Below are 56,810 nucleotides of genomic sequence, written 5' to 3'. Positions count from 1 at the left end.
CACGGCTGGCCGACCATGCGTGACGTGCTCGTCGTCGACGACGACTTCATGGTCGCCGAGATCCACCGCAAGTTCGTCGACCGCGTCGACGGCTTCACCACGGTGGGTGCCGCGCGGAGCGGTGCGGAGGCCCTCGAGATGGCCGGCGCCCTGCACCCCGATCTCATCCTGCTCGACGTGTACCTGCCCGACATGACGGGTTTGGACGTGCTCAAACGGCTCCGGTCGGCCGGTGATGCCGTCGGCGTCATCATGATCACCGCGGCCCGCGAACTCGACACCGTCAGCGGGGCGCTCGACGGCGGCGCGGCCGACTACCTGATCAAGCCGTTCGAGTTTCCCCAGCTGCAGGCCAAGCTGGAAGCCTTCGCCGCTCGCGCCGACGCGCTGTCCTCGGAAACGGGAGCCGACCAGTCCCTCATCGACTCCTTGTTCGGAAGCCAGGGCGGCGCGGCGGGAGCCACCTCCGACGACGCGCTACCCAAGGGGCTCGGGAAGGTGACGGGACAGTTGGTGCTCGACGCCGCGCGGGCCGCCGGTGAGGTGTCTTCCGCGGAATGCGCTGAGCTGGTGGGCATTTCGCGGGTCAGCGCGCGCCGGTATCTCGAGCACTTCCTCGGCGTAGGCGCCCTCGAGCTGCGTCTGCAGTACGGCGCGGGCAGGCCCGAGCGCCGCTACCGGGCTCGCCGCGCAGAATAGGGCGATGAACGCAGCAGTCGAGCAATCCCGGGTCGACGCCCTTCGCGACGCCGAACGCAAGGCCAACACTCTCTTCGACGAGGTGGTGGCGCGCGGGCTGATCGTGCCCGGCGTCGGCGAACGCCAGCTGAGCGACCAGATCCGCGAGCTCGCCGACGAGCTCCTCGGGGTCAGGAAGTTCTGGCACAAGCGCATCGTGCGCGCCGGCGCCAACACCATGGAGCCGTACGCCGAGAACCCTCCCGAGCGCGTGATCGGGGCCGACGACATCGTGTTCCTCGACTTCGGTCCCATCTTCGCCGACTGGGAGGCCGACTTCGGCCGGACCTACGTCCTTGGCGACGACCCCGCCAAGCATCGGCTCGCCGACGACCTTCCGCGGATCTGGGCGGCCGGCCGGGAGTACTTCGAGGCGCACCCCGACGTCACGGGGGCGCAGTTGTACGCCCACGTGCTCGGACTGATTCGCGACGCCGGCTGGGATCACGTGGGCGAGCACGTCGGCCATCTGGTCGGCGAGTTCCCGCACGTGCGCATCAGCGGCGACGAGATGGCGAGCTACATCGCCGCGGCGAACCCCGACCCGATGCGCCGCACCGACTCGGCGGGCCAGGAGTGTCATTGGATCCTCGAGGTGCACCTCGTCGACCGGCAAGGTGGCTTCGGCGGGTTCTTCGAGCAGCTCCTCGACATCGGCCCCCCACCGCCCACGGCAAACTCACGCCAACCGAGTTTGCCCTAAGCGGGTCATCCCCCGGTATGCGCCACGCGATCAACTTCCCTTGGCGCGCCGACAGTGCCGTTGTCGCCGATGTTGTCGAGGTCGCGCTTCGAGGTTTCCGGTGCAAAGTAAGCGGCAACGAGTGTCAAAACGGATGCCGCCGAGATGTAGATCGCGACGGACGTCACCGAACCGGTGACGTTCAGTAGCGACGACGCGATCAACGGCGCGAAACCGCCGCCGACGACGCCGATGAGCATGTAACCGAGCGAGACGCCGGTGTACCGGTAGCTCGTGTCGAACAGCTCAGCGATGAAGGCCGCGAGAACGCCATACATTGCGCCTTGGAACACCATTGCGACCGACACCGAGAGCACCATGAGCGCAAAGTTGCCGGTGCCCATCAGCGGGTACACCGCGAAGGCCCACACCGCCATTCCGATCCCGCCGATGAAGAACGGAATACGGCGTCCCACACGATCACTGAGGCGTCCGAAGTACAGGATCGACAAGAGCTGAACGACCGCGCCGACGGCGACGGCGTTCAATACGGTTGCCTTCGAGATATCGGTGTGCTGTGTCACGTAGGACAACGAGAACACGTTGATCACGAAGTAAGCGACCTGTTGACCGAGCCCGAGGAACACGACCAGCAGAATCATCTTCGGTGCGTGGCGCAGCACTTGCAGGATCGGGGCCTTGGTCTCCTTCTCCTTGAGCTGCTCCTGATTTCGGACGAAGACGGTGGATTCGAGGACCTTCACTCGAATCAGGAGGCCCACCAACACCAGTGGCGCACTTAGCAAGAATGGAACGCGCCAACCCCAGGACAAGAACTGTTCCTCGGTGACCAGCGCACTCACCGCCGCCAAAGTGGCCGTGGCCAAGAGGAAACCCATTGGCGACGCGGATTGCATCCAGCTGCCGGCTCGCCCCCGACTATCCGCGGATTCGTCCTGTTCCACAACCATCAGAACCGCACCGCCCCATTCACCACCGAGACCGATGCCTTGCACGAGCCGACACAGTACCAACAGCACCGGCGCCCAGATGCCGATGGAGTCGTAGGTGGGCAGCAGCCCAATGGCCACTGTTGCGAGACCCATCATCATGATGGTCGCGATCAGGGCCGCCTTGCGTCCCACGCGGTCACCGATGTGTCCGAAGATTATTCCGCCGATGGGGCGGGCAGCGAATCCGACGCCGAATGTCGCCAGCGCCAGCAGCGTTCCCGCCGCGGGGTCGACGTCGGGAAAGAAGATCTTGCCGAACACCAGGGCGGCGACGGCTCCGTAGATGTTGAAGTCATACCACTCAATCGTGGTGCCGACCATGCTCGCAACGATCGTGCGACGGCGACGTGACTTCGCGTCCGCGGGGTCAGTGGCTGCAGCAGGAACTGAAGGGTTCATATAGTCCTCTGGTAGGTGCCGGTCATAGCGAAAATGCTAGAGCGGCAAAGCGGTTGTACCCATAGCCCCGGTGCAACGCGATCCAGCTCACATAATGTGCGCATGCACAATCGGGGCAGATTCGATCCGAATCAGCCAATGACTCGTTGCCGCAGCAGGTACGGCTGCGAAGGTCACCAGATCCCGCCACGCCCGACAGGAGGTCGCCTGCCGGCAGACCGGTGGCAAGGTGTCGAAATACGTTGCGCGCATTGCATCTTCAGGTCGCGCTCACGAGGGATGTCGCCCTTGCAGCGTGCGCCACCATGGGTTGGCTTCGTCACGATCGGCTGGGAGCCGCACTGGTCACCCCGAAGCTCCCCGCCAAGTCAGGCGCCCATCGAGGGTCCAGGGGGCCGGCTCCCACCACTGCGAGGCACGCCGCAAGCGTGATCGCCACCGAATCGATCACGGGCACACCGAGTTCGGCCTCAGCGCCCTCGACGGCACCTGCGCCGTGAAGATTGGTGCACACGTACGCGATCGCGTCAGGCGTGCTCTGCACTACCTGCCGGGTGGGTGCGACCAAGTCCTCGGGCCTGATCCGGGCGATGTCGGTGGTCTCGGTGAGACCGAAACCGTGTGCTGCGGTCGTCGTGATGCCCTCGTCGCGGTAGCACGTACCGATCTTGGCATTCATGTCGTCCGGATAGGGGGTGACGATGCCGACGTTGCGCACACGCAGCACTGCGAACGCCTTCATCAGGGCCTGGGTGCTGGTGACAGCCCGGACGCCCGTCGCGGCGGTAATGGCTTCGGTGATCGCGCGGTCATGTGCGGAGCCCAGCCAAGACCCCGCCGTACCGTTCCAGGCGATCACGTCGACGTCGGCAGAGGCCAGCAGGAGCGCCGCCGCTTCCATTGCGGTCGTGGCGAACTGGGCGTCGGAGGTGCCGTCGAGACCCACCCGGGTGACCGGGATTCGGGTGAAGTGGACGCTCACGTCGGCCCGCTCCCCAAGCATCCGGTACGTCGTGGGCTCCACGCAGGTGTTGGACGAAGGCACGATCATCCCGATGCGTGCCACCCGCAGTTCCGTCGCAGCCGAACGGTCAGACGGCACGGGTGATTCCGCCATCATTGGTGATGGTGGTCCCGTTGAGGTAGGCCGCCCGCGGCGAGGCCAGGAACACCACCGAGTAGGCGATGTCGCGCGCACCGGGGATGAAGGACAGCGGCAGGTTCTCCAAGTAACGCCGTTCGGCTTCTTCGGGTGTGCAATCCCAGTCCTTGGCGTTGGCGGCGAACTGCTTGACCAGCCGCGCGGTCCGGACCGGGCCCGGGCACACCGTGTTGATCATGACGCCTCGGGCACCAACCTGCAGCGACAGCGACTTGCTGAAGTTCAGGATCGCGGCGTTGGCGGCGGCACCGGGCATGTGATATTCCAACGCCTGCTTACCGGAGTTGCCCGCGACGTTGACGATGCGCCCATTGCCGTTCTCGAGCAGGTGCGGCAATGCCGCCCGCGTCATGCGGATGAAGCCGAACAACTTGAGGTTGATGTCGGCGACCCACTGCTCGTCGGTGAGGTCGTCGAAGCCGCCGAAGGATGAGGCTCCAGCGTTGTTGATCAGGATGTCCAAGCCGCCGAGTTCGTCGACGGCACTGTCGATTACCGAGTCGAACACCGTCTTGTCGGTGAGGTCCGCGACCACGGACACTGCCTTCACGCCAGTCTTGGCCGAGATCGAGCTGCATGCCTCGTTCAGGGCGTCGGCGCGGCGGGCCACCAAGACCACATCGGCTCCCTCTTCGGCCAGCAGTTCCGCGGTGGCCAGTCCGATGCCGTCGCTGGCACCGGAGACCAGTGCCCGCTTTCCTTGCAGTCCGAGGTCCATATTGTCTCCTATCGAGCGATGAGTGTCGTCGGATTCTCGACGGTATATGCCGGCTCAAACACGTTCAGCTGCGGCCGAATCCAGCGCTCCGTCGAGCATGCGGGCCAGGGACTCGGTGAGAAGATCCACTCCGGTGCACAGGTCTTCGTCCGCAGTGTATTCAGCCTCGGCGTGCGAGATTCCCTCCACGCTGGGAACGAACAGCATCACCGACGGGACGATTTCCTTCATGTTGGTCGAGTCGTGGCCGGCTCGGGTCTGCACCAGCATGCTGGACACGCCGAGGTCATCGGCTACAGTGCGCGCCAACTCCACTCCTTGTGGCTGGTAATGGTGGCCCGGCCAGACGTGGGCCTTGCGGTGCTCGACCTTGACCTTGGCGCGGATCTCGGCCTCGACAATGCGCTTTCGAAGCTCGGCGTCGGCAGCCGCGAGCAAATCGTCGTTGTCCGAACGCAGGTCCAGGTGCATGTGCACCTCGCGTGGGACTACCACCGGCGAGTTCGGCAACACGGTCATCTGCCCACAGCTGGTGTGCAGCTCCTCGCCGAACTCGTCGGCGATGTCGCGCAGCGCCACCACGATCAACGATGCGCCAAGCAGCGCATCCTGGCGGTCATCGATCGCCGTGGCACCCGTGTGGCCTTGGTAACCAATGACATTCAATTCGTACTTGTTGGCGGCCCAGGTCCGGTCCACCAACCCGATGGCCACGTTGTGCTTCTCCAGTTCGCGGCCCTGCTCGATGTGGATCTCGGCGTAGGCCGCGAGCTGCCTGGCGTCCTCAGCGGTGCCGAACACGTCGTGTTCACCAATGCTGTTGATGGCAGTCAAGGCATCCCGGACGGTGACGCCGTTGTCGTCGGTGATGCTGAGTGTGTCCTCGAGATCTGAGGCGCCGGTGAACACTGCGCTGCCCATCAGCGATGGCTTGAACCGCGAGCCTTCCTCGTTGAACCAGTCCACGACGGCGATGTTGTACGCCGGAGTCTCACTGGATTCAGCGGCCTGGCGGCGGATGCGGTCAGCCGCGACCGCTCCCGCCAAAACGCCGTACGCACCGTCGAACCGGCCTCCGCGAGGCTGACTGTCGAGGTGAGATCCCACCAGCACGTACGGTGCGCCAGGGCGGAACTCCAACAGCCCGAACAGATTTCCGATTCGGTCGACTTCGACGGTGAACCCGCGATCGCGCAACCACTGTGAGAACCACACCCGCATCTGGCCGTCTTCGGCGGAGGCGGCTTGGCGCTCCACACCGCCGTCCGGCGTCGCCCCGATGGCCTCCAGTTCGGCCCAGGAGTCCAGGAACTCGCGGTCGCGGGCACTGGTGAGGATGACGTGCAAGTTGGCCGCGTTCGCTGGTGCGGTCATGGGTTACCTCCAGGCATGATGAATTACAGGCCGACTCGAGCCGAACCCGTGGGATTGTGCAGATGTGGTCGATCGGGCTCAGATCAGGTATTGCGAGAGTCCGCGCTTGAGGTAGGTGCCGTGGCCCGCTCGGCCGAGATATTGGCCACGGTCGACGATGACGGTGCCTCGCGACATCACAGTCCGTACACCGCCGTCGATCTCGAAGCCCTCCCACGTCGAATGATCCAGATTCGAGTGGTGGGTCTTGTCGAAGCCGATCGATGTATGCGCGTTGGGGTCGTAGATCACGATGTCGGCGTCGGCTCCAGGAGAGATGATGCCCTTACGGGGGTAGAGCCCGAACATGCGAGCCGGAGTCGTTGCGCACACGTCGACCCACCGCTGCAGGCTGAGCTTGCCGTTGACCACGCCCTGGTACATCAGGTCGACGCGGTGTTCGACGCCGGCCATCCCGTTGGGGATCTTGGAGAAGTCGCCGAGCCCCATCTCCTTCTGCCCCTTGAAACAGAACGGGCAGTGGTCGGTGGACACCGTCGCGACATCCCCGGTGCGGATGTAGCGCCACAGTTCGTCCTGGTGGCGCTCCTCACGGGAGCGCAACGGGGTCGAACACACCCACTTGGCGCCTTCGAAGCCGGCTGCCCCGAGCTGTTCCTCCAGAGACAGGTACAGGTATTGCGGGCAGGTCTCGGCGAAGACGTTGGCCCCGGCGCCACGAGCCGTCGCGATCTGCTCCATCGCCTGCCTGGCCGAAACGTGGACCACGTAGAGCGGGGCTCCGGTCACCCTCGCCAGCATGATCGCGCGGTGGGTGGCCTCCTCTTCCAGTTCCCACGGCCGTGACACACCGTGGTAGTAGGGCGAGGTCTCCCCTCGTTCGATGTGTTGAGCCACCAACTGGTCGATGGCGATGCCGTTCTCCGCGTGCATCATGGTCAACGCGCCGTTGCCGGCGCACTGCTGCATGGCCCGCAAGATCTGTCCGTCGTCGGAGTAGTACACCCCCGGGTAGGCCATGAACAGCTTGAAGCTCGTCACGCCCTCTGCGACGAGCTCATCCATCGCCTTGAGTGCGTCGGAGTCGACGCCGCCCAGAATCTGATGGAAACCGTAATCGATCGCACAATTGCCTTGGGCCTTCGCGTGCCAGGCAGCCAGGGTGTCCTGGACGCGCTCCCCTTGCCGCTGGATCGCGAAGTCGATGATCGTCGTCGTACCGCCGTGCGCGGCCGCGCGGGTACCGCTCTCGAAGGTATCGGAGGCGACGGTGCCGCCGAACGGCATCTCCATGTGGGTGTGAGCGTCGACGCCGCCGGGGATGACGTACGTGCCCGAAGCGTCGAGCACTCGGTCGAACGTCTGGTCGGGATCGCCGAAGGGCGCCAGCTCCGGAGCGACGAGGGCAGCGATGGTCTCACCGTCGACCAGCACGTCGAGCGGCTGGCTACCGGTGGGTGAGACAACGGTGCCGCCGCGAATGTACGTCGTGGTCATGGCAACAGATCGTATGTCTCGCAGGGTGATCGGACCCATAGCCATGATGCAACGTGTTGGTCCGCACAGATTGTGCACGAGCACACCCTGGGGCCGCAGCCACCCGATTACACTGGTCCGCCTTGGGCCTGGCAACCAGGCGTTGCGCAGGCCGGATCCCGATCGCAAGCCCGTGAGGCCATGGAGTTGTGCAGTAGCCTGCCTGGTGATGCGCAATCTGTCCGGTCGCCGCGACGAGACCCGGCTTCGCTGGCGGTGGCTACTGCAGAAGCTCGACGACATGGGCGACGACCTCGCCGCCGAGTATCTGGCGCAGATCGACCGGGGTGCCCGGTTCTACGACAGCGTTCCCGAGGAAGACGATCTGCTCGGCGCTGCGCGACAGGCGTTCCGCTATCTTCTTGCGACTCTCCTTGAACTGCCGATGCCTGCGGAGTTGGAGGAGTTTCCCGCGGAGGTCGGATCGTTGCGCGCTACTCAGGGCATCGCGTTGGAGAATCTCACCGCAGCGGTGCACACCGACTTCCTCGTCGCGTGGTCAGCGTTGCTGAGCCTGGCCGACGACGACGACATGACAGTTCTGACGCTGCACGTCGACGTGCTCTGGAAGGCCGTAGACGACTTCGCGATCAGAGTCCAGCGCGGGTATCTGGACCAGCGACTGTCGATGGCGCGAACCAGCACTCTCGATCAACAGCACAGCTTGTCCGAGTTGTTCTCCGGGGAACCGACACCGACCAGCGTTCGGCGTGCCGCCCAGGTGCTTGGCCTCGACGAGGCCTCGACGTACTGGGTGATCGGGGTCGGCGGCCAGGAGGCTGGACGCACCGTCACACGGCGCCTATCCAGCAGGAATCTCGCGGCGCTGGAATACGTCAACCGCGGTGTGACCCTCATCCTGGTGGCCGCCGGTGGCCGCTGGCCCAATGACGAGTCGGTGGTAGCCGAGTTGCTTCCCGGCCTCGAAGGCGCCGTTGCGCCTCGATCGGTACTGCTGTCGGACGTGCACCGGGCCGCCGCGACGGTCCGAATGCTGGTCAACCTGAACATCGAGGCGACGACCCTGCGTCGGTCGTGGGCTCAGCTGTCGATAACCCAACTGTCGGAGGTGATCGAAGACCTGCGCGGGTACGTTCTCGGTCCACTCCACGAAGTTCACGACTACGAGTTGATCGTCGAGACGATCCAGGTATTCGCCGACAGTGGTTCGGTCGCCGACACGGCGTCGGCGCTGTACTGCCACCGCAACACCGTCATGAATCGGATCCGCAGGTTCGAGGAGACCACGGGGGTCAGCCTGCGGAGCCCGCGCTCACTGGCGATGGTCCAGTTGTGCCTCCTGCCGTCCTAGTCGAATCCCTTTGCTCTCAACGGGATTCGTCAGCACGCCGCGATACCGCCCGATCCGCGTAATGGCCCCCGATCGGTTCCGCATCGAATCGGCCACCGATTCGCACCTCGACTGAGAAGCCTCTCCGTCGGTTGTTCGGCGCCCTGGCGTGTGCGGGACTGCTACTGGCGTGTTCGCCGAGCGGATGCGGAGATGCGGGTGGTCGGGCGCCGAGCTGGCCCCGGTCCATACTCCACCGGTGCCACCTGCGAAGTATCACCGCTCGCCCGTATCCTCTAGCGGTGGCGAAGACGGTGCTGTTCCTCTACAACGATCCCACTGCGCCCGAGGCGATGCTGGGAGACGCGTTCACCGAATGCGGTTACGACGTCGCGACATTCGAGGTCGTCAGCGCCGCCCAAGCCGGCGATCCGGCATTCGACGCGACGATGCCGGACCCCACGGCCTACGACGTCGTCGTCCCCCTCGGCTCCCGATGGGGCGTGAACGACGGGTTCGGGTGGATGGACTCTGAAGCGGCGATGGTGCGGGACGCACACGCGGCGGGGATCCCGATGCTGGGGGTGTGCTTCGGCGGCCAGCTCATCGCCCACGCGCTGGGCGGCTCGGTCACCCGCTCCCCCGCACCCGAGGTCGGCTGGTTCGACGTCGATGCCTCGCGGACCGAACTGGTGCCCGGCGGGCCGTGGTTCGAGTGGCACTTCGACCGGTTCACCGTCCCTCCCGGGGCGGTGGAGATCGCCAGGAACGCCAACGCCTCCCAGGCGTTCGTCGTCGGCGCCACGATGGGCCTGCAGTTCCATCCCGAGGTCGACGAGGGCCTGCTCGAGATGTGGCTGGCCGGCACCGGCATCGACGAACTCGCCGCGCTTGGCCTCGACGCCGACCGGTTGCGCACCGCCACCCGGGCCGAGCTGGAGAGCGCCACCAAGCGGGTGCACGCGCTGGTCAGGGCCTTCGTGGACGGGGTCGCTCAGGCCTGAGCGTGCCCCAGCTGGTGGGCCAGCGCATCGGCGACCAACGGCTGACGGAACCGGTGTCCTGCGTTCTGCAGCTTCACGGGCAGCACGCGCTGATTGGCCTCGGCCAGTTCGCGGGCGCCCTGGCTGCCAAGTAGCAGCCGCGGACCGAACGCGGGCACCGGCAGCAGCGCCGGTCGATGCATGGTCTTGGCCAGCGCCGCGGTGTAGTCGACGTTGCGCACGGGGTTCGGCGCCACCGCGTTGACGGGTCCGGTCAGGCGCTCGTCGTAGAGCGCGCGGTAGTACACGTCGACCAGGTCGTCGATGCCGATCCACGACAGCCACTGCTGGCCGCTGCCCAGCCGGCCACCCAAGCCGGCGGCGAACAGTGGGCGCATCAGCTTGAGGGTGCCGCCGCGGGCGGCTTGCACGATGCCGGTGCGCACTGCCACCACGCGCCGCCCGGCCTCGGACGCCGGTGTGGCCGCGGCCTCCCAGTCGGCGACGACGTCGGCGAGGAATCCGTCGCCGCGTGAACTGTCTTCGTCGAGCGTCGTGTCACCACGGTCGTACCCGTAGAAGCCGATCGCCGACGCGGTCACGAACGTCTTGGGGCCACCTGGGCGGGCGGCGACCTCGGCGAGCTTGCGTGTCGGCTCGATGCGGCTGTCCCGGATCGCCGCGCGATGGGAGTCGGTGAAGCGGCCCGCGATCGACGTACCGGCGAGGTGCACCACCGCGTCGACGCCGTCCAGCAGATCTGCCGCAGGCGCATCGGGATTCCACCGACGCTCGTCAGGGCCGGTGGGAGTGTGTCTGACCAGTCTGATCACCCGGTGGCCGCCGCTGGTGAGCAGCGCGACCAGCGCCGAGCCGACGAGACCGGACGCTCCGGTGACGGCGATCGTGCCGGACCGAAAACCGGCTTTGGCTGCGTCGCGGTGGGCGTCGAGGTCGTCGGCCAGTTGGCGGTGGCGGTACACGAAGGTCTGCCGGAGGGCGGCCGCCGGAACGGGGGCGTCGACGCGGTCGTGGACCCTGGTGGCGTCCGGCCCCGCGGCGCTGAACTCGTGGGTGTGGCGCCAGGTCCCGATGATCCGCGGCGGCCACGACCGCAGGCCGTCGGAGGACAGTTGGTCGACGAAGCGGTGCGGCGGGTCGTACTCGGCGCCCTCGTGCTGCGCGACCCACCGCAAGCCGACCGGCAGACCGAGCACCGCACGTCCGTCGGCCACCGACGCGGTCTCGGAGACCACCGTCATCGGCTGCCACGGCGGCACCAGCCGCGGCATCGCGCCAGGTCGGGTGTGCCAGGCGAACACCTCGTCAAGCGGATGGTCGACGACGCTCTCGTACTCGATGCCCACGACATTCATTCGTAGCTGCCGCGATGACGGATTGCACCCGGCCGCTGGCTCACCGGCCTACGATCCCCGAATCGGGCCTTCGACTGACCGCACGTTCTCCGACCGCCGCGCGGCGGGCAGAGTCCTCGCGGACATGCTGGCCGATCACGCCGGGTCCGACGTGGTGGTGCTCGGCTTGGCCAGGGGCGGCATACCCGTCGCCGCCGAGATCGCCGGTCGGCTGGGCGCCGAGCTCGACGTCTTCGTGGTCCGAAAGCTCGGCGTCCCACGGTGGCCCGAGCTGGCGATGGGCGCGATCGCCAGCGGTGGCGGCGTCGTGGTCAACGACCACGTGATGCAGAGCCTGCAGATCAGCGACGCCCAACTGCAGGACGTCATCGCCGCCGAGACCGAAGAGTTGTCGCGGCGCGAGACCGTCTACCGCGGAACGGGACCACCACCGCGGCTGGCGGGCAGGTCGGTGGTGCTCGTCGACGACGGCATCGCCACCGGGGCGACGATGCTCGCCGCCATCCGCGCGGTGCGGGCTGCGGGGCCGACGCGGGTAATCGTGGCCGTGCCGGTCGGTCCGCCGTCGGTGCCCGAACTGCTACGCGGTGAGGCCGACCACGTCGTGATCGCGGCGGCGCCCAGACGCTTCGAGGCCGTCGGCCAGGTGTTCGCCGACTTTCACCAGGTCAGTGACGACGAGGTGCGAGAAGCACTAAACCGCTAGTCGCGCTTGGCTTCTGGAGTATCGGCCGGGTCGGCATCCGAGGTGACACCGTCGTGCGCCTCGACGCCGACGGTGCTCGGCTCGTGCTCGGCGGGAACGTCGAGAGGCTCGTCGGGGTAGTCCTCGGCGGCCTCGGGTTCCGTCACTGCCGGCATCACGGTGGTCGCGTCGTCACCGTCGTCGACCTCGTCGGACCCGTCGACCTCGTCACCCCGCGAGCGTTCCCGCAGCGCATCGACGATGAGCAGCAACACGCCGATCACACTGGCGCCGATGCACACCCAGGCGATCAGCTCGTTGCTGGTGACCACGGCGGTCACCAGCGCGGCGAGGCCTATGACGGCAAGGACTAGCGCAACGATCAGCATGAATCAGCCACCGATCAGTTGTTGCCCCGGTTGAACTGGTTGAACCCGCCGCCGTCGTTGTTCGCGGTCGAGTCAACCGGTGCAGCCGAACCACGTTGGCCGAGCTCTTCGAGCTGAGACTCCAGGTAGGTCTTGAGCCGCGTGCGGTACTCGCGCTCGAAGGTGCGCAGCTGCTCCAGCCGACCCTCGAGGACGGTGCGCTGCTGGTTGATCGTGCCCATGATCTCGGAGTGCTTGCGCTCGGCGTCGGCCTGCAGGGCGTCGGCCTTCTCCTGCGCCTGCCGAAGCTGCGTCTCGGAGCGCGTCTGCGCATCCGACAGCAGGGCGTCGGCGCGTGCCTTGGCCTCGGACACCGTGGTCTCCGCGGTGGTGCGGGCCTCGTTGACCATGGCGTCGGCCTGGGCCCGCGCGTCGGCGAGCATCTTGTCGGACTCCGCCTTCGCGGTGCCCGTCAGACGGTCGGCGGTGTCCTGCGCCAAGCCGAGGATCTTCGCGGCCTTGATGTGCGAGTCCTCGCTGACCGGTGCGACGGCGACCGGCTGTGGCGCCTCGTAGGCGGGCTGCGGCGGCGCGACGGGCTCGGGCTCCGGCTCGGGCTGCTGGTACTGCGGAATCGACTGCGTGGCCTGAACGCCGCCACCCGAGCGTGCGCTCGAGAGGTCCTGGTCGAGTTCGGAGACGCGCTGACGGAGGTCGGCGTTCTCCTCGATGAGGCGCGTCAACTCGTTCTCGACGAGATCGAGGAAGGCGTCGACCTCGTCCTCGTTGTAACCGCGCTTGCCGATCGGCGGCTTGCTGAACGCGACGTTATGGACGTCGGCTGGTGTAAGCGGCATCGTCTGCCCCCTTGAGGTCTGGACCGTCAACCGGTGTCATATGGAAGCCATGCTGGAAGTAACTGGCGTCCATCCTGTCACAGTAGACCCGGCGGTTGCGGTTGAGGTCCAGATTAAGAGCGAATTTCAAACTCCACGGACCCGCCGGCGGTGGCCCGCGCGCGGGCTCCCGCTACTGGCTCCAGGCCAACTCCATGCCGATGAACGCGGCGAGCAGAAGCACCATGATCGACAGATCGAAGCGGATCGCACCTATCGTGAGCTGCGGAATGATGCGGCGAAGCAACTTCACCGGGGGGTCGGTCACCGTCATGATGACCTCCAGGACCACGACCATGAAGCCTCGCGGTCGCCAGTCCCTGGCGAACGAGCGCACGAACTCGACGACCACTCGCGCGATGAGCAATAGCCAGAACGCGAACAGCACGAAGCCCAGGATCGAAAAGAACAGCGACAACTGAGCGACCTCACTCCGGGCGGTGATGACAGTGGGTAGAGCTGGAAGACGAGTCGAAGGCAACTCGGTCTAGGACCAGCCTACGCAGGTGGTCACTTATAGGCGTAGAAGCCGGCCTCGGCAATGCGCTTGCGCTCGTCGGCGGTGACGGCGACGTCGGCCGGGGAGAGCAGGAAGACCTTGGTGGCGACCTTGTCGAACGAACCGCGCAGGGCGAATGCCAGCCCGGCGGCGAAGTCGACGAGACGCTTGGCGTCGGCGTTGTCCATCGACACCAGGTCCATGATCACGGGCGTGCCGTCACGGAAGCGCTCGCCGATGGTGCGGGCTTCGCTGTAGTCCTTGGGACGCAGGGTCGTGATCTTCGCCAGCGGGCTGCCCGCCTCGAAGAGTTCGGCCATGCGACGCGGCTCCATCGCCACGGCACCGTGGGTGGCGCCACGCAGCGTGTTGAAACGGGGACGCTCGAAGTCGTGCCGTCCCCGGAAGGAGGGTTCGTCGGCGTATCCGCCGCGGTAACCCGCTGGGGCGCCGGCCATTTCGCGCTCGAACTCGCGGCCGACGGGACGGTCCATCCGGTCGTCGTAACCGCGGCCGTCGGCGGGGTGGGCGTAACCCTCGTCCTCGAAGCGGTCCTCGCGGGGACGACGTGGGTACGCACTGCGCGACGTGCGGTCGTCGTCGTCGTAGTACTCGTCGTCGTAATCGTCCATCGGCGCCATACCGAAGTAGGCCTTGACCTTATGCAGTGTGCTCATCGGAAGCCCTTCTGATGACTGAAATTCGTGTTGTCTGTGATGAAGATGTGACTGGAGTGACTACTCAGGGAGACGTTAGAGGACGGGCTCCCATAAGCGCGGTACCGACACGCACACACGTCGAGCCGTGTTTCACCGCCGTCTCGAGGTCGCCCGACATACCCGCCGACAGACCGAGACGCTGCTGGTAAGAGGCCTGTACCCGTTCCAGTTCGGACTCCAAACGCGCGAAGGACTCCCCGCTGTCGGCATGCAGTGGCGGGATCGCCATCAGGCCGACGAAGTCCAACCCGTCGGTCCCGTGAGTGAGCGCACACAGCTCGTCCACGAGGTCCGGTCGACTCACGTCGACGCCACCCCGACCTGGATCACCGTCGAGACTGACCTGGAGGTAGACCCGCAGCGGGGCGACGCGCGTTCCGTCGGCGAGCCCCTCGGCAGCCGCCCGGCCCAGCGCCTCTACGAGGACACCCCGGTCTACGGAGTGCACGGCATAGGCCCACCCCGCCACGGCGCGCGCCTTCTTGCGCTGAATGCTCCCGATCATGTGCCACCGCAGCACCGACCCGTCGGACTGCTCCACGTACTCCGCCAGTTCGGCGGCCTTGGCCGACGCTTCTTGCTCGCGCGACTCGCCGAAGGCGTCGCATCCGAGGCGCACCAACTCGACGACGTCGGACGCGGGAAAGAACTTGGTGACGGGAAGGAGCTCGATCTCGGCGGCGTCGCGACCCGCCGCGGCCGCGGCGTCGTCGACCCGTTTTCTCAGCGCCGCAAGGGCTTCGGCGAGTTGGGCGGCGCGGGCGGACGTCATTCCATCCACACCAGGGAAGCGAGGCGGCCGGTGGGCGCGGACCGGCGGTGGCTGAACAGGTTCGGGTCGTCGACCGTGCAGCGCGGGTCGACGCCGACCTTGGCGATGCCGAGTTCGGTCAACTGCCTGGCAATCCCCGACCGCAGGTCGAGTCCCGCGGTGCCGCGCGCGGTGGTGGTCCGGCTGCCCGGCAGGGCCGCCTCGACATCGACGGCCATGTCATCGGGCACTTCATAGTTGCGACCGCTGACCGCTGGGCCGAGCACCACCGAGATGTCCTCGACGTGCGCGCCGTTGGCCAGCATCACCTCAACGGCCCGTGCCACGACGCCCAACTTCGCACCCGCCCGGCCCGCGTGGACGGCCGCGACGACGCCAGCCCTCGGGTCGGACGCGAGAACGGGAACGCAATCGGCGGTCACCACGGCCAGCGCCAGGCCCGGCCGAGTCGTCACCAACCCGTCGGCGTCGTCGATCGCACCGTCAACCGGCCCGTCCACCACGACGACGCGGTCACCGTGCACCTGGTTCATCCAGACGATTCCGTCGGGGCCGAGGCCGACCGACTCGGCGAGGCGCGCGCGGTTGGCGGCCACCGCGGCCGGGTCGTCACCGACGTGATCGCCAAGGTTGAACGTGTCGAACGGTGCCGCCGAGGCGCCACCATCCCTTGTCGTCGTCACACATCTGATGCGTCGGGTCACGCTGCCCAGTATCCCGGCCCTCGGGAGCTCTCCGGAATCAGTGACGCATGAACGGGGGCACGTCGACGTCGTCGTCGTCATCCCCACCGCCGCCGATGCTGACCGTCGCGCCGTTGGTGTGCACGGGAACGCTCGCCGGGTCCGGATCGAACGCCGACGGCGGCCGCAGCTTGCCCGAGCTCCCCGGGGCGACCGACGGACCACTCACGCCGGCGCCCACCACGGGCTTGCGGCTGGGTCCGGCGGCGTCGAAGCCCGCGGCGATCACGGTGACGCGCACTTCGTCGCCGAGCGAGTCGTCGATGACGGTGCCGAAGATGATGTTGGCCTCGGGGTGCGCGGAGTCCTGAACCAGCGACGCCGCCTCGTTGATCTCGAAGAGACCGAGGTCGCTGCCGCCGGCCACCGACAGCAGCACGCCGAGCGCGCCTTCCATCGAGGCCTCGAGCAGCGGCGAGTTGATCGCCATCTCGGCGGCCTTCAGGGCCCGACCGTCACCGCGCGCCGAGCCGATGCCCATCAGCGCCGTGCCCGCACCGGACATGACGCCCTTGACGTCCGCGAAGTCGACGTTGATCAGGCCGGGGGTGGTGATCAGATCGGTGATGCCCTGCACGCCGTTGAGCAGCACCTCGTCGGCACTGCGGAAGGCGTCCATCAGCGAGACCGCAGCGTCGCCCATCTGCAGCAGGCGGTCGTTCGGGATCACGATGAGGGTGTCGCAGCTCTCCCGGAGCGCCGCGATGCCCGCCTCGGCCTGGTTGGAGCGGCGCTTGCCCTCGAAGGAGAACGGTCGCGTCACCACGCCGACGGTGAGCGCACCGAGCTTGCGGGCGATCGTCGCGACGACGGGAGCGCCACCGGTGCCGGTGCCGCCGCCCTCACCTGCGGTGACGAAGACCATGTCGGCGCCGCGCAGCAGCTCCTCGATGTCGTCCTTGGCGTCGTCGGCGGCCTTGCGGCCGACTTCGGGGTCGGCTCCGGCGCCGAGGCCGCGGGTGGAGTCCCGGCCGACGTCGAGCTTGACGTCGGCGTCGCTCATCAACAACGCTTGCGCGTCGGTGTTGATGGCGATGAACTCAACGCCCTTGAGTCCTTGCTCGATCATCCGGTTGACGGCGTTGACGCCGCCGCCACCGATGCCGACCACCTTTATTACTGCGAGATAGTTGTGCGGGGGTGTCATCGGTAGTCTTCCTCCTGGGCCAACCCTCAACCTCAACCATAGGCTTAGAGTTATGTCAAGTAGTTTCGCGCAAACAGAACGGTAGGGCGAGCACGCGACGTATCGCCGCAGGCGCGCCGTGACACGCCGGGAGATTTTCGACGCGTTCGCGCGAATCTCGTTGGGACGGCCTACTTGACCGTCGGCAAGTCCGGACTCGACACGTCGTAGGTGGTCCCAGGCTGTGTCAACAGCGCACCCAGCTTCAGCGCCTTCTCGTCGGTGCGATCCGTCGTCCCCCAGATCACCAGCCGACCGTCGAACAGGGTCAACGTGATCGACGCCACCGACGGCGCCGCAATCCGACTCACCTGTCCGGCCACCTCGGGGCGCAGGGCGGTGAGCACCTGAAGCGCCGCCAAGGTCGGCAGGTCACTCGGACCAGGCGTGTCGGCGTCGAGGTACGGGAGCCCGGGCGGTGGTGGCTCCGTGGCGAAGTCGACGCCGTCACGATCGAAGAGGTGCGAGCCGTCGGGATAGTCCTTGACCACCACCGGAACCCGCTCGACGATGGTGATCCTCAGGGTCGACGGATACTCCCGCTGAACCCTGGCACTCGCCACCCGGCGAATGGTCGCGACTCGATCGGCGACCGCGTCGGTGTTGATCTGCAACAACGGCGTGTCCGCCGGCACCGCGGCGGCCTGCTCGACCTCTTCCTGAGTGAGCGTCACCAGGCCCGTGATCGCCATGACGCGAGCCGACATGATGGGCGTGAAGTACAGCAGCAGACCGGCTCCCACGACCAGCACGCTGATCAGCGCCGACCACATCAACGCCTTGAGACCCCTGATCAGACCACGGGTCGGCGGAGTCGGCTCGTCGACGGCGCGACCCGTGACACGCCGTTTCGCCTCACGCCTTGCGAGCTCGATGGCCGTCGCCCGTTCCTGCGCCGCGCGCCGCTCCTCGCGTTCCCGCCTGGCCCGCCGTCGGGGGCCCTCGAAGTCGTCCGCGTCCTCGGGACCGTCGCCGGTGCGTGCGACGACGTCACCGGGAACGTCACCGGGAACGTCACCGGGAGCCTCTTCACCGGCTACGTCACCCGCGAATTCGTCGGCGACGTCCGGCTCGTCGGTCGGCCCGGTCACGACGACCGCGCCCCCGGCGCGTCACGTCCGGCCCGCGACTGCAGCGCGGCCAGGATCTCCCCACCGAGCAGGGTGACGTCGCCCGCACCCATCGTCACCACCGCGTCACCCGGTTGGGCCGAGCCCGCCACCAGAGCCGCGACTGCGGAGAAGTCGGGGACGTATCGCACCGGGACGCTGACGTGCTCGGCGACGCTGGCCCCGCTGACACCGGCGATGGGTTGCTCGCGGGCGGCGTAGACGTCGAGCACGAACACCTCGTCGGCCAGGCTCAGTGCCTGCCCGAACTCGCGGGCGAAGGTCTCGGTGCGCGTGTAGAGGTGCGGCTGGAACACCACGATCGAGCGGCCGTGTCCCGCGACGGCGCGCAGCGCCTCCAGCGTCGCGCGCACCTCGGTGGGGTGATGGGCGTAGTCGTCGAAGACCCGCACGCCCGCCGACGTGCCGACCGATTCGAATCGGCGCCGCACGCCTTCGAAGGCGGCAAGACCGTCGAGCACCGTCACCGCGTCGGCACCCGCCTCAACGGCCGCGAGCAGCGCCGCGAGCGCGTTGAGCGCCATGTGCCTGCCGGGAACCGCCAACCGCATCCCCCGCGGGTGCGATTCACCAGCCAGCTGAACGGTCGACACGCTGCCGGTGCCTTGCTGGTCCCACGTCACCAGAGTGCCCGCGAGGTCGCCGGTCGAGCCCCCCGCCGAGCCGTCGCCGCTGCCGTAGCGCAGGACGCGAACTCCGTTCGCCGCCGCGCGTTCCGCCAGGGCCGCCGAACCTTCGTCGTCGACGCAGACGACAAGCGCGCCACCGGGGCGCAGGCGCGCGACGAACTCGTCGAACACCGCGCCGTAGGCCTCGACGCTGCCGAAGAAGTCGAGGTGATCGGCCTCGATGTTGGTCACCACCGCGACGTCGGGGGTGTATTCGAGCAGTGAGCCGTCGCTTTCGTCCGCCTCGGCGACGAAGCACTCACCGCTGCCGTGGTGCGCGTTGGTTCCCGCCTCGCCGAGATCGCCGCCGACGGCGAAGGAGGGATCGAATCCGCTTCGTTGCAACGCCACGATGACCATCGACGTGGTGGTGGTCTTGCCGTGGGTGCCCGTCACCATCACCGTGGTGTAGCCGTCCATCAAACTGGCGAGCACCGCGGGTCGCAGGATGACGGGGATGCCGCGGCGCCGCGCCTCGACGAGTTCGGGATTGTCCTTCGGAATCGCCGCGTGGGTGCTGACCACGACGGTTGGTCCGCCGGGCAGCATGTCGAGCGACGACGCGTCGTGTCCGATCCTGACCTGGGCGCCACGGGCTCGTAGCGCAGCCACCCCGCGCGACTCCTTGGCGTCCGAGCCGGACACCAGACCGCCGCGGTCGAGCAGGATGCGCGCAATGCCGGACATTCCGGCTCCCCCGATGCCGACCATGTGCACCCGCTGCAGCGCAGGCGGCAACTCCCGCGGGCTCATCGCGCCCCCCGGTTTTCGACGGCCACCTCGAGCGCCACCTCGGCGACCCGGCGCGCGGCGTCGGGGTGACCGGCCAGGGTCGCCGCCGCCGTCATCTCCGTCAACCGCGGCGGATCCGCCAGCAGCACGCGGACCGTCTCGGTGATGAACTCGGGTGTCAGATCCGCGTCCGCGATCAGCAGGCCGCCGCCCGCGCCGACCACGGGCAACGCGTTGAGCCGCTGCTCGCCGTTTCCGATGGGCAGCGGGACGTACACGGCAGGCAGGCCCACCGCGGTCACCTCGGCGACCGTCATCGCGCCCGACCGGCAGATGACCAGGTCGGCGGCCGCATACGCGAGGTCCATCCTGCTGAGATAGGGCACCGCGACGTACGGACGGTCACCGACCGCCGGTACGCGCAGCTGCAGAACGTTCTTCGGGCCGTGCGCGTGCAGCACCGCGATGCCCGCCGCGGCGAGGTCGTCGGCGGCGCCGGAGACGGCCCGGTTGAGGGACTGCGCGCCCTGTGAGCCGCCGAAGACCAACAGCACCCGGTCGTCGTCGGAGAACCCGAAGTGTGCCCGCGCCTCTGCGCGCAGCGCCATCCGATCCAGGGAGGTGATGGACTCACGCACGGGGACGCCGACCACCTCGACGCGTCGACCGAGACCTGGATTGGGCACCGCAGCAAGGACGCGCCGCGCCGACCGTGCGCCGACTCGGTTGGCCCAGCCCGCGCGCGCGTTGGCCTCGTGGATGACGACGGGCACCACGCTCCGCCTCGATGCGCCACCGCGCGCGGCCAGGTAGGCGGGCAGTGCGACGTACCCCCCGAAGCCGATCACGACGTCGGCACGCACCTCGTCGAGGATTGCTCGCGTCTGGCGAACCGCGGAACGGACCCGCAGCGGGAGCCGGACCAGGTCGCCGGACGGTTTGCGGGGAAACGGGACGGGCGTGATGAGCTTGAGGTCGTAACCGCGCTCGGGCACCAGCCGCGTCTCAAGGCCGCGCGCCGTACCGAGCGCGGTGATCCGCACGGTCGGGTCGAGCGCGGCGAGGGCGTCGGCGACGGCCATGGCGGGCTCGATGTGTCCTGCGGTGCCTCCGCCGGCGAGGACCACGGACACGACTCCCCCGTCGCTACGATCCTGCCCGCCGGAGACCGCACCGCGAGGGAAACCAGGGTTGCTCACCCGTAACGCTGACCTTCCAGAGGGCGAGCCCGACGACTCGATTGACGCTGACGGTCTCCATGATGCCCTGCGCCCCTCGCCGTCCTGCCGGCCGGTTCCGCCGCGCCGCGCCTGCGATCCTCGGCAGGTTTGCGGACGGGCTTTGGCTTGCCCTTGGAACCCGCCTTCGACGTGGGCTTCTTCGGGCCGGCCTTGGCCGCGGCAGGTTTGGCGGACTTGGCCTTGGACTTGGGCGGCTTGGGCGGTTTCGGGGATCGCGGCGACTTGTCCGGCCGCGTCCGCAGCCGGTCCCGTGCCGTCTCGAGCCGGGACGGCACGTAGGGCTCGGGCAACGGCAGTCGCAGCAGCCGGTTGAACCGGTCCTCGCGGCCCGCCCGCAGCGCGGCGACCGCATCCGGTTCGTGTCGCGCCGCGTTGGTCATGATGCCCAACATGAACAGCGTCGTGGCCGTTGACGTTCCGCCAGCGGAGATCAACGGCAGCTGCAGGCCCGTCACCGGCAGCAGGCCGACGACGTAGCCGACGTTGATGAAGACCTGGCCGAGCACCCAGAGGGTGGTCGTGGCGGTCAGCAGTCGCAGGAACGGGTCCGCGGAGCGCCGCGCGATGCGCATTCCGGTGTAGGCGAACAGACCGAACAGGCCGAGTAGCCCCGCCGCACCGACGAACCCGAGCTCCTCTCCGATGATGGCGAAGATGAAGTCGTTGTGGGCGTTGGGCAGGTAGTTCCACTTGGCGGTGCCCTGCCCAAGCCCGTCGCCGAAGATGCCGCCGTTGGCCAGCGCGTAGCGGGCTTGGCGCGACTGGTAACCGGAGCCCTGCATGTCGTCACCGGGGTTCAGCCACGACTGCACCCGGTCGGATCGGTAGCCCGCCGACATGGCCAGAATGCCGGCGGCCACCACGACGGCCGCCATCGAGCTCAGAAAGATCCGCAGCGGCAGGCCGGCGAACCACAGCAGGCCCAACAGGATGATGCCAAGCGAGACGGTCTGGCCGAGGTCGGGTTGCAGCACGATGAGCAGCAATGCGATGAAGGCGCCAGGAATCAGGGGGAAGAGCATCTCGCGCACCGACGCGAGTTCCAGCCGGCGCGCGGCGAGCAGGTGCGCGCCCCAGATGGCGAAGGCGATCTTGGCCAGCTCCGACGGCTGCATCGAGAAGCCCGCGACGACGAACCAGCCGCGGGAGCCGTTGGATTCCTTACCAATGCCCGGGATCAACACCAGGATCAGCAGGATGATCGTGAAGATGAAGCCCGGGAACGCCACCTTGCGCATGAACGCGACCGGCGTGCGCAGGGCGATGTAGAAGGCGACGAGGCCGACGAAGGTCCAGAGAACCTGTTTGGCGAAGATCGCCCACGGGGAGCCGTCCTCGTCGTAGGAGTGCACCCCCGACGCGGACAGCACCATGATCAGCCCGAGCGTGACGAGCAGTGCCGCGACGGCGATGACGAGGTGGAACGACGTCAAGGGTCGGCTCAGCCAGGCCCCGAATCGGGTGCGCGGGGCGGTGTCGACCGTGCTGGTGACGGTGACGCCGTTGCCGGAGTGGGGTTTGCTGCGGCGCAATCTAGCGAAGATGTCGGTCACGGTGCCTACCGGGCCGCACTCGTCACATGAGTCACATTGTTCACAACTGGCTCATTTGTCACTAGCACCCCAGAATCCTCCCCCGTCACAGCCCGAGGTCGGTGGACATCCGACGCGTGTCGCGGAATGACCGCCCGGTGAAGCGCCGGCTACGCACCCACGGTGGCAAGCCACTCGCCGTAGAAGAGGGCCACCCCCAAGCCGCACGCAATGGCCGTGAGCAGCCAAAACCGGATGATGACCGTCGTCTCCGCCCACCCCACCAGCTCGAAGTGGTGATGGAACGGCGCCATCCGGAACACCCGTCGACCCGTCGTGCGGAACGCCAGGATCTGCACCACCACCGACGTGACCTCCGCCACGAATAACGCGCCGAGGACGATCGCCAACATCTCGGTGCGACTGGTCACCGACAGGCCCGCGATGATCCCGCCGAGGGCAAGCGACCCGGTGTCACCCATGAAGATCTTCGCGGGGGCGGCGTTCCACCAGAGGAAGCCGATGCAGGCACCCGCCGTCGCCGCGGCGACCAGCGCCAAATCCAGTGGGTCGCGGACGTTGTAGCACCCGAGGCCGGGGCTGAACGCACACGCGTTGCGGAACTGCCAGAACGTGATCAGGACGTAGGCCGCCGTCACCATCGCCATCGCACCGGCCGCGAGGCCGTCGAGGCCGTCGGTGAAGTTCACCGCGTTGGACCAGGCGCTGACCAGGATGACGCAGAACAACACGAACACCGCGGGCGCCAGCGTCACGGTCGCGATCTCGCGGACATAGGACAGCTCCGGGCTGCCGGGTGTCAGACCGTCGTCGTTGCGGAACTGCAGGACCAGGACGCCAAAGAGGACCGCGGCGGCCAGCTGGCCGACCGTCTTGGCCGTCTTGTTGAGCCCGAGATTGCGCGAACGCCGAATCTTGATGAGGTCGTCGACGAAGCCGACGGCACCCAGCGCCGTGGCCAACCCCAACACCAGCAGGCCAGAGGCGGACGGACCCTCGCCGTCGAACGCCAGGCCAACCAGGTGCGTCCCGAGGTAGCCGGCCCAGATGCCCGCCAGGATCGCGACGCCACCCATCGACGGCGTGCCGCGCTTCTTCTGATGACTCTGCGGGCCGTCCTCGCGGATCTCGTGGCCGAACCCGCGCCGAGTGAACACCTTGATCAGGACAGGCGTCAGCAAGATCGACACCGTCAACGCGATGCCGACCGCAATGAGAATCTGCCTCATCCGGTGGCCTGCTCGGCAACCAGCGCGTCGGCCAGCGCGGCAAGACCCGCCGACTTCGAGGCCTTCACCAACACCACGTCTCCCCCGCGTAACTCGTCGCGGAGCAGCGCCAAGGCCTCATCGGTGTCGGCGACCATGACGGACTCACTGCCCCATGACCCCTCCATCACCGCCCCGTGGTGCATGGCGCTCATTGATCTCCCGGTTCCGACGACGACCAGTCGAGACACATCTAAGCGCACTGCCAGTCGACCGATGCTGTCATGCTCGGCGATCGCGTCCTCACCGAGTTCGCCCATCTCGCCGAGAACCGCCCAACTCCGGCGTCGCCCACCCCCGCCGTCCGGCCCGCCGCGAGCCATCCAGGCCAAGGCCTTGAGGCCGGCGCGCATCGAATCGGGGTTGGCGTTGTAGGCGTCGTTGACGATCGTCACGCCGTCGGCGCGGGTGCCGACCTGCATCCGGTGCCGAGACACCGGCCCGGCCCCGCCGAGCGCGTCCCGCACCTGCTCGAGGGTCGCGCCGCACTCCAGGGCGACGGCGGCCGCGGACAGCGCGTTGGACACCTGGTGGTCACCGTGCACGGCGAGCGTCACCTCGGTCTGCCCGCCGGCGGCATGCAGGTTGAAGCGCGCCCTGGCGAGTTCGTCGAGCACGACGTCGTCGGCCCAGACGTCAGCGCCGGCGGACCGCCCCACGAAGACCACCCGTGCCGCCGTCTTGTCCGCCATCGCCGCCACGTTCGGGTCGTCGGCGTTCAGGATCACCACACCCGACGCCGGAACCGCTTGCGGCAGTTCGGCCTTCGTCGCGGCGATGGCTTCCCGCGAGCCGAACTCACCGAGGTGGGCGGTGCCGACGTTGAGCACCACGGCGATCGACGGCGGGGCGATCCGCGCCAGCGCGGCAATGTTGCCCTCGTGGCGGGCCGACATCTCCAGGATCAGGTAGTCGGTGTCGGTCGTGGCTCGCAGCACCGTCCACGGATGCCCGAGCTCGTTGTTGAACGACCCTGGCGGCGCGACGACCGTGCCGAGGGGTGCGAGCACGGCGGCCAGCAGATCCTTGGTGGACGTCTTGCCCGACGACCCGGTGACACCCACGACGACGAGCCCGCCGGCGACGAGCTCTGCGGCGACGGCGGCGGCCAGCTTGGCCAACGCCTCGAGCACCGCGGCGCCCGATCCGTCCGAGTCGTATTCGAGCACGCTGGCCCCGGAGTCGACCGGCTCCGAGGGCGGCCGCACGACGACCGCGGGCACTCCGACCGGACGGGCGGCCAGCACGCCGACCGCACCCGCCGCCACGGCACCCGCGGCGAAGTCGTGTCCGTCGGACCGCGCCCCCGGCAGCGCCAGGAACAGCCCGCCGGGGGTGACGGCGCGCGAATCGAACTCGACGCTTCCGGTGACGACGGTCGCCTCGGCCTCGGCGGCCGAGACGTCTGCCAACTCACCGCCGACGATGCGGGCGATCTGGGCCAGCGTCATCTCGATCACGGTTGCACCCCGAGGGCCTGCAGCGCGCGCGCCAGCTCGTCGCGGTCGTCGAACGGCCGGGTCAGCCCATGACTGGTCTGCCCCGCCTCGTGTCCCTTGCCCGCCACCAGCACGACGTCACCTTCCCTTGCCCACCCGACGGCGAAGTCGATGGCGGCCGACCGGTCACCGATCTCCTCGACCGCGGCCGGACCGCCTGCCGCTCCCGCGACGACGACCGCCCTGATCTCGGCGGGTTCCTCGTCACGGGGGTTGTCGTCGGTCACGACGACGAGGTCGGCCAGCTCGGCGGCCACCCGACCCATCGGCGCCCGCTTGCCGGGGTCGCGGTTGCCACCGGCGCCGACCACCACCGCGATGCGGCCGCGGGTCTGTCCGCGCAGCGTCTCGAGCACCGCGCGCAGCGCGCCGGGCTTGTGCGCGTAGTCGACGAGGGCGAGGAAGTTCTGACCGCAGTCGATCGGCTGTAGCCGACCGGGCACGGTCGCCGTCCGCAGTCCTGGCGCCGCCTGCTCCGGCGACACCCCCACCGCGTCGAGCAGTGCGGCGGCCAGCAGGGTGTTGGCGACGTTGAAGTGCCCGGGCAAGCCGATTCGCAGCCGGTGCTGCGCGCCCGCCGGATCGACGGCGACGAACTCCTGACCTCCGCCGTCGAGGGTGCGCACGTCCTCGGCCCGCCAGTCCGCCTCGTGACCCCCGACGCTGACCGTGACGGGTCGCTCGGCGCGGGCGGCGATGGCGCGGCCACCGTCGTCGTCGACGCAGACCACCGAAACGTCTGCGTGCGTTGAGGACTGGGGCTCGAACAGGCGCGCCTTGGCGTCGAGGTAGTCCTCCATCGTCGGATGGAAGTCCAGGTGGTCACGCGAGAGGTTGGTGAAACCGCCGACCGTGAAGTGGACGGCGTCGACGCGACCCAGCGTCAGGGCGTGGCTGGACACCTCCATCACCGCCGTGTCGATGCCGCGTTCCAGCATCACCGCGAACAGCGCCTGCAGGTCGGGGGCCTCCGGGGTGGTCAGCGCGCTCGGTTCGTCGCGTCCGTCGATGCGGATGCCGACCGAGCCGACCAGGCCGGTCACCCGTCCCGCGGCGCGCAGCCCGGCCTCCACCAGATAGGTGGTGGTGGTCTTGCCGGAGGTGCCGGTCACCCCGATGACGCGCATGTGTTCCGACGGCCTGCCGTAGACGGCTGCCGCCAGGTCCCCGAGCACCGACCTCGGCGCGGAATGGACCAGCAGCGGCACGGCCGTGGTTCCTGCCATTACCTCGACACCGGCCTCGTCGGTCAGCACCGCGACGGCGCCCTGCCGGACGGCGTCCTCGGCGAACTTCGCACCGTGGGACCTGGCGCCGGGCAACGCGGCGAACAGGTCGCCGGGCTGGACGTCCTGGCTGCGCAGCGTGACCCCGGTGACCCGCGGCGATTCGGCGGCGGCGCCCCGAAGCTCTGCGTGCACACGCTGGGCCAATGCGGCGAGGTCGTCACCGACGGGACTCGAGGGACGCAAGTTCATGGCCATGACACCTTAGCGGCCAAATTCCTGGGCTCAGCCCTGCAGGACCAGTGGCGGACCGGGATCGGGCGACAGCGGCACGTTCTCCCGCTGCAGCAGCCACGCCGACAGGTTGTGGATCAGCGGCGCCGCCGTCGTGCCCGGCGAGCCGTCTGCGGTGCGGTGCGGGTTGTCCATCATCACGCCGACGACGTAGCGCGGGTCGTCGGCGGGCACCATCGCCGCGAAGGTGATCCAGTAGACGTCGTCGTAGTAGCAGCCGCACGCCGGGTTGATCTGCTGCGCCGTGCCCGTCTTGCCCGCGATCTGGTAGCCCTCCACCGCGGCGCCGGACCCCGTGCCCTGCTGAACACCGGTGGGATCCTTCTGGATGGTGGCGCGCAACAGGTTTCGCACGGCCTGAGCCGTTCCCGGGTTCACCACGCGGATGCCTTCCGGCCGCGGCTCCTCGGTGCGGGTGCCGTCAGCGGCGATGGTGGCCTTGATGATGCGCGGCGGAATGCGGACGCCGTCGTTGGCGATGGTCTGGTACATCCCCGTCATCTGCAGCAGTGACATCGAAAGACCCTGTCCGATGGGCAGGTTGGCGAACGAGCTGCCCGACCACTGGTCGATGGGCGGAACCAGGCCCGCGGTCTCGCCCGGCAGGCCGACGCCGGTCCGCTGGCCGAGGCCGAACTTGTCGAGCATCTCGGCGTAGCGTTCGGGGCCGATCCGCTGGGCCAACATCAGGGTTCCCACGTTGGAGGACTTCCCGAAGATGCCGGTGGTGGTGTACGGCATCACGCCGTGGGCCCACGCGTCGCGCACGGTGACGCCGCCCATGTTGATCGACCCCGGCACCTGGAGCACCTCGTCGGGGTTGGTGAGGTCGTTCTCGATCGCCGTCGACGCGGTGATGATCTTGTTGACCGAGCCCGGCTCGAACGGCGAGGACACCGAAGGGTTGCCGAGTTGACGGTCTTCCTGACGGCCGATGTCCTGGCTGGGGTCGAAGGTGTCGTTGTTCGCCATCGCGAGGACCTCGCCGGTCTTGGCGTCCAGCACGACGGCCGACACCGACTTGGCGCCGGACAGGTTCTTCGCCTGTTGCACTTGCTGTTGGGTATAGAACTGAATGTCGTCGTCGAGGGTGAGCTGCACCGTCGAGCCGTTGACGGCGTCGTGACGGTTGCGGTAGCTGCCGGGGATCACCACGCCGTCGGAGCCGCGGTCGTAGGTGACCGATCCGTCGGTGCCAGCCAGCTTGGAGTCCAGTGAGTCTTCGAGGCCGAGCAGTCCGTGACCGTCCCAGTCGATGCCGCCGACGATGTTCGCCGCCAACGATCCGCCCGGGTACTGGCGGATGTCCTGACGTTCGGCGCCCACCTCCGGGTACTTGCTGATGATGGCGTCGGCAATTGCCGGGTCGACGGCGCGGGCCAGGTAGACGAAGCTGTCCTTGCCGGACAGCTTCTTGTAGAGCGTGTCGGCGTCGGGCTTGTTGTTGAGCAGACCCGACACGCCCTTGGCGATCTCGCGGAGGCGCTTGACCGGATCGGGTGCGTCGGGCTTCTTGCCCTGGGCCTCGACCAGTTGCTTCTGAATCTTGGTGGGCTGGAACGTCAGTGCGCGGGCTTCGGTCGTGAAGGCCAGCTTGTCGTCGTTGCGGTCGACGATGCTCCCGCGAACGGCCTCTTCGACGTCGGTGACCTTGAGCTGACTGGCCGCCTCGGCGCGGAGGCCCTCGGCGCGTGGCACCTGAAGCATGAAGAGCTGGCCTGCGGCCAGGAGCAGGACGACGACCATGACGCCGTTGCCGATCCGATGACGGAACGCAAAGGAGGCGCTGCGCAATCCGTCGTCGGCGACGGGCTTGCGGGTGCGGCGCTCGTTGGCGGGATGTGGCGAACCGGGCCTGCTCATGTGGGGGCTCCTGGGACGAGCACTGGAGCGGCAGGCGCGGCGGGATCAACCTGCGCCGGTCCCGGCAGGGTGGGCGCCGGTCCGGGCAGCGCGGGCCCCTGCGGCGAGTCGAGGTGCAGCGTGGCGGCGTCGGGCGGCAGGGGTACCGCGCCCGGTGTCAGCGGCGGAGTCGGGACGGCCGCGAGCGGAGCCTGTCCCGGTACGACGGGGACGACCGGAGCTCCCGGAGCCGCACCGGTCACGGGCACCTCGGGGTTGGGCAGCGCTTGGTTGGGCAGCGCTTGGTTGGGCACGGCCGTCCCGGCGGGCGGCAGGTGCACGGCCACCTCACGCGGGTCGACGACGCGCGGCGCAGGCCGGGCGGGCGCCGCGGGCGGTGCGGGCGGCGTCGGATCGGGCAGCGGGCTGTTCAGCGGCGGCGGTTGCACGCCCTCGGCCGGCTTGGGCGTGCCGACGACCATCCAGTTGCCGGACGCGTCCTGCACCAGGTGTGCGGTGTCGCGGGAGGGAATCATGCCGAGGTTGCGCGCCGCCTCGGCCAGCGCGGGCGCGGCTTGGGCTTCCAGGACGTCGCGCTCGAGGCCGTCCTTCTGCTGCATCAGCGCCTGGTTGACCTGGCGCGCACGGCCCAGCTCGTAGGACCGCTCGGCGGCGTCGGTCGACAGCCACAGCGTGACGCCGAGGCCGACACCGAGTGCTCCGATCACCAGCACCACGAACGGCACCCTGGTGACGAACCTGCGGGGGTCGAGGTCGACCGATGACAGCCTGACCAGCAGTCGTTCCCGGAGTGGTGGGCGGACTACCTTGGGCGCCTTGGCCTTTCGGGCCTTGGCCCGCGCCTTGGCCTGGGCCGCGTTCTTGGGCCGTACCGGTCCGTCCGCGGGCCGTGGCATCGGGCCGGTGTGGGGCCGCGAGTGTTCGGGGCGCTGCTCGCGGGTCGTCCGGCGGCCACGCGGCGGCGCGTCGACCGGGCGCCGCTGCGCTGCAGCCTCGCGCGACGGGCGTGGTGCGCGCTTCTTCTTGCGTTCGTCAGAGCCACGCATCGCTTCTCGTCGCTTGGCCATCACGAACCTTCCCTTCTGACGATCTTTTCCGAGGTCCGCTTCTCGAGGGCTCGCAGCCGAACGGATGCACTGCGCGGATTGAGGGCGATCTCGTCGTCCCCCGCCTTTTCCGCGCCCCGCGTGAGCGGGACGAAGTAGGGCTCGTGGCCAGGGAGTTCCATCGGCAGGCCGGCCGGGGTTCGCGAGGCGGTCGCAGCGGCGAACTCGCCCTTGACGATTTTGTCCTCGAGCGACTGGTAGGCCATCACCACGATCCGTCCGTGTTGGCGCAGCGCGGCGAGAGCCGACGGGATGGCGGACCGCAGCGAGTCCAGCTCACCGTTGACCGCGGTACGCAACGCCTGGAACGTGCGCTTGCCGGGGTGTCCCCCGGTGCGGCGGGCGGGAATGGGGATCACGTCGTAGAGCACCTCGACCAGTTCGGCGGTGGTCTCGAACGGCTTGTGGCTGCGGCGCCGGACGATTTCGCCTGCGATGCGGCTGGCGAAGCGCTCCTCGCCGAACTCCTGAAGGATCCTCGTCAGAGCCCTCTTGTCGTAGGTGTTGAGGATCTCGGCTGCCGTGAGTGGCGCGTCCTGATCCATGCGCATGTCCAGCGGAGCGTCGTGCGAGTAGGAGAAGCCGCGCTCGGCGCGGTCGAGTTGCATCGACGAGACGCCGAGATCGAAGAGGACCCCGTCCACGACGGTGTCGTCGGCCCAGAACCCGTCGTACCGGGTTTGCACGTAGTCGACGCGGTTTCCGAAGGGAGCCAACCGCTCTGCCGCGATCGCCAGGGCAGTGCGGTCGCGGTCCAGGCCGACGAGACGAAGACCGGGCAGCTCGGTGAGGAAGCGTTCGGCGTGGCCGCCGGCTCCGAGGGTCGCGTCGACGAGGACGGCGCCCGCTCCGTCGGAGCTGAGCCGGGTCAGGGCGGGCTTGAGAAGTTCGACGCAGCGGTCGAGGAGGACCGGGTCGTGCGGGTGACGGTCGGACATAACAGCAGCACCCTTGCAAGAAGTGGCGGGGACATGTGTGCCTGCCCTTGCAGGGAGGTCCCTGCCCGAGAGTGCGGACCTGGCGTTGGGGAAGTACGTCAGGGCCGGTTCGGGCAGAGGCCACCTTGCAAGGGCTTGGCCGGTGTCAACGGTCGTTCTAGATGATGTCGCGCAGGGTGTCATCGCTGGCCGCGGAGAAGTTCTCTTCGTGGGTCTGCTGGTATTCCTGCCACGCTCGGGCGTCCCAGATTTCCAGGTACTCGATCGAGCCGATCACCACGCACTCCTTGGAGAGGTCTGCGTATTGACGGTGGTCGGCCGACAGGGTGATCCGGCCTTGTGCGTCTGGGTGCTGTTCGTCGGTCGCCGCGGCAAGGTACCGCAGGTAGGCGCGGGCGTCCGGATTGCTCCGCGATGCCTGCGATGCCCGCTGTGCGAGCTTCTCGAATTCCGCTCTTGGGTAGACGGCGAGGCTGTGATCTTGGCTCTTGGTGACCATCAACCCCCCTGCCAGTGCTTCGCGGAACTTGGCGGGCAGCGTGAGCCGCCCCTTGTCGTCGAGCTTGGGCGTGTAGGTGCCGAGAAACATCCCGTCACCTCCGCCTGCTGCCGAACTGGCGGAGCCCTAGCCGCTCCGTTGTCCGCCACATTACCCCACGATCCCCCACTTTGCTCCATTCATCGGCAAAAAATGGGCACGAGCCCCCACCGCACACCACAAACGGACCATTTTCGGGCATGGAATGGCCGACGAAACCGGCCTAAGACACGAAAAGGCCAGCTAGAGCTACCTGGTGAAGGGGGTGGGGCGTGGTGGGGGGAAAGGGCTGACCACCCACCACCGGGCCTCCGCCGCGGCGTGTCGAACGCAAAGAAAAAGGGCAGCTCCATGCGGAGCTGCCCTCAGGTGACGCAGAAGGTCACTCCTCGAAGCGGCGGCGGAACCTTTCCTCCATGCGGCTGGAGAACGAGTTGCCGCCCTTTGTCCTCTTCTGCTGGTTCGAATTGGGCTCCGGTGCGGCGCCGTCACGGCCACCCGCGACACGCGGACCGGTGATGGCGTACACCACCCCGCCGAACATCAGGATGAAGCCGATGACGCTGAGAACGGGGAACCCGCTGATCTGAGTGGCCCGGAACGCGACGCCGCAGATGAGCAACGCCAGACCGACGATGAAGACGACGGCACCCTGCAGGCGACGACGCGCCGACGGTGCCCGGAGATTCCCGCCGCGCACACTCGACGCGAACTTGGGGTCCTCGGCATAAAGAGCGCTCTCGATCTGGTCGAGCATGCGCTGCTCATGATCGGAGAGTGGCATCCGCGCCTCCCATGTTGCGTCCCTGCTGCGACCGCGAATTTACGGTCGTGCGTTCAAAATACGTACGCCCGCGAATTGCGGGGCACCCTGGCCTTCATGATACGAGCAGAATCCGGCGCGTACCACCTACTTCCCCGAGTCACTTCGCGGTAGCCCCCGAACCGACGTCAGGCTTCGATCATAGTTCGTGCCCCGCCGGTGGCGGGATCCCGCGTCGCTGACCGGATAATGACGTCGAATCGGCAACAGCGCGAAGGGCATTTAGAGGTTGGCCACGTTCCTGATCGACTTGTCACCTGGCGACATGCAACGGCGTCTCGGGGACGCCCTCGGCATCTACGTCGACGCCATGCGCTATCCCCGCGGCACCGAAGATCAGCGTGCCTCGATGTGGGTCGAGCACACCCACAGAAGGGGCTGGACGGCCGTCGCGGCCGTCGAGGTCCCCGACCGCTCCCCTTCCGACCCCGACGGGCCGCCGCTGACGTCGGCTCCGATGCTCGGCGTGGCATACGGATACTGCGGCGCACCCGACCAGTGGTGGCAACAGCAAGTCGTCCAGGGCCTGGAGCGTGGCGGCGCAGACAGGGCGCAGATCGCCGAGCTGACGACCGACTACTTCGAGCTCACCGAGGTTCACGTGCACCCGCGGGCGCAGGGGCGGGGGCTCGGCGAGGCCCTGGTCCGACGGCTTCTGCTGGGGCGCTCCGAGCCGCAGGTGTTGCTGTCCACCCCCGAGGTCGACGAGGAGGCCAACCGCGCATGGCGGTTGTACCGGCGCCTCGGCTTCACCGACGTGATCAGGGGCTACCACTTCGCCGGAGATCCGCGGCCGTTCGCCATCCTTGGCAGAAATCTGCCGCTCTAGTACGTCGAGTACGGCACCGGTCTGGCACCATGTCGGGGTGCCAACCCGCCGCAAACGCCTGCTCGCCTTGCTTTTGCTGGTCCTGATCGCGCCCATGATCGCGGGTTGCGTGCGGGTGCGGGCGTCGATCACCGTGTCCCCCGACGACCGGGTGTCGGGTCAGATCATCGCCGCGGCCAAGCCCAAGGACGGCGACGACAAGGGTCCGCAGCTGCTCAACAGCCTGCCCTTCGCCAACAAGGTGTCGGTCTCGCCGTACGAGCGCGACGACTACGTCGGCTCCCAGGCCGTCTTCTCCGACCTGACGTTCGCCGAACTGCCGCAGCTCGCCAACATGAACGCCGACGCCGCCGGGGTCGACATCTCGCTGCGGCGAGCCGGTGACCTGGTGATCCTCGAGGGCAGGGCGGACCTGACCTCGCTCAACGACCCCGACGCCGACGTGTCGTTGAACGTCGCGTTCCCCGGCGACGTCACCTCGACCAACGGCGAACAGGTGTCCTCCGACGTGGTCCAGTGGACGCTCAAGCCGGGCGTCGTCAGCACGATGAACGCCCAAGCCCGCTACACCGACCCCAGCGCACGCTCGTTCGCGGGCGCGGCGATCTGGGTGGGCGTCGCCGCCTTCCTGGTGGCCCTCGTCGTGGGCGGCGTCGCCTGGAAGAGCCGTGACCGCAGCCCAGTGATGGCCAACCCGCACGACTCGCGCTGATGAATCCCACTAGTCTGAGGGTTCTTCGTAGTGAAAGGGGCGGGCGCTGAGCGTCAATGCTGCCGCGACACCGTCGGCCACGGAATTGGCAGGCGCCGTCACCGAGCGACTGCGCAAATACCTGACCACCCGCCGCGCCGGCGCCGCCTACATCGGTGCCGACTACGCGGAGATGACGGCCGCCCTCGAGGAGTTCGTCCTCCGCGGCGGCAAGCGGCTACGTCCCGCGTTCGCCTACTGGGGCTGGCGCGCGGTCGCACCGGCTGATCACCCCGCCACCCTGGACGCGGACTCCGACGCGCTGCTGCTCTTCTCCGCACTCGAGTTGCTGCACGCCTGTGCACTGGTGCACGACGACGTGATCGACGCCTCGGCGACCCGGCGCGGGCTTCCCACCGTCCACCGACACTTCACCGACCTTCATCGCGAGCGCAACTGGCACGGCTCCTCCGAACAGTTCGGGTTGTCGACCGCCATCCTGCTCGGCGATCTGTCGCTGGTCTGGGCCGACGACATCGTCACCTCCGCCGACCTGCCGGTCGACGCCCACCGCCGCGTCCAGCAGGTGTGGGCCGACATCCGGACCGAGGTGCTCGGCGGGCAATTCCTCGACATCGTCGCCGAGGCGAGCGGTGCCGAGACCGTCGAATCCGCGATGAACGTCAACACCTACAAGACCGCCTCGTACACGGTGACGCGACCGTTGCAGCTCGGCGCGGCCGCGGCGGCCGACCGGCCAGAGGTGCAGGCCACCTTCCATCAGGTGGGGACCAATCTCGGGGTGGCGTTCCAGCTGCGCGACGACGTCCTCGGCGTGTTCGGCGACCCCGCGGTCACCGGCAAGCCGTCCGGTGACGACCTTCGGTCGGGCAAGCGCACCGTGCTGCTCGCCGAGGCCGTCGAACGTGCCGACGGCTCGGATCCGTTGGCAGCCAAGATGTTGCGCACCTCGATCGGCACCGAGCTGTCGGAGGCCGACGTCCGGGAGCTTTGCCACGTCATCGAGTCCGTTGGTGCGCTCGCCGCGGTCGAGGCGCGCATCGAGCTGCTCACCGGGCAGGCCCTAGCCCTCCTCGACGCGGCGGACATCGACGCCGCCGCGAAGGTCGGTCTGGCCGAGCTCGCCAGATTGGCGTCGAACCGGTCCGCCTGAGGCGCATGACGACTCCGACCGCCGCGCACCAACCGAAATCCCGTTTCGGGAGCCACGTCTCGCGCCTGACCGCCTTCGCCGCGTCCCGGGAGGGCCGACCGGCCCGTCTCGGCTGCCTCGGCGCGGTGCTGATCACCCTCGGGGGCCTCGGCGCCGGCAGCACTCGGTTGCACGATCCGGTGCTCGAGTCGATTTCCCTGTCCTGGTTGCGATTCGGACACGGTCTGGTGTTCTCGTCGCTGCTGTTGTGGGGTGGCGTCGCGGCGATGCTGATCGCCTGGCTGCTGTTGGGCAGACGGGTCGTCGACCGCACCGCGACCACGTACACGATGCTGGCGACGACCGGGTTCTGGTTGACGCCACTGCTGTTGAGCGCGCCTGTGTTCAGCCGCGACACGTATTCGTATCTGGCGCAGGGGGCCTTGCTGCGCGACGGGTTCGATCCCTACGTCGTCGGCCCGATCGAAAATCCCAACTCGTTGCTCGACGACGTGAGTCCGATCTGGACGACGACGACCGCCCCGTACGGTCCGGTGTTCATCCTGGTGGCCAAGTTCGTCACGATGGTCGTCGGCGACCACGTCATCGAGGGCACCATGCTGCTGCGGCTCTGCATGCTGCCCGGGCTGGTGATGCTGATCTGGGCCGCGCCGCGGATCGCGCGCCACGTCGGGGCCAACGGGCCTGCCGCCCTGTGGATCTGCGTGCTCAACCCGTTGGTGATCATCCATCTGATGGGCGGCGTCCACAACGAGATGCTGATGGTCGGCCTCATGATGGCGGCCATCGCGCTGACCTTGCAAAACAGACCGGTGTGGGGCGTCAGCCTGATCGCGATCGCGGTCGCGGTGAAGGCGACGGCGGGAATCGCCCTGCCGTTCATGGTGTGGATGTGGATGCACCGGCTCAGGGAGAAACGCGGGCTCGGGCCTGCGCGCGCCTTCGGCTTGGCCACCGGCGCGTCGGCGCTCATCTTCGTCGTGGTGTTCGCCGTGGTGTCGTGGCTGGCGGGGGTCGGGCTGGGTTGGCTGACCGCGCTCGCGGGCTCGGTGAAGATCATCAACTGGCTCACGGTGCCGACCGCGGTGGCCAATCTGGTCAACGCGATCGGCGGACTGTTCCTGCCGGTGAACTTCTATGCCGTCCTCGAGGTGACGCGCATCGCCGGGGTCGCGATCATCGCCATCTCACTTCCGTTGCTGTGGTGGCGTTTCCGCCACGACGACCGTGAAGCCTTGACGGGAATCGCGCTGGCGATGCTCGTCGTGGTGTTGTTCGTCCCCGCGGCGCTTCCCTGGTACTACACGTGGCCGCTGGCCGTGCTGTCGGCGCTGGCCCAGAGCAGGCAGTCGATCGCGGCCATCGCAGGGTTCTCGACGTGGATCATGGTGATCTTCAAGCCCGACGGCTCGCATGGCATGTACTCGTGGTTGCACGTCGCGCTCGCCACCGCGTGTGCGGCGGTGGCGTGGTACTCGCTGGCGAAGTCTCCCGAGAGCGCGGAGGCCGAGAAGGCCCCCGCCGCCCAGTCGAACGGCCCTCAGGACACCGGCTCCTAGTACGCCATCGCCTGGGCGCGGCGCACCACCTCGCGGGCCTGATGCGAATGCAGCGCGTCGACTGGCCGGGCGTTCTCCACGACCTCTCCGGTGCCGTCACGGCTGAGGGTCAGCGACGGGTCCGGGGTGAAGAGCCACCGGACGATGTCGTTTTCGCTGTAGCCGCCGTCGTGCAGCACGACCAGGAGGCCCGACAGACTCTTCACGACGTGACCCTTGTCGTCGAAGAAGATCTTGGGCACCACCAGGACGCCGTTGCGGCGCACGCCGATGAGGTGCTTCTGGCGCAGGTGCTGGTGCACCTTGGTCACCGGGATGCCGAGGATGGACGCCACGGCGGGCAGGTCGTAGACGGCTTCGTCGGGGTCCAGAACGTCGTCGGCAGCCGGAATGTTGCTCACCGGTCCGAGTCTAAGATGCGTGCGTGGATACCAGCCAACGATCGGACCCGCTCGTCGGCCTCGTGTTGGATGCGCGGTACCGCGTCGACGCCCTGATCGCCACCGGTGGGATGTCCGCGGTGTACCGCGGACTGGATCTCCGGCTGGACCGTCCGGTGGCGCTGAAGGTGATGGATTCACGCTATGCGGGAGATTCTCAGTTCCTGGTGCGGTTCCAGCGGGAGGCCCGCGCCGTCGCCCGGCTGAAGGATCCCGGGCTGGTCGCGGTGTACGACCAGGGTCTCGGAGATCATGGTGCCGGGCTTCCATACCTGGTCATGGAGTTGATCGAGGGTGGCACGCTGCGTGAGCTGCTGCGCGAACGCGGCCCGATGCCGCCGCACGCCGTCGCTGCGGTGCTGACCCCGATCCTCGGGGGTCTGGCGGCGGCGCACCGGGCGGGGCTGGTGCACCGCGACATCAAGCCCGAGAACGTGCTGATCTCCGACGACGGCGAGGTGAAGATCGCGGACTTCGGTTTGGTCCGCGCCGTCGCCGAGGCGAAGATCACCTCGACCAGTGTGATCCTCGGCACCGCCGCCTATTTGTCTCCCGAACAGGTCGGAACCGGCGACGCGACGCCGGAGAGCGACGTCTACGGCGTCGGCATCCTCGCCTACGAATTGCTTACCGGGAGCACCCCGTTCACCGGTGACAGCGTGCTCGCAGTGGCGTATCAGCGGATGGACAACGACGTGCCGCCGCCCAGTGTGGCGATCGCGGGGGTGCCGCCGCAGTTCGACGAGTTGGTGCGCCGGGCGACGAGGCGCACGCCAGGGGACCGCTATACCGACGCGACGGCGATGGGCGCCGACCTCGACGCGATCGTCACCGAACTCGGCCTGCCGTCGTTTCGGGTGCCTGCGCCGGCCAACTCCGCTCAGCACGTTGCGTCGGCCCAGTTCCAGAGCCGGCTGGACGACCGCGACGACCACACCACCGAGGCCACCGCGGCCCCGGCACCTCCGACGCCGATTCTGCCCACCAGGGACGTGGCTCCCCCACCGGCGCCGCGTCAACACACCCGGGAGATGACGCGTGGTCCCGACGATTGGGAGCGCCCTGAAAGCCGTTACACCCCAGGGAAATTCGCGGGCATCGACATCGACGAGCTGGAGTGGGCCAGGCAACGCGGCCGACGGGTCACGCTGTTCTGGTCGGTCGGCATCCTGACGCTCACCGCACTGATCGCCGCCGGAGCGTGGACGCTCGGCAGCAACCTGCAGGGGCTGTTCTAGCCCCGCAACATCTCGGCGACCAGGAACGCCAGCTCCAGGGACTGCTGCGTGTTGAGCCGCGGGTCGCACGCCGTCTCGTAACGCCCGGCCAGGTCGGAGTCCGAGATGTCCTGCGCGCCACCGAGGCATTCGGTGACGTTCTCACCGGTGATCTCGACGTGGATGCCGCCGGGGTGGGTGCCCAGCGAGCGATGCACCTCGAAGAAGCCCTGGACCTCGTCGACGATGCGGTCGAAGTGCCGCGTCTTGTAACCGGTCGACGATTCGTGGGTGTTGCCGTGCATCGGGTCGCACTGCCAGATCACCTGGCGGCCGGTGGCCTGCACCTTCTCGATGATCGGCGGCAACAGGTCGCGCACCTTGCCGTTGCCCATCCTGCTGACCAGCGTCAGGCGGCCCGCCTGATTGTGCGGATCGAGACGCTCGACGTATTCGACGGCCAACTCCGGCGGCGTCGTCGGCCCGATCTTGACGCCGATCGGGTTGGAGATGGTCTCCACGAAACCGATGTGCGCACCGTCGAGCTGGCGGGTGCGGTCACCGATCCACACATAGTGCGCCGACAGGTCGTAGAGCCGCGGCTCGGGGGCCTCGACGGGAAACTCGTTGGACAGCCGCAACATCGCGCGCTCGTAGTCGAGCACCAGCGCCTCGTGGCTGGCGTAGATCTCGGCGGTCTGCAGGTTGATGTCGTTGACGCCGCACGCGCTCATGAACCGCAGCGCGCGGTCGATCTCGGCGGCCAGCGCCTCGTACCGCGCACCCGCAGGCGAGGTGCGGACGAACTCGCGGTTCCAGTCGTGCACCGATTCCAGCGAGGCCAGCCCCGACGACGTCATGGCCCGCACCAGGTTCATCGCGGCGCTGGCGTTGGCGTAGGCGCGCACCAGTCGCGAGGCGTCGTGATCGCGCACCGAGGCGTCGGGGGCGAACCCGTTGACCATGTCACCGCGGTAGGACTTGAGGCCAAGCGCGTCGACGTCGGACGACCGCGGCTTGGCGTACTGACCCGCGATGCGCGCGACCTTGACCACCGGCATGCTGGCGCCGTAAGTCAGCACGACGGCCATCTGCAGCAGCGTGCGGATGTTGGCCCGGATGTGCGGTTCGGTGTTGTCGACGAACGTCTCGGCGCAGTCGCCGCCCTGAAGCAGGAACGCCTCTCCGCGCGCGACGTCGGCGAGGTGACCCTTGAGCCGCTCGATCTCCGACGGGACCGTCACCGGCGGCACGCTCTCCAGGACCGTACGCATCGCCTTGGCCTGGTCCGCGGGCCAGCTCGGCTGCTGGGCAGCTGGCTTGGCGAGGGCGGCGTCGAGCCGCTCGCGGAGGTCACTCGACAGCGGCGGGAGCTCCGGCAGCTGGTCGATTGGCACGTCAACGGTCCAGTTCACCCGTCCATGGTAACTGCGCGCGGACCGTCGGCTTGCATCCCGGTCCGTCCCATCACCGCAGTTCAGGCGCGTGCGGCCCAGGACCCGTCATCGTCGTCGTCGGGGTCCTCGTCATGTCTGTGGAGATCCGTCACCAGGCGGAACCTCGTCAGGTTGTGCCTGGCGTCGACCAGCGCGTCGTGGGTGTCCCTTGGCCGCGGCGGCATCCGCGGTGACCCGCGGTCCTCCCAGAACTGCCGCAGCTCCCTGGTGAACCGCGGGATCGCGGGCGGCAGATCGGTCATCGGTCCCCACAGCTGGCAGAGCACGACGTGGTCGTAGGCGGCCACCCAGGCCCAGAGTTCAATGGTCTCGTCGCCGTCGACGTCGAAGAAGTCCTCGAGGTCCGAGCGGATCTGACGACGGGACTTCCACAGCTTCGACGACGGTGACGGCAGCTTCGGCAGCACGTGCTTGCGCACCCAGGCGCCGGCCCGCTCCGGGTTGAATTCGGTTGAAATAGCGTAATATTCGCGGCCATCCTCGGCGGCCACGCCGATCGATATCAGGTCGATGGTGCGGCCGTCGTCGATGAACTCGGTGTCGTAGAAGTAGCGCATCAGGAGGCGTCCGTCCCCGCCGGGGCCGGAGCCGGATGGATCTCCCGGTCGAGCTGGGCGTCGACCTCGACGTCGTCGGGGAAGTGCGGCTCGCCCGCGATGACGTGTTGCAGCCAGAGTTTGGCCGACACGACGGGGCGGCGCAGCCGACGCTCCCGCTCCAGCGAGCGGTGCATGCGGCGGGGCCTGCGCCCGTAGCGCCACCGCGCCCACGGCGCATGCGGGCGCGAGACCCGAATCGCGCCGACGATCAGCAGCGGCGTGATGAACATGCCCACCAGACCGGTCCACACCTTCCCCTTGAGCAACACCATCACGGCCAGCGCCAGGGTGATCAGGGCTATTCCGATGACGGCGCCGCGAGCCAGCAGCGTTTGGTCCTGGCGCCAGATGTCGATGTCGAAGAACGACAGGGGGTTGAAGCCGAGGATGAGCAGGCCGGCTACCGCGACCGCGGCGAACACCGCGTCCACCGAGGTGCGACCGTCCTCGGACCAGTACACGTCCTGCAGGTGCAAGATGAGCGCGAACTCGTCGAGCACCAGGGCCGCGCCCATCCCGAACATGATGGCGGCGACGGTGAACTCCGGCACGCCGCCGTCGACGGCGAGCGTCACCATCGTCACCCCGGACACCATGACCAGGATCACACCGATGACGACGTGATGGATGTGGGTCGTCCCGTGACCCATGTTCCGCGGTTGCCACCACTTGGGCGGGGTGCCGTCGGCGTTGTTGTTCTCGCTGTGCCGGATGTAACGGACGATCGTGCGCGTCACCAGGAACGTCAGCAGAAACGCGATCAGGCACCACATCAGCGGTTGCCGGCCAGGCGGGATCGCCAAGTCGAGCCCGAAGTCGAACTTCCAATCGTCGAACACCCGCAAAACTTACGCCGACCTGCGCGCGTCGTGGAGCGGATGGTCCCCGACTCGCCGGGGGCCACCGATACTCTGGTCCGCGACATGAGAATTCGGCAGTTCCGCAGCGGAGCGTGGTGGGCAGGCGCGGGATGGCGGCTGTTCCAGTTGCTCACCGTCGCGGTGGTGGTCTGGGCGGGGTGGCGGCTGCTGGCCGTGACCCCCTATCGCATCGACATCGACGTCTACCGAATGGGCGGTCGGGCGTGGCTCGACGGCACGTCCCTCTACCGCGACGGCGTGCTCTTCCACACCGTCGCAGGCCTCGATCTGCCGTTCACCTATCCACCGCTGGCGGCCGCCGTCTTCGCTCCGTTCGCGATGCTGTCGCTGAACGCGGCGAGCGCGACCATCACGGCCGTCACATTCGTGCTGCTGATGGTGACCACGGCGATCGTGCTGACCCGCCTCGGGGTGCTGGACGGGTGGCAACGCCGGTGCTGGCTGGCCGCGGCGATCGTCGCTCCGGCCGCCGTCTATCTGGAGCCCATCCGGTCGAACTTCGAGTTCGGCCAGATCAACGTCGTGCTCATGACACTCGTCATCGCGGACTGCGTGCCGAAGAAGACGCCATGGCCGCGGGGGTTGCTGCTAGGCGTGGCCATCGCGCTCAAGCTGACGCCCGCCGTCTTCCTGCTCTACTTCCTGCTGCGGCGCGACACCAGGGCGCTGCTGACGAGCGTGGCATCGGCGGTGTTGGCGACGGCCGTCGGATTCGTGCTGGCCGCGAGGGATTCGTGGGAGTACTGGACTCAGACGATCCGCGACACCGACCGGATCGGCACGGCCACCTATCTGACCAACCAGAACATCGCGGGCACCCTGGCCCGCCTCGGGCTCAGTGAAACGCCGCGGTTCTTCGTCTGGTTGGTCGCCTGCTTTGCCGTGCTCGGCTTGACCTGGTGGGCGGTTCGCCGGGTGCTGCGGCCGGGCGAGGGCGCCTCGGTGCGGGCCGGCGACCAGGCGGTGCTCGCGTTGATCTGCGTGGCGATGTTCGGCTTGGTCGTCTCGCCGGTGTCGTGGTCGCACCACTGGGTGTGGGCGTTGCCGGCGATCCTGACGACGGGAGTGCTCGGGGTGCGCTATCGCAGCGTCGCGATGGGTGTCCTGAGCGCGGTCGGGGTGGTGCTGACCTACTTCGTGCCGATTCACCTGATGGTCGAACACGAGGAGACGTCCGCCGCGTTGTGGCGCCAGCTCCTCGGCGGTTCCTACGTGTGGTGGGCGTTGGCCCTGATCGCCGTCTCGGGGGCGGTCACGCTGCGCGAGCGCGACGGGTCAGGGGCGAATGCGGACGCCACACCGGCGCACGCGGCGACCTAGCCCGCAGCGGAGGTCGGCATCCGGGCCGGAGGCGTGCCGTCGGATCCGCCTGCTCCGCCTTCGAGTGCGACCTTGACGTCGGCGGCGTACAGGTCGACGTACTCCTGACCGGACATCTGCATCAGTTCGTACATCACCTCGTCGATGACGGCGCGCTCGATGAAGCGGTTGCCCGCGAGCCCCTCGAAGCGGGAGAAGTCCAGCGGCTTGCCGAAGCGCACCTCGACGCGGCCGAAGTGCCACATCTTCGATCCGGGCGGGTTGACGTCGTCGGTGCCGACCATGGCCACCGGGATGACGGGGACGCCGGTCTCCAACGCCAATCGGGCGATGCCTGTCTTGCCCTTGTAGAGACGGCCGTCGGGCGAGCGGGTGCCCTCGGGGTACATGCCGAGGACCTTGCCCTTGCCGAGGATGCGCTTCGCCGTCGTCAGGGCGGCGAGTGCGGCGTCGGCGTCGGTCCGGTCGATCGGGACCTGTCCGGCGGCGGTGTAGAACCAGCGGGTGAACCAGCCCTTGAGTCCGGTGCCGGTGAAGTACTCCGCCTTGGCCAGATAGGTGATCCGACGCCGGACCACCAGGCACTTGTAGAAGCTGTCGGCGACGGCGAGGTGATTACTGGCGAGGATGACGGCGCCGCGGTCCGGAACGTTCTCCAGCCCAACCACTTTCGGGCGCCCGACCAACGTCAGCAGCGGGCCCATGAAGACGTATTTGAAGAGCCAATACCACATCGAGCCTCCCGCGGCGGGCTCCCGGACGGTGCCCTGCGACAACTCTACCCAGTCGCGGGTCAGTCCTCGACGCTGACGGGGATGTGTTGGTAATGGCCCGGCGCGGATGGCGGCGGATCGCCGCCGGGTCGAGGGTCGGTCGGCGGCGACGGGGTGTCGGGGCCGCCGGAACCGGGGCCCGTGGGGTCTGTCATGGCGTCGGTCATCGCGCGCACGACCGACAGCAACGCGACGCCGTGCTCGGCGATCACGCCGAGCAGCGGGTGCTGTTCGCCGGACACCAACGCGGCAAGGGCACACACCGGGCACCACACCTGTTGGCACTTGCCCTCGCTGCCCGAGGTGGCGCGCGCGGCGGCCATTCTGACGGCGGGGTCCAGCTTGTTCAGGATCGACTGCGCGAGCTGTCGCAGCTCGGGAGGAAGGTCGGTGTGGGAGTCGCTCATGCCGGCCACACCTCCGGATTCGGTCGAAAGCGCACCGTCAGTTGACCGCCGCGTAGTTGTGCGTCCATCACGGTGCATCTCCGCAAGACGGACGCCAACCGAACCCGGCGACGCATGCCACCGGCGCCGATGATCAGGTCGTCGTCGACCCGGCCCAGCGTCAGCGAGTTCGGGTCGACCTGCGCCAACTCTAACCGCATCCGGTAGACGGCATCGAGCCCGGATCCGGATTCGCGGTCGACCACCGGCCGCACGGGCGCAGGCGGCGCCGATCCGTCCCGGTGCCTGGCGGCGTCGAGCAGTTCGGCAAGCGCCTTGGGTCCGATTGGCTCCCCCGCCAGATGTGGGACTAGCACCAGGGTGACGTCGCCGATCGTGGCGTCGAGTTCGTCGAGGACGAGGCGCTGTTCGGCGATCCGCTCGGTGTACCAGTCGAATGCCGGGTGCTCGGGCAGGTTTCGGTACTCGTATGAATCGTCTTGCACCAAAACCTGATTCACGATCAACTCGTGCACCGACACACCCATCAGCGCCAACGACCCCAACGTCCTGGCCGCCTCGGCGGCCACTACCCGTTCGGGGGTGAGCACCAGGTGTGCGCTCACCAGGGCGGCGTCGGTGAGGAGTTCGCCGAGGCGTTCGGTGCTGGCGGCGATCCGTTCCACCAGTTCGACGATGCCCGCGGAGGCGACCTCGTCGCCCATGGACAGCCTGCGGTGCCGCGGCCAGGCCCTCTCGAGGTAGAGCCCGAACGTCGCGGGCAGGGTGAGCATCCGCATCGCGTCGGCCGTTGACGCACAGTCGACGACCACGTGATCCCACTGACCCGAGGCGGCCAGCTCGGCGACCTCGTCGAGGCCGAGCACCTCCTGGATGCCGGGCAACGCCGAAAGTTCTTCTGGTGCAACGTCTCCCAGATCGGACTCGGGGAATCGGGCGGCCAGCACGCCGGCCACCTGCCGCCACCGCCGTTCGAGCAGCGCCAGGGTGTCCAGGGCGAGGACGTCGAGGAAGCCGCCCGACCCCGCGTCACTGCCCGGGTCGAGGTCGGCGAAGACCCTCGTCGGCAGGCGCTCCCCCGTCGGCGCCACGCGGATGCCGAGGACGTCGCCCGTGGAATGGGCCTGGTCGGTCGACACGACGAGCACTCGCAAGCCGCTGCGCGCATCGCGCACCGCGGCGGCAGTCGCCAAGGTGGACTTGCCAACTCCACCCTTGCCGACGAAGAGGCTGATCCTGGCACCGCCGGCCGCGGAAGGTCGGCCCGGATCGCTGCTCTCAGTCAGCCTCGACTCGTTTCTTGAGATCCTTCAACGCGGTGTCGGTGAGCCGGCGTTCGGCCTTGCGTTTGAGCAACCCGATCATCGGAATGACCAGGTCGACCGACAACTCGTAGGTGACGTCGGTGCCGGAACCCTTGGGAGACAACAGGTATGCGCCGTCAAGGGCCCTCAGCAGGGAGCTCGACACCAGCGACCACCGCACCGACGCGCGGTCGGCGGGCCAGGTGTAGGCCAGCACCATGGTGTCCTTGAGCACGGCGGCGTCGAGCACCAACCGCGCCCTGATCGGGTAGCCCTCGTCGTCGCTCTCGAGGACTTCGGTCTCCTTGTACTCGGCGACCCAGTCCGGGTAGGAGCCGATGTCGGCGATGACGTCCATCACCGTCGCGGGCTCGGCGTCGATGTAGATCGTCTGCGCAGTCTTGTCCGCCACGTGATCACTTCCCCGGGTCCTAGAGCGCTACTGGACTCACGTCCATTCGACCCGAAATGTACCCGTACCCCAGTCTCGCGTCCTCAATCAACCACCTACGCGAGCCGGGACACTCCGACGGAGCGTGACTCCTCGAGCTTCTGCTTGACCTCGAACGCCATCCGCTTGCCTGCCACGCGGCGCTGATGATTGGCCTTGGCGAGATTCATCTTCGCCAGCTCCCAGGCCGCCACTCCAGACGGCTCGGCATGCACGAAGTAGTGCAGGATCACGCCGTCGTACGACGCCTCCAGCCAGACTTCCATGGTGCCGGTCAGGGCTCCGGTGATGGTCCACCGGTGCCCCGCGGGACCTCGGTCCTCGACCACCGTCAGCCGCAGATCGGGCCACCATCGCCGCCAACTCACCGGGTCCGCGATCGCCGCGCCGACGTCGGCCGGGTCGGCGCACACGAACGTCTCGTCCGCCACCTGGATGCTGTTCATCGCTCACACCTTCACACACGAGCCGTCGCCGGCGGGCGGCGGACGACTAGGCTGCCATCACTGGGTATGGGTCCAAGTATCCGTCCACCCCAGGCCAACCCGTCGGAAAGGGCCCAGATCGTGCGCGAGTTCAGCGTCCCGGCATCGTTCACCGTCGGCGAGCACGACACCGTGGCCGCCTCCGTGTTCTCCCACGAGGCCGAGGACCCGGACCACGTCGTCATCCAGCGTCTCGTCGACGGATCGTGGACCGACGTGACGTGCGCGCAGGTCGCCGACCAAGTGCGTGCGACCGCACGCGGTTTGATCGCCGAGGGCGTGCAGGCGGGCGACCGCGTCGCAATTCTGTCGGCGACCCGTTACGAGTGGCCGATAGTCGACTTCGCCATCCTGTCGATCGGCGCGGTGACGGTGCCGATCTACGAGACCAGCTCCGTCGACCAGATCCGGTTCGTGCTGTCCGACTCGGGCGCGGTCGCGGCGTTCGCCGAGACCGACGAACACTTCGACAAGGTCGAACGGCTCAAGGCCGAACTGCCCGCACTTCGTCACGTGTACCGCGTCGACGGCACGGGTCCCGCCGCGCTCGACGAGCTCGCCAGGATCGGCGGCGACACCGATCCGGAGGCCGTGACGGCCCGGCTCGAGGCCGTGAAGTCGGCCGACGTCGCGACGCTGGTCTACACCTCCGGCACCACGGGCCGGCCCAAGGGCTGCGAGCTGACGCACTCCAACCTGCTGCACGAAATGCGCGGCGCGAAGGCGTGTTTCCCCTCGCTCCTCGACAAGGGCGAGAAGCTGCTGGTGTTCCTCCCGCTGGCGCACGTGTTGGCCCGCGCCATCACGATCGCGGCCTTCAGCAACAAGGTCACCCTCGGCTTCACCAGCGACGTGAAGAACCTGGTGCCCATCCTCGGGGTGTTCAAGCCGACGCTGGTGGTGTCGGTGCCTCGCGTGTTCGAGAAGGTGTACAACACCGCCGAGCAGAATGCTCGCGACGGCGGCAAGGACAAGATCTTCGCCGCGGCCGCCGCCACCGCGATCGAGTGGAGCGAGGCCAAGGCCACCGGACGCCCGGGTCTGCTGCTGAACCTCAAGCACGCCCTGTTCGACCGGCTGGTCTACGGCAAGCTGCGGGCCGCGCTCGGGGGCAACTGCCGCGCCGCGATCTCCGGTGGCGCGCCGCTGGGCGCCCGGCTCGGACACTTCTACCGGGGCGTGGGCGTCACCATCTACGAGGGCTACGGCCTCACCGAGACCAGCGCGGCGATCACCGTCAACCGGGTGGGCGACGTCAAGGTCGGGTCGGTCGGAAAGTTGGTGCCCGGCAACGCAATGCGCCTCGCCGACGACGACGAGCTCCTCGTCAGCGGTGGCGTGGTCTTCGGTGGGTACTGGCAGAACCCGTCGGAGACCGACGCGGTGTTCACCGCGGACGCGAGGAGCGATGGAACCTCAGTCGGCTGGTTCCACACCGGTGACCTCGGGGCCATCGACGACGACGGTTTCCTGACCATCGTCGGCCGCAAGAAGGAGATCATCGTGACCGCCGGCGGCAAGAACGTCGCCCCGGCGCTGCTGGAGGACCGGCTGCGCGCCCATCCGCTGATCAGCCAGGCCATGGTCGTCGGCGACGCCCAGCCGTTCATCGCCGCGTTGATCACGATCGACCCGGAGGCGTTCCCCGGCTGGAAGCAGCGCAACGGCAAGGACGCGTCGGCCACCGTCGGCGACCTCGCCGAGGATCCCGACCTGCTCGCCGAGGTCGACCTGGCCGTCAAGGACGCCAACCAGGCGGTGTCGCACGCCGAGTCGATCCGCAAGATCCGCATCCTGCCCGTCGACTTCACCGAGGACACCGGCGAACTCACGCCGACGTTGAAGGTCAAGCGCAAGGTGGTCGCCGAGAAGTTCGCGGCCGACATCGAGGCCCTCTACGCCAAGCCGGGGAACTAACCGGCGAGGAGCTGCGAGAGCCGTTGCGCCTTGGTGCGCCACTGCCATTCGTCGACGACCCAGTTTCGGCCCGCCCTGCCCATCTCGGCGGCGCGGTCGGGGTCGGCCAGCAGGTCTCCGACGGCGGCGGTGATCGACCCGACGTCCCATCCGTCGACCACCAGGCCGGTCGTGCCGTCGAGCACCGACTCCGGCGCTCCCCCGGAATCACCGGCGACCACCGGCACGCCCATCGCCGACGCCTCCAGGTACACGATGCCGAGGCCCTCGACGTCGAGCCCCGCACCCCGGGTGCGGCACGGCATCGCGAAGACGTCCGCCATCGCGTGGTGCGCGGGCAGTTCATCGGCGGGCACGCCCTCGGTGAACACCACGTCTTCGGCGACGCCGAAGGAGTGTGCCAACCGTCGAAGATCGTCCAGGTAGGGGCCGCCGCCGACGATGACCAGGCGCGTCCCCGGCACCCGTTCGCGGAGCGCGGGCAGTGCGCGGATCAGCATGTCCTGACCCTTGCGCGGCACCAGCCGTGACACGCACACCACGACGGGCCGGTCGCCGAGCCCATAGCGGGCCCGCATCTGCGCCTTGGCGACCGAGTTGGGCTCGAATCTGTCGACGTCGACGCCCGGCGAGAGCCGCTCCAGCGCGGCGTCGGGCCCGAAGGCCGAGGCGAACCGGTTGCGGGTGTACTGACTGATGAACGTGACGACGTCGGCGTCGTTTCCAATGCGCCGCAACGCCGTTCGCGCCACCGGGAGCATCGACCACCCCACCTCGTGCCCATGGGTGCTCGCGACGATCCGCTTCGCTCCGGCGCGGCGTGCCAGCGGCGACAGCAGTGCAAGGGGTGCGGCGGCGCCGAACCACACCACGTCGACGTCGTGCTCGCCGATGAGCCGTCTCATCCGCAGCGCGACCGACGGCTCCGGGATCATCAACGTCGTGGGGTGCCGGACGACCCGAAACGGCGAGTCGGCACGTTCGGCCTGCCGGTCGTAGTCGTCGGCGCCCTTCCAGGTCGGCGCGTAGACCGTGATGGTGTGCTCACCGGTCGTAACCAGTTCGGTGACCAGGTTCTCGAGATAGGACTGGATGCCTCCCCGCCGCGGCGGGAAGTCGTTGGTCACCAACAGGACGTTGGCCACCCGCTATCCGCCGAGCCAGGCGCGCCACGCGGCAACCACCTGGGGCGTGTCGGCGCCGAGGGCTTGCTTGATGGCGGTGGCCTGGTCGGGATGCCCAGGCCCGCACGCGGTGACGTACAGGTTGCGCAGCGCGTCGGCACCGTAGCGGCTGGCGACGAATCGACTGAACCACCACGCCCTGTCGTAGGCCAGCGACCGCACGGAACCGACCGTGTCCAGATCGGCGTCCGACGGCAGGTGGGCGAGCGCGTCGGCGGCTCGGCGGTCGGGCTTCGGCGTCGGCGGACGACCGACGAAGTCGGCGACCCCCTCGGTGAGCCAGCGCGGCGCGTCGGCGGCGGTGCGACTTCTGGCGGCGTAGTGAAAGAGTTCGTGGCGGAGGACGATTCGCAGTGACGCATCGCTCATCGAGCTCGCGCCGGGCGCAAAGACGATCCGCTGCGCCGTGGTGGCGGCGGCGATGTCGGGATCTGCGACGCCGAGGGCACGGAACTCTTCGTCGGTCCCGGTCAGCACGACGACGATGTTGCGCGGCCACTGGTCGCCCCAGAATGCGGTGACGGCGTCGGCGGCTCCGTCGAGTTCGCCCCAGACCCGGCTCTCCAGGTCGGCGGTCTGGGCTCCTCCGAGTGACATCAGCGAGACGGTCCTCCCGTCGCGCAGCACCATCGGGTCCGACGGTGTCGTCGGCACGTCGAGGGAAGCGTGCGTCGCGGTGGGTGGAGCCGGCGCTTCGGGTGCACCGCCCACGGGACGGAACACCAGCACCACCGCGACGGCTAGCTCGACGAGCAGGAGCAGGCCGAGTAGCGGCTTCTTAGTAGCGGCGGACGTTGTGAATGGGCGCATTGTCCATCGGGGCGACCCGCACGGGGGTGCCGTACGTCGAGGCGTGCACCATCATTCCGTCGCCGATGTAGATGCCGACGTGCGAGGCGTCGGAGTAGTAGGTGATGAGGTCACCGGGCTGCATCTGGTCCATCGACACGGGCTGGCCGCCCTGGGCGAGCGCCTGGCTCGAGTGCGGGAGGTTGACCCCCGCCTGACCGAAGGCCCACATGACCAGACCGGAGCAGTCGAAGGCGCCCGGACCAGCGGCTCCCCACGAATAGGGCGAACCGATCCGCGTCAGCGCGGCCTGAACGGCGACCATGCCTTCGCCCTCGGCGGGCGCAGCGGGGGCGGCTTCTGGCGGAGCCAGGTCACCGGGGTTGATGCCGTCCGGCGCGGAGGCAAGCACGTCCGGCGGCGGCGGCGCGTCCGGCGCGGCGGGCACGGGCGGCGTCGGTGGGATCGCGGCCAGGGCGTCTCGCTGGGCGGGCGTCAGGGCGGTGTATTGCGACTTGACGATCGCCATCTGCACTTGGAGTTTGCTTTGCTTGGATTGCAGATCCGCGCGCACTGCGGCGGCCTGCTCGGCAGCAGTCTTGGCGTCGGCAGCGGACTTTGCGGACTCCACTTCGGCGTTGGTCGCCAATACGCTGCTGCTCTTGAAGTTGGTCATCTGGGCCGACATCTCGGTGGCCATCACCCGCTGGACGGCGAGTTGGTCGATGAGGCCCTGCGGTGAATTGGCCGTCAGCATGGCGTCGAGACCGTCGGTGCGGCCGCCCATGTACTGGGCTGCGGCAACCTTGTCGACGGACGTCTGAAAGGTTGCCAGCTGCGCCTTCGACGAATCAACGGCAGCGATGTCCGCTGCATGCTTCTGATCGGCAACCTGTTGTGCTGCAAGCTTGTTGTTGAGATCCAACTCGGCGCTGTGCATTGCCTCGGTGGTCTGCTCGGCCTGCCGTGACAGCTCGTTCAGCTTTGCCAGCGCGTCGGCCGCGGGATCGGCCTGCGAAGTTCCGGCAAGCACCCCACCGAAGACCATCACTCCAGCTATCGCACCAACAACCGGTCGCCGAAGTAAACGTGCGCTTCGGTGCATAGCGTTAAACCTCAAGATTTCGCGTCCTTCAACTGCCGTTAGCGAGCCGCTCGAACTGCGTTAGGTCTCAGATAGGTTACGAAACGGCATCGGGGTTGTCCAACAGAGGACGCAAATTTAACAGGTGCCACGGGAATATTTCGCTGCCCGCGACGTCGAGGGCCCTCTATGCGACCCCGTCGGCGCGCCTCCGGTGAATCGGTACCAACCGTAGCCGAGGCGCCAATCCGGCGTCTGCGAGGACCTCTAGCGCTTGGCGCTCATCGGCCAGCAACGTATCGGGAACGCCCAATAAAACACTGATGACACAGTCCTGGCAGCCGTGTCCACGCACCGCGCAGTCGTCGCAGTCGATGTGCAGGGTGCCCGCTTCGGACCCCGATGTGTCTGGCAGGTCCGGTCCCGCCTCGTGTCGAGTCGCCTCTGGTCGAGTCATGGCCGTCATACCTTCCTTCGAGTCATGAGCGCACGCTAACCACGAGCACCGACAAGCCCGACACGTCGACGTCGTGGATGACGGTGAATGCCGGGAGATGTCGGTCCGGCGGCCTACCGTGCCGTGCCATGGGCCAGCTGAGCTTCGGCGACGTCGACGCGGCGTTCGGGGACTCGGGATCGGACGAGGTCGGCCTTGCGGACCTCTCGTTGCGTGACACCACGTTCGTCATCGTCGACCTCGAGACCACGGGCAGCCGGGCCAAGGGTGACGAGTTCGGCGGCAATTACGACGGCATCACCGAAATCGGTGCGGTGAAGGTCCGCGGCGGCGAGGTGATCGGTGAACTCGCCACCCTGGTGGACCCTGGGCGTTCCATCCCGCCGAAGATCGTCGCGCTCACCGGCATCACCACGGCCATGGTGTGCGACGCCCCCACCATCGACTCGGTGCTGCCCGCCTTTCTCGAATTCTCGAAGGGCGCGGTGCTCGTCGCCCACAACGCGGGATTCGACGTCGGGTTCCTGCGCGCCGCCGCGGAACGCCTTCAGCTGCCGTGGAAGCGTCCGCCCGTGCTGTGCACCGTGAAGCTGGCCCGCCGCGTGTTGACCCGCGACGAGGCCCCGAGCGTGCGTCTCTCGGCGCTGGCCCAGCTGTTCGGGGCCAGCACCAGGCCAACCCACCGCGCCCTCGACGACGCGCGGGCCACCGTCGACGTGCTGCACGCGCTCATCGAGCGCGTCGGCAACCAGGGCATCGGAACGTTTGGCGAGCTCCGCTCCTACCTGCCCGACGTCACGCCCGCCCAGCGCCGCAACCGGCATCTCGCCACCGCCTTGCCGCGCAGGCCCGGCGTGTACCTCTTCCGCGGCCCGTCCGACGAGGTGCTCTACGTCGGCACCGCGGTGGACTTGCGGCGGCGGGTCGGGCAGTACTTCAACGGCAGCGACCCGCGCACCCGGATGAAGGAGATGGCGTCGCTGACGACGCGGGTCGACCACGTCGAGTGCGCCCACGAGCTGGAGGCAGGCGTCCGGGAGCTCAGGCTGCTCGCCGCGCACGCTCCGCCGTACAACCGTCGCTCCAAGTTTCCGCACCGGTGGTGGTGGGTGGTACTCACCGACGAGGCCTTCCCAAGGTTCTCGGTCGTCCGGGCACCCAAGCACGACCGGGCGATCGGACCGTTCCGCGCACGCGCCGACGCCGTCGAGACCGCGACGCTGCTCGCCCGCTTCACCGGCGTGCGGACGTGCACCACCCGGCTGGCCCGTTCGTCGCTCCACGGGCCGTCCTGCCCCGAGGTGGAGCTGTCCCCGTGTCCGGCCGGCCGCGACGTCGGCGCCGTCGAGTACGCCGCGGGCCCCGCGAAGGCCGCCGACCTCGTCTCGGGCGCGGACGACTCGGCGCTGCGCGGGGCGCTGGCCCACATCCGAGCGCTTGCCGAGTGCGGGAAGTACGAGACGGCGGCGCGCATGCGCGACCACACGGCCACCGCAATCGACACCGTGTGGCGCGGCCAACGCCTCAACGCCCTCGTCGCGGTCGACGAACTGGTCGCCGCCAAGCCGGACGGCGCGGGTGGCTGGCACCTCGCGATCGTCAGGAACGGTCAGCTCGCCGCGGCGGGCACCGCTCGCCGCGGAGTCCCGCCGATGCCGGTCGTCGACGCCATCAGCGCCGCCGCGCAGTCGATCCTGCGGGAGCCGGCACCGCTGGGCGGGGCGCTCGTCGAGGAGGCAGGACTGATCGCGCGGTGGCTCGTCGAGCCGGGGGTCCGCATCGTCCGCGCCGAGAGCGCCGACGGGACCGGCTATGCCACCCCGTCTACGGCGGCGGGCAGGCACGCGGCGTGGGCGGCGGCGGCCCGCTCCGCGCGGCTGGCCGCCGCCCAGACCGACGGGTCAGAGCTCCTGGGTGAACCGCGCCCAACGCGCGAGCAGCTGCTCGGCCGCCCCGGAGTCGATCGCCTTGGCGGCCCGCTCCAGGCCGACCTCCCACGCCGGCACCCATTTGGCGTCGCTGGATAGCCCGGCGTGAGCCACCATCGCGCCCGCGGCGTTGAGGATCACCGCGTCGCGTACGGCACCCGTGGCGCCGCCGAACACCTCGTGGACCGACGCGGCATTGGCCTCGGCGTCGCCACCGGTCAGCTCGCTCAGCTCGGCGCGTGCGAAACCGAAGGCCGCCGGGTCGAAGATCAGCCGCTCGATGGTGCCCGCTTGTACGCGCCAGATGGTGCTCGTCGTGGTCGTGGTGAGCTCGTCGAGACCGTCGTCGCCGTGCACCACCAGCACGCTCGAACCGCGCGTCGCGAACACCCCTGCCATCACCTCGGCGAGGTCACCCCAGGCGCATCCGATGAGACCGGCCCGCGGTGACGCCGGATTGGTCAACGGTCCAAGCAGATTGAAGACGGTGGGAACGCCGATCTCACGACGCACCGTCGAGGCGTGCCGGTAGGACGGGTGGAATTGCGGGGCGAAGGCGAAACCGATGCCGACCTCGGCGACGCAGCGCGCCACGTCCTGCGGACTCAAGTCGAGCCGCACGCCGAGCGCTTCGAGGGTGTCGGCGCCCCCTGACAGCGACGACGCCGCCCGGTTTCCGTGCTTGACGACGGGGACGCCGCTGGCCGCCACCACGACCGACGCCATCGTGGACAGGTTGACGGTGTTGGCGCCGTCACCGCCGGTGCCGACGACGTCCACCGCGGCCGTTCCGATGACGTCGGTCGGCACCAGGTGGGCGTGCTTCAGCATGGTGTCGGCGAGCTCCTTCACCTCCGCCGACGTCGGTCCCTTCATCTTCATCGAGATCGCGAACCCGGCGATCTGAGCCGGGGTCGCCACTCCGGTCATGATTTGGTCCATGGCCCACCCGGCCTGCCCAACTGCGAGTGCGCGTCGGGTGGTCAAGCGGCCGAGAACCTGCGGCCAGGTCTGGGAATTCTCTGATGTCACCAACTGATTATTACGAATGTCGTGCCCCGGGTGGAGTTCGACAACTACAAAGCGTCATACTTCTTGACGTGACGAGTGCTGTAGGGACCTCGGGAACCGCGATCACTGCTCGCGTGCATTCGCTGAACCGTCCCAACATGGTAAGTGTCGGCACCATCGTGTGGCTTTCCAGCGAATTGATGTTCTTTGCTGGTCTGTTCGCGATGTATTTCACCGCGCGGGCGCAAGCCGGCGGTGACTGGCCGCCAGCCCCAACCGAGTTGAACCTGTTCCTCGCCGTGCCGGTGACGCTGGTGCTCATTGCATCGTCGTTCACCTGCCAGATGGGCGTCTTCGCCGCCGAGCGTGGCGACGTATTCGGCCTCCGGCGGTGGTACCTGCTGACGTTCGTGATGGGTGCGTTCTTCGTCGGCGGCCAGGGCTACGAGTACATCCACCTGGTCGAGCACGGGACGACGATCCCCGGCAGCGCCTATGGCTCGGTGTTCTATCTCGCCACCGGATTCCACGGCCTGCACGTGATCGGCGGTCTGGTCGCCTTCCTGTTCTTGCTGGCCCGCACGCGGATGAGCAAGTTCACGCCGGCGCAGGCCACCGCCGCGATCGTGGTGTCGTACTACTGGCACTTCGTCGACATCGTCTGGATCGCACTGTTCGCCGTCATCTACTTTGTGCGATAAGGGCGGGCGATGAGCGTTTCCGACGATCAGTCACCACAACCGCCGATGAGAAGGGGATCGATGACCAACAAGTCTCGCCGTCGGTTGCGCCGACGCGTGTCAGGAGCACTGCTGCTTCTGACCGGACTTCTCGTCGCGGGTGGCATTGCGGCCACCCTGACGCCCAAGCCGCAGGTCGCGGTCGCCGACGAGTCCAGCCTCGCGCTTCTGCGCACGGGCAAGCAGCTCTTCGAGACCTCCTGCGTGACGTGCCACGGCGCGAACCTTCAGGGCGTTCCCGACCGCGGCCCCAGCCTCATCGGCACCGGCGACGCGGCGGTCTACTTCCAGGTCAGCACCGGCCGCATGCCCGCGATGCGCGGTGAGGCGCAGGCCCCCCGGAAGGCCCCGGTCTTCGACCAGCACCAGATCGACGCCCTCGGCGCCTACGTGCAGGCCAACGGCGGCGGCCCCGTCACACCCCGCGACGCCAACGGCGCCGTGGCGGACGCGGACCTGCTCGGCAACGACGTCGCCCGCGGTGGCGACCTGTTCCGGCTCAACTGCGCGTCGTGCCACAACTTCACCGGCAAGGGCGGCGCGCTGTCCTCCGGCAAGTACGCACCGCCGCTGGACGAGGCCACCCCGGCCCAGATCTACACCGCGATGCTGACCGGCCCGCAGAACATGCCCAAGTTCTCCGACCGCCAACTCAGCCCGGAGGAAAAGCACGACATCGTCGCCTACGTTCGCCAGGCCACCGAGACGCCCGATCCGGGCGGCTACGGCCTCGGCGGCTTCGGCCCCGCGCCAGAAGGCATGGCGGCCTGGATCATCGGGATGGTCGCCGTCATCGGCGCCGCTATGTGGGTGGGATCGCGCGCATGACCGACAACGTGAACGACGGCAACGGAACCCGCGCAGAGGTGGAGGGCACCGACACCTCCGAGCGAGCCACCGTCACCAATCAGCCCACCGACGCCGAGCTGGCGGCCATGACCCGCGAGGAACTCGTCGCGCTTGGCGGTCGTATCGACGGCGTCGAGACGGTCTTCAAGGAGGCCCGCTGGCCCATCGAGGGCACCAAGGCCGAGAAGCGCGCCGAACGCACGGTGGCCTACTGGCTGCTGTTCGGTGGCGTGCTCGGACTGGCGCTGCTGCTGGTGTTCCTGTTCTGGCCGTGGGAGTACCAGCCCTACGGTTCGGCGGGTGAATTCGTCTACAGCCTGGCCACTCCGCTCTACGGCCTGACGTTCGGCCTCTCGATCCTGGCGATCGGGATCGGCGCGGTGCTCTTCCAGAAGAAGTTCATCCCCGAGGAGATCTCGATCCAGGACCGCCACGACGGCCGGTCCCCCGAGATCGAGCGCAGGGCGACGGCGGCCAACCTGACCGACGCCTTGGAGACCTCGACCCTCAAGCGCCGCAAGCTGATTGGCCTGTCGCTCGGCATCGGGCTCGGCGCCTTCGGCCTTGGCACCGCGGTCGCCTTCATCGGCGGCATCATCAAGAACCCGTGGAAGCCGGTCGTCCCGACGGCCGAGGGCAAGAAGGCCGTGCTGTGGACGTCGGGCTGGACCCCGCGCTTCAAGGGCGAGACCATCTTCCTGGCGCGCGCCACCGGCCAGCCGGGTAGCTCCCCGTTCGTCAAGATGCGCCCGGAGGACATCGACGCCGGCGGCATGGAGACGGTGTTCCCGTGGCGGGCCTCCGACGGCGACGGCTCCACCTACGAGTCGCACGAACTGCTCAACGAGATCGCGATGGGTGTCCGCAACCCGGTGATGCTGATCCGCATCCGGCCCGAGGACATCTCGCGGGTGGTCAAGCGTCGGGGCCAGGAGAGCTTCAACTTCGGTGACCTGTTCGCCTTCACCAAGGTCTGCTCGCACCTCGGCTGCCCGTCGTCGCTGTACGAACAGCAGACGTACCGCATTCTCTGCCCGTGCCACCAGTCGCAGTTCGACGCGTTGCACTTTGCCAAGCCGATCTTCGGTCCGGCCGCACGGGCACTGGCACAACTTCCGGTGACCATCGACAAGGATGGCTACCTGGTGGCAAACGGTGACTTCATCGAACCCGTCGGACCGGCATTCTGGGAGCGGACCTCATGAGTCCTAAATTAGCTGAATTGGCCGCCCATCAGGGTGATGC

General features: G+C 68.3%; 55 protein-coding genes and 1 pseudogene (1 of these 56 running past the window's edge). 17 read left to right on the top strand and 39 right to left on the bottom strand.

The window, feature by feature from the left end:
* The 3 genes in view from B1790_RS17855 to B1790_RS17845 are tightly spaced (at most 4 nt apart) and all read left to right on the top strand, a layout consistent with a single transcriptional unit that may run on beyond the window.
* Positions 1-23, top strand: the 3' portion of a protein-coding gene (locus B1790_RS17855) for an ATP-binding protein (RefSeq protein WP_079924661.1). Its footprint begins 1,609 nt before the window's first position; 23 of the gene's 1,632 nt are visible here — the last part of the coding sequence; its start codon lies beyond the left edge, outside the window; it ends in the stop codon at positions 21-23.
* On the top strand, positions 16-699 hold the full coding sequence (locus tag B1790_RS17850) for a response regulator (RefSeq protein ID WP_079924606.1): 684 nt from the start codon (positions 16-18) through the stop codon (positions 697-699). Before B1790_RS17855 ends, B1790_RS17850 begins: the two co-directional genes overlap by 8 nt.
* A gap of 4 nt (positions 700-703) precedes the next feature.
* Positions 704-1,441 carry a M24 family metallopeptidase gene (locus B1790_RS17845; protein ID WP_079924605.1) on the top strand — a complete coding sequence of 246 codons (738 nt, stop codon included), beginning with the start codon at positions 704-706 and terminating at the stop codon, positions 1,439-1,441.
* Positions 1,442-1,446: 5 nt separating this feature from the next.
* Here B1790_RS17845 and B1790_RS17840 read toward each other — a convergent pair whose 3' ends face one another.
* The 5 genes from B1790_RS17840 to hydA form a co-directional block, all read right to left on the bottom strand.
* A complete protein-coding gene (locus tag B1790_RS17840; protein WP_079924604.1) occupies positions 1,447-2,832 on the bottom strand; it encodes an MFS transporter in 1,386 nt (461 codons plus the stop codon).
* A gap of 319 nt (positions 2,833-3,151) precedes the next feature.
* Positions 3,152-3,949 carry an aspartate/glutamate racemase family protein gene (locus B1790_RS17835; protein WP_079924603.1) on the bottom strand — a complete coding sequence of 266 codons (798 nt, stop codon included), beginning with the start codon at positions 3,947-3,949 and terminating at the stop codon, positions 3,152-3,154.
* The gene (locus B1790_RS17830; protein WP_079924602.1) at positions 3,924-4,712 is read right to left on the bottom strand and encodes an SDR family NAD(P)-dependent oxidoreductase; all 789 of its coding nucleotides are present in this window, start codon (positions 4,710-4,712) and stop codon (positions 3,924-3,926) included. The genes B1790_RS17835 and B1790_RS17830 overlap by 26 nt, the downstream gene beginning before the upstream one ends.
* A 54-nt stretch (positions 4,713-4,766) precedes the next feature.
* Positions 4,767-6,086 carry a M20 family metallo-hydrolase gene (locus tag B1790_RS17825; RefSeq protein ID WP_079924601.1) on the bottom strand — a complete coding sequence of 440 codons (1,320 nt, stop codon included), beginning with the start codon at positions 6,084-6,086 and terminating at the stop codon, positions 4,767-4,769.
* A 78-nt stretch (positions 6,087-6,164) separates the two neighbouring features.
* Positions 6,165-7,583: a dihydropyrimidinase gene (gene hydA / locus B1790_RS17820; protein ID WP_079924600.1), complete on the bottom strand. Its 1,419-nt coding sequence runs from the start codon at positions 7,581-7,583 to the stop codon at positions 6,165-6,167.
* 208 nt (positions 7,584-7,791) lie between these two features.
* Here hydA and B1790_RS17815 point away from each other — a divergent pair, with 208 nt between their 5' ends.
* Both B1790_RS17815 and B1790_RS17810 read left to right on the top strand, forming a co-directional pair.
* Positions 7,792-8,934 carry a helix-turn-helix domain-containing protein gene (locus tag B1790_RS17815; RefSeq protein ID WP_233165174.1) on the top strand — a complete coding sequence of 381 codons (1,143 nt, stop codon included), beginning with the start codon at positions 7,792-7,794 and terminating at the stop codon, positions 8,932-8,934.
* 281 nt (positions 8,935-9,215) lie between these two features.
* Positions 9,216-9,917 carry a type 1 glutamine amidotransferase gene (locus B1790_RS17810; RefSeq protein ID WP_142271362.1) on the top strand — a complete coding sequence of 234 codons (702 nt, stop codon included), beginning with the start codon at positions 9,216-9,218 and terminating at the stop codon, positions 9,915-9,917.
* Here B1790_RS17810 and B1790_RS17805 read toward each other — a convergent pair.
* On the bottom strand, positions 9,908-11,263 hold the full coding sequence (locus B1790_RS17805) for a TIGR01777 family oxidoreductase (protein WP_079924658.1): 1,356 nt from the start codon (positions 11,261-11,263) through the stop codon (positions 9,908-9,910). The two genes, B1790_RS17810 and B1790_RS17805, sit on opposite strands and share 10 nt — an antisense overlap.
* On the opposite strand from B1790_RS17805, the gene B1790_RS17800 reads away from it, so the two are divergent.
* Positions 11,256-11,978, top strand: coding sequence for a phosphoribosyltransferase (locus tag B1790_RS17800; protein ID WP_079924599.1), 723 nt, complete (start codon positions 11,256-11,258; stop codon positions 11,976-11,978). The genes B1790_RS17805 and B1790_RS17800 overlap by 8 nt on opposite strands.
* Here the strand turns inward: B1790_RS17800 and B1790_RS17795 are convergent.
* The 19 genes from B1790_RS17795 to B1790_RS17705 form a co-directional block, all read right to left on the bottom strand.
* Positions 11,975-12,346 (bottom strand): hypothetical protein, encoded by a 372-nt coding sequence (locus B1790_RS17795; RefSeq protein ID WP_079924598.1) that lies wholly within the window; start codon positions 12,344-12,346, stop codon positions 11,975-11,977. The genes B1790_RS17800 and B1790_RS17795 overlap by 4 nt on opposite strands.
* A 14-nt stretch (positions 12,347-12,360) precedes the next feature.
* A complete protein-coding gene (locus tag B1790_RS17790; protein ID WP_079924597.1) occupies positions 12,361-13,182 on the bottom strand; it encodes a DivIVA domain-containing protein in 822 nt (273 codons plus the stop codon).
* A 172-nt stretch (positions 13,183-13,354) separates the two neighbouring features.
* Positions 13,355-13,639, bottom strand: coding sequence for a YggT family protein (locus tag B1790_RS17785; protein WP_056553817.1), 285 nt, complete (start codon positions 13,637-13,639; stop codon positions 13,355-13,357).
* A 92-nt stretch (positions 13,640-13,731) separates the two neighbouring features.
* A complete protein-coding gene (locus tag B1790_RS17780; RefSeq protein WP_079924596.1) occupies positions 13,732-14,397 on the bottom strand; it encodes a cell division protein SepF in 666 nt (221 codons plus the stop codon).
* A gap of 64 nt (positions 14,398-14,461) precedes the next feature.
* Complete coding sequence (locus B1790_RS17775) at positions 14,462-15,211, bottom strand: YggS family pyridoxal phosphate-dependent enzyme (protein WP_079924595.1); 750 nt, start codon at positions 15,209-15,211, stop codon at positions 14,462-14,464.
* On the bottom strand, positions 15,208-15,915 hold the full coding sequence (pgeF, locus tag B1790_RS17770) for a peptidoglycan editing factor PgeF (RefSeq protein WP_142271361.1): 708 nt from the start codon (positions 15,913-15,915) through the stop codon (positions 15,208-15,210). The genes B1790_RS17775 and pgeF overlap by 4 nt, the downstream gene beginning before the upstream one ends.
* 37 nt (positions 15,916-15,952) lie before the next feature.
* Entirely contained in the window at positions 15,953-17,101 is a 1,149-nt protein-coding gene (ftsZ, locus tag B1790_RS17765) for a cell division protein FtsZ (RefSeq protein WP_079924594.1), read from the bottom strand.
* Between the two features lie 170 nt (positions 17,102-17,271).
* Positions 17,272-18,231: a cell division protein FtsQ/DivIB gene (locus B1790_RS17760; RefSeq protein ID WP_079924593.1), complete on the bottom strand. Its 960-nt coding sequence runs from the start codon at positions 18,229-18,231 to the stop codon at positions 17,272-17,274.
* Complete coding sequence (gene murC, locus B1790_RS17755) at positions 18,228-19,691, bottom strand: UDP-N-acetylmuramate--L-alanine ligase (RefSeq protein ID WP_079924592.1); 1,464 nt, start codon at positions 19,689-19,691, stop codon at positions 18,228-18,230. The genes B1790_RS17760 and murC overlap by 4 nt, the downstream gene beginning before the upstream one ends.
* Complete coding sequence (gene murG / locus B1790_RS17750; RefSeq protein ID WP_233165183.1) at positions 19,688-20,803, bottom strand: undecaprenyldiphospho-muramoylpentapeptide beta-N-acetylglucosaminyltransferase; 1,116 nt, start codon at positions 20,801-20,803, stop codon at positions 19,688-19,690. The genes murC and murG overlap by 4 nt, the downstream gene beginning before the upstream one ends.
* 62 nt (positions 20,804-20,865) lie before the next feature.
* Positions 20,866-22,464 (bottom strand): putative lipid II flippase FtsW, encoded by a 1,599-nt coding sequence (gene ftsW / locus B1790_RS17745; RefSeq protein WP_079924590.1) that lies wholly within the window; start codon positions 22,462-22,464, stop codon positions 20,866-20,868.
* Between the two features lie 149 nt (positions 22,465-22,613).
* Complete coding sequence (gene mraY, locus B1790_RS17740) at positions 22,614-23,693, bottom strand: phospho-N-acetylmuramoyl-pentapeptide-transferase (RefSeq protein ID WP_079924589.1); 1,080 nt, start codon at positions 23,691-23,693, stop codon at positions 22,614-22,616.
* Entirely contained in the window at positions 23,690-25,192 is a 1,503-nt protein-coding gene (murF, locus tag B1790_RS17735; protein WP_079924588.1) for a UDP-N-acetylmuramoyl-tripeptide--D-alanyl-D-alanine ligase, read from the bottom strand. Before murF ends, mraY begins: the two co-directional genes overlap by 4 nt.
* Complete coding sequence (locus tag B1790_RS17730; RefSeq protein WP_079924656.1) at positions 25,189-26,709, bottom strand: UDP-N-acetylmuramoyl-L-alanyl-D-glutamate--2,6-diaminopimelate ligase; 1,521 nt, start codon at positions 26,707-26,709, stop codon at positions 25,189-25,191. Before B1790_RS17730 ends, murF begins: the two co-directional genes overlap by 4 nt.
* 33 nt (positions 26,710-26,742) lie before the next feature.
* Complete coding sequence (locus B1790_RS17725; RefSeq protein WP_079924587.1) at positions 26,743-28,614, bottom strand: penicillin-binding protein 2; 1,872 nt, start codon at positions 28,612-28,614, stop codon at positions 26,743-26,745.
* Positions 28,611-29,660, bottom strand: a complete 1,050-nt coding sequence (locus B1790_RS17720) for a hypothetical protein (protein ID WP_233165173.1) — start codon at positions 29,658-29,660, stop codon at positions 28,611-28,613. Before B1790_RS17720 ends, B1790_RS17725 begins: the two co-directional genes overlap by 4 nt.
* 20 nt (positions 29,661-29,680) lie before the next feature.
* Positions 29,681-30,658, bottom strand: coding sequence for a 16S rRNA (cytosine(1402)-N(4))-methyltransferase RsmH (gene rsmH, locus B1790_RS17715; protein WP_369832364.1), 978 nt, complete (start codon positions 30,656-30,658; stop codon positions 29,681-29,683).
* 157 nt (positions 30,659-30,815) lie between these two features.
* A complete protein-coding gene (mraZ, locus tag B1790_RS17710; protein ID WP_079924584.1) occupies positions 30,816-31,247 on the bottom strand; it encodes a division/cell wall cluster transcriptional repressor MraZ in 432 nt (143 codons plus the stop codon).
* Between the two features lie 331 nt (positions 31,248-31,578).
* Positions 31,579-31,980: a DUF3040 domain-containing protein gene (locus B1790_RS17705; RefSeq protein WP_079924583.1), complete on the bottom strand. Its 402-nt coding sequence runs from the start codon at positions 31,978-31,980 to the stop codon at positions 31,579-31,581.
* Positions 31,981-32,248: 268 nt separating this feature from the next.
* Here B1790_RS17705 and B1790_RS17700 point away from each other — a divergent pair, with 268 nt between their 5' ends.
* From B1790_RS17700 to B1790_RS17685, 4 genes are all read left to right on the top strand, one after another.
* Positions 32,249-32,848 carry an N-acetyltransferase gene (locus B1790_RS17700; RefSeq protein WP_079924582.1) on the top strand — a complete coding sequence of 200 codons (600 nt, stop codon included), beginning with the start codon at positions 32,249-32,251 and terminating at the stop codon, positions 32,846-32,848.
* Positions 32,849-32,942: 94 nt separating this feature from the next.
* A complete protein-coding gene (locus B1790_RS17695; RefSeq protein ID WP_198952036.1) occupies positions 32,943-33,560 on the top strand; it encodes a DUF3153 domain-containing protein in 618 nt (205 codons plus the stop codon).
* Positions 33,561-33,645: 85 nt separating this feature from the next.
* A complete protein-coding gene (gene idsA2, locus B1790_RS17690; protein WP_233165172.1) occupies positions 33,646-34,713 on the top strand; it encodes a bifunctional (2E,6E)-farnesyl/geranyl diphosphate synthase in 1,068 nt (355 codons plus the stop codon).
* A gap of 5 nt (positions 34,714-34,718) precedes the next feature.
* Positions 34,719-36,272 (top strand): alpha-(1->6)-mannopyranosyltransferase A, encoded by a 1,554-nt coding sequence (locus B1790_RS17685; RefSeq protein ID WP_079924579.1) that lies wholly within the window; start codon positions 34,719-34,721, stop codon positions 36,270-36,272.
* Here B1790_RS17685 and B1790_RS17680 read toward each other — a convergent pair.
* Positions 36,269-36,673 carry an Rv2175c family DNA-binding protein gene (locus tag B1790_RS17680; RefSeq protein WP_079924578.1) on the bottom strand — a complete coding sequence of 135 codons (405 nt, stop codon included), beginning with the start codon at positions 36,671-36,673 and terminating at the stop codon, positions 36,269-36,271. The two genes, B1790_RS17685 and B1790_RS17680, sit on opposite strands and share 4 nt — an antisense overlap.
* Before the next feature lie 23 nt (positions 36,674-36,696).
* Between B1790_RS17680 and B1790_RS17675 the strand changes: the two genes are divergently transcribed.
* Complete coding sequence (locus tag B1790_RS17675; protein WP_079924577.1) at positions 36,697-37,950, top strand: protein kinase; 1,254 nt, start codon at positions 36,697-36,699, stop codon at positions 37,948-37,950.
* Here the strand turns inward: B1790_RS17675 and B1790_RS17670 are convergent.
* From B1790_RS17670 to B1790_RS17660, 3 genes are all read right to left on the bottom strand, one after another.
* The gene (locus tag B1790_RS17670; RefSeq protein WP_079924576.1) at positions 37,947-39,344 is read right to left on the bottom strand and encodes a class II 3-deoxy-7-phosphoheptulonate synthase; all 1,398 of its coding nucleotides are present in this window, start codon (positions 39,342-39,344) and stop codon (positions 37,947-37,949) included. The genes B1790_RS17675 and B1790_RS17670 overlap by 4 nt on opposite strands.
* 62 nt (positions 39,345-39,406) lie before the next feature.
* A complete protein-coding gene (locus B1790_RS17665) occupies positions 39,407-39,943 on the bottom strand; it encodes a polyadenylate-specific 3'-exoribonuclease AS (RefSeq protein WP_079924575.1) in 537 nt (178 codons plus the stop codon).
* The gene (locus tag B1790_RS17660; protein ID WP_079924655.1) at positions 39,943-40,758 is read right to left on the bottom strand and encodes a hypothetical protein; all 816 of its coding nucleotides are present in this window, start codon (positions 40,756-40,758) and stop codon (positions 39,943-39,945) included. Before B1790_RS17660 ends, B1790_RS17665 begins: the two co-directional genes overlap by 1 nt.
* A gap of 150 nt (positions 40,759-40,908) precedes the next feature.
* Between B1790_RS17660 and B1790_RS17655 the strand changes: the two genes are divergently transcribed.
* Positions 40,909-42,186, top strand: coding sequence for a glycosyltransferase 87 family protein (locus B1790_RS17655; RefSeq protein ID WP_079924654.1), 1,278 nt, complete (start codon positions 40,909-40,911; stop codon positions 42,184-42,186).
* On the opposite strand, the gene B1790_RS17650 is transcribed toward B1790_RS17655, so the two are convergent.
* From B1790_RS17650 to B1790_RS17630, 5 genes are all read right to left on the bottom strand, one after another.
* Positions 42,183-42,920: a 1-acyl-sn-glycerol-3-phosphate acyltransferase gene (locus B1790_RS17650; protein WP_056553883.1), complete on the bottom strand. Its 738-nt coding sequence runs from the start codon at positions 42,918-42,920 to the stop codon at positions 42,183-42,185. The genes B1790_RS17655 and B1790_RS17650 overlap by 4 nt on opposite strands.
* Before the next feature lie 59 nt (positions 42,921-42,979).
* Positions 42,980-43,366: a hypothetical protein gene (locus tag B1790_RS17645; RefSeq protein ID WP_079924653.1), complete on the bottom strand. Its 387-nt coding sequence runs from the start codon at positions 43,364-43,366 to the stop codon at positions 42,980-42,982.
* On the bottom strand, positions 43,363-44,652 hold the full coding sequence (locus tag B1790_RS17640) for an ArsA family ATPase (RefSeq protein ID WP_079924574.1): 1,290 nt from the start codon (positions 44,650-44,652) through the stop codon (positions 43,363-43,365). Before B1790_RS17640 ends, B1790_RS17645 begins: the two co-directional genes overlap by 4 nt.
* Positions 44,645-45,082: an SRPBCC family protein gene (locus B1790_RS17635; RefSeq protein ID WP_079924573.1), complete on the bottom strand. Its 438-nt coding sequence runs from the start codon at positions 45,080-45,082 to the stop codon at positions 44,645-44,647. Before B1790_RS17635 ends, B1790_RS17640 begins: the two co-directional genes overlap by 8 nt.
* A 95-nt stretch (positions 45,083-45,177) precedes the next feature.
* Positions 45,178-45,567: a polyketide cyclase / dehydrase and lipid transport gene (locus B1790_RS17630; RefSeq protein ID WP_079924572.1), complete on the bottom strand. Its 390-nt coding sequence runs from the start codon at positions 45,565-45,567 to the stop codon at positions 45,178-45,180.
* Positions 45,568-45,687: 120 nt separating this feature from the next.
* On the opposite strand from B1790_RS17630, the gene B1790_RS17625 reads away from it, so the two are divergent.
* Entirely contained in the window at positions 45,688-47,523 is a 1,836-nt protein-coding gene (locus tag B1790_RS17625; RefSeq protein ID WP_079924571.1) for a long-chain fatty acid--CoA ligase, read from the top strand.
* On the opposite strand, the gene B1790_RS17620 is transcribed toward B1790_RS17625, so the two are convergent.
* The 4 genes from B1790_RS17620 to B1790_RS35335 all read right to left on the bottom strand — a co-directional run bounded on the left by B1790_RS17620 (position 47,520) and on the right by B1790_RS35335 (position 51,037).
* Positions 47,520-48,668 (bottom strand): glycosyltransferase family 4 protein, encoded by a 1,149-nt coding sequence (locus tag B1790_RS17620; protein ID WP_079924570.1) that lies wholly within the window; start codon positions 48,666-48,668, stop codon positions 47,520-47,522. The two genes, B1790_RS17625 and B1790_RS17620, sit on opposite strands and share 4 nt — an antisense overlap.
* Positions 48,669-48,671: 3 nt before the next feature.
* A complete protein-coding gene (locus B1790_RS17615; RefSeq protein ID WP_079924569.1) occupies positions 48,672-49,517 on the bottom strand; it encodes a peptidase in 846 nt (281 codons plus the stop codon).
* Positions 49,486-50,601, bottom strand: coding sequence for a peptidoglycan hydrolase RipC (ripC, locus tag B1790_RS17610; RefSeq protein ID WP_142271359.1), 1,116 nt, complete (start codon positions 50,599-50,601; stop codon positions 49,486-49,488). Before ripC ends, B1790_RS17615 begins: the two co-directional genes overlap by 32 nt.
* A gap of 166 nt (positions 50,602-50,767) precedes the next feature.
* A complete protein-coding gene (locus B1790_RS35335; RefSeq protein ID WP_233165171.1) occupies positions 50,768-51,037 on the bottom strand; it encodes a hypothetical protein in 270 nt (89 codons plus the stop codon).
* On the opposite strand from B1790_RS35335, the pseudogene B1790_RS17600 reads away from it, so the two are divergent.
* Positions 50,983-53,001: pseudogene (locus tag B1790_RS17600) on the top strand (DEDD exonuclease domain-containing protein); the annotation flags it as partial. The gene B1790_RS35335 and the pseudogene B1790_RS17600 overlap by 55 nt on opposite strands.
* Here B1790_RS17600 and trpD read toward each other — a convergent pair.
* The gene (gene trpD / locus B1790_RS17595; protein WP_233165181.1) at positions 52,939-54,015 is read right to left on the bottom strand and encodes an anthranilate phosphoribosyltransferase; all 1,077 of its coding nucleotides are present in this window, start codon (positions 54,013-54,015) and stop codon (positions 52,939-52,941) included. The pseudogene B1790_RS17600 and the gene trpD sit on opposite strands and share 63 nt — an antisense overlap.
* Before the next feature lie 50 nt (positions 54,016-54,065).
* Between trpD and B1790_RS17590 the strand changes: the two genes are divergently transcribed.
* Genes B1790_RS17590 through B1790_RS17580 form a run of 3 tightly spaced genes read left to right on the top strand, consistent with a single transcriptional unit; the run spans position 54,066 to position 56,770 of the window.
* Positions 54,066-54,677, top strand: a complete 612-nt coding sequence (locus tag B1790_RS17590) for a heme-copper oxidase subunit III (RefSeq protein ID WP_056553916.1) — start codon at positions 54,066-54,068, stop codon at positions 54,675-54,677.
* 45 nt (positions 54,678-54,722) lie between these two features.
* Positions 54,723-55,544: a c-type cytochrome gene (locus B1790_RS17585; RefSeq protein WP_198952035.1), complete on the top strand. Its 822-nt coding sequence runs from the start codon at positions 54,723-54,725 to the stop codon at positions 55,542-55,544.
* The gene (locus tag B1790_RS17580) at positions 55,541-56,770 is read left to right on the top strand and encodes a ubiquinol-cytochrome c reductase iron-sulfur subunit (protein ID WP_079924651.1); all 1,230 of its coding nucleotides are present in this window, start codon (positions 55,541-55,543) and stop codon (positions 56,768-56,770) included. The genes B1790_RS17585 and B1790_RS17580 overlap by 4 nt, the downstream gene beginning before the upstream one ends.
* Positions 56,771-56,810 lie beyond the last annotated feature (40 nt).

The organism is Mycobacterium sp. AT1, assembly GCF_002043095.1.
In the GTDB taxonomy this organism is placed as follows: domain Bacteria; phylum Actinomycetota; class Actinomycetes; order Mycobacteriales; family Mycobacteriaceae; genus Mycobacterium.
The sequence above is the reverse complement of the archived record's forward strand: the minus strand, read 5'-3'. Positions and strand labels throughout refer to the sequence as shown.

Bases quoted from the DNA above. Each gene is read 5' to 3' on its own strand.
- B1790_RS17725 (WP_079924587.1), bottom strand. From the start codon at position 28,614: ATGAGCAGGCCCGGTTCGCCACATCCCGCCAACGAGCGCCGCACCCGC.
- B1790_RS17830 (WP_079924602.1), bottom strand. From the start codon at position 4,712: ATGGACCTCGGACTGCAAGGAAAGCGGGCACTGGTCTCCGGTGCCAGC.
- B1790_RS17850 (WP_079924606.1), top strand. From the start codon at position 16: ATGCGTGACGTGCTCGTCGTCGACGACGACTTCATGGTCGCCGAGATC.
- B1790_RS17655 (WP_079924654.1), top strand. From the start codon at position 40,909: ATGAGAATTCGGCAGTTCCGCAGCGGAGCGTGGTGGGCAGGCGCGGGA.
- B1790_RS17615 (WP_079924569.1), bottom strand. From the start codon at position 49,517: ATGCGCCCATTCACAACGTCCGCCGCTACTAAGAAGCCGCTACTCGGC.
- B1790_RS17730 (WP_079924656.1), bottom strand. From the start codon at position 26,709: ATGAACTTGCGTCCCTCGAGTCCCGTCGGTGACGACCTCGCCGCATTG.
- B1790_RS17685 (WP_079924579.1), top strand. From the start codon at position 34,719: ATGACGACTCCGACCGCCGCGCACCAACCGAAATCCCGTTTCGGGAGC.
- hydA (WP_079924600.1), bottom strand. From the start codon at position 7,583: ATGACCACGACGTACATTCGCGGCGGCACCGTTGTCTCACCCACCGGT.
- B1790_RS17585 (WP_198952035.1), top strand. From the start codon at position 54,723: ATGAGAAGGGGATCGATGACCAACAAGTCTCGCCGTCGGTTGCGCCGA.
- B1790_RS17695 (WP_198952036.1), top strand. From the start codon at position 32,943: ATGATCGCGGGTTGCGTGCGGGTGCGGGCGTCGATCACCGTGTCCCCC.
- B1790_RS17780 (WP_079924596.1), bottom strand. From the start codon at position 14,397: ATGAGCACACTGCATAAGGTCAAGGCCTACTTCGGTATGGCGCCGATG.
- B1790_RS17650 (WP_056553883.1), bottom strand. From the start codon at position 42,920: ATGTGGTATTGGCTCTTCAAATACGTCTTCATGGGCCCGCTGCTGACG.
- ripC (WP_142271359.1), bottom strand. From the start codon at position 50,601: ATGCACCGAAGCGCACGTTTACTTCGGCGACCGGTTGTTGGTGCGATA.
- B1790_RS17790 (WP_079924597.1), bottom strand. From the start codon at position 13,182: ATGCCGCTTACACCAGCCGACGTCCATAACGTCGCGTTCAGCAAGCCG.
- B1790_RS17845 (WP_079924605.1), top strand. From the start codon at position 704: ATGAACGCAGCAGTCGAGCAATCCCGGGTCGACGCCCTTCGCGACGCC.
- murC (WP_079924592.1), bottom strand. From the start codon at position 19,691: ATGAGCCCGCGGGAGTTGCCGCCTGCGCTGCAGCGGGTGCACATGGTC.
- B1790_RS17720 (WP_233165173.1), bottom strand. From the start codon at position 29,660: ATGCGTGGCTCTGACGAACGCAAGAAGAAGCGCGCACCACGCCCGTCG.
- B1790_RS17580 (WP_079924651.1), top strand. From the start codon at position 55,541: ATGACCGACAACGTGAACGACGGCAACGGAACCCGCGCAGAGGTGGAG.
- B1790_RS17705 (WP_079924583.1), bottom strand. From the start codon at position 31,980: ATGCCACTCTCCGATCATGAGCAGCGCATGCTCGACCAGATCGAGAGC.
- B1790_RS17835 (WP_079924603.1), bottom strand. From the start codon at position 3,949: ATGGCGGAATCACCCGTGCCGTCTGACCGTTCGGCTGCGACGGAACTG.
- B1790_RS17665 (WP_079924575.1), bottom strand. From the start codon at position 39,943: ATGCGCTACTTCTACGACACCGAGTTCATCGACGACGGCCGCACCATC.
- B1790_RS17825 (WP_079924601.1), bottom strand. From the start codon at position 6,086: ATGACCGCACCAGCGAACGCGGCCAACTTGCACGTCATCCTCACCAGT.
- rsmH (WP_369832364.1), bottom strand. From the start codon at position 30,658: ATGTCCGACCGTCACCCGCACGACCCGGTCCTCCTCGACCGCTGCGTC.
- B1790_RS17630 (WP_079924572.1), bottom strand. From the start codon at position 45,567: ATGAACAGCATCCAGGTGGCGGACGAGACGTTCGTGTGCGCCGACCCG.
- mraY (WP_079924589.1), bottom strand. From the start codon at position 23,693: ATGAGGCAGATTCTCATTGCGGTCGGCATCGCGTTGACGGTGTCGATC.
- B1790_RS17815 (WP_233165174.1), top strand. From the start codon at position 7,792: ATGCGCAATCTGTCCGGTCGCCGCGACGAGACCCGGCTTCGCTGGCGG.
- B1790_RS17775 (WP_079924595.1), bottom strand. From the start codon at position 15,211: ATGACGTCCGCCCGCGCCGCCCAACTCGCCGAAGCCCTTGCGGCGCTG.
- B1790_RS17645 (WP_079924653.1), bottom strand. From the start codon at position 43,366: ATGAGCGACTCCCACACCGACCTTCCTCCCGAGCTGCGACAGCTCGCG.
- B1790_RS17800 (WP_079924599.1), top strand. From the start codon at position 11,256: ATGCCCACGACATTCATTCGTAGCTGCCGCGATGACGGATTGCACCCG.
- B1790_RS35335 (WP_233165171.1), bottom strand. From the start codon at position 51,037: ATGACTCGACCAGAGGCGACTCGACACGAGGCGGGACCGGACCTGCCA.
- B1790_RS17840 (WP_079924604.1), bottom strand. From the start codon at position 2,832: ATGAACCCTTCAGTTCCTGCTGCAGCCACTGACCCCGCGGACGCGAAG.
- ftsZ (WP_079924594.1), bottom strand. From the start codon at position 17,101: ATGACACCCCCGCACAACTATCTCGCAGTAATAAAGGTGGTCGGCATC.
- B1790_RS17660 (WP_079924655.1), bottom strand. From the start codon at position 40,758: ATGTGGTGCCTGATCGCGTTTCTGCTGACGTTCCTGGTGACGCGCACG.
- B1790_RS17795 (WP_079924598.1), bottom strand. From the start codon at position 12,346: ATGCTGATCGTTGCGCTAGTCCTTGCCGTCATAGGCCTCGCCGCGCTG.
- mraZ (WP_079924584.1), bottom strand. From the start codon at position 31,247: ATGTTTCTCGGCACCTACACGCCCAAGCTCGACGACAAGGGGCGGCTC.